Source organism: Sphingobacterium endophyticum (assembly GCF_009733535.1).
In the GTDB taxonomy this organism is placed as follows: Bacteria; Bacteroidota; Bacteroidia; order Sphingobacteriales; family Sphingobacteriaceae; genus Sphingobacterium; species Sphingobacterium endophyticum.
Genome location: NZ_SMMI01000012.1, coordinates 57,672 through 115,342, shown reverse-complemented (window position 1 = coordinate 115,342; position 57,671 = coordinate 57,672). Strand labels below are relative to the sequence as shown.

The window sequence follows — 57,671 nt, the reverse complement described above, 5'->3', positions numbered from 1 at the left end:
GAGCCGTCGGCACTCGATACTACCTCAGTACCAAATTCTAAAATCCCACCATGTTTAGGGTCTTTTTTAATTACCTGCACACGTTGACCAGCCTTCTCAATTTCCCAATCTTCCATCTTTGCAGTAGGCATAAATTGTTTTAATGAGTCTAGTTTATCTTGAGGTTTTTTCATAACCTCAGTAATCAAATATTTTGTCAAGGGAAGATTGTCTAAACCTGCAGACAGCATAGGCCTAATATTCGACAATTTAATGGAAGCAGGAAGATCAAAATAAGAACCTTTTTTCAGGAACTTTGTAGAGAATCCAGCATAAGGTCCAAATAACAAGGCTTGCTTACCATCGATATATCTAGTATCTAAGTGAGGCACCGACATTGGCGGAGCACCTACAGATGCTTTACCATATACTTTAGCATGATGAGCTTTAATAATCTCAGGATTATTGCATCTTAACCACTGACCACCTACAGGGAACCCTCCATACCCTTTTGCTTCAGGAATACCGGATTTTTCTAATAATAATAAGGAGTGGCCACCAGCGCCTATAAATACGAATTTCGCAAGAATTTCGCGTTTTTGACCAGTTTTCAAGTCTTTCACTTCAACTTCCCAACGACCATCATCTTCACGATCTATGTCTTTAACCTCCTGATTCAAGGATAATTTAATATTATCTTTTCCATCCAGGTAAGTAATCAAATCTTTAGTCAAAGCTCCAAAATTAACATCTGTTCCGATGTCCATTTTAGTTGCAGCAACTGCTTCATTTTTATCCCTTCCATCCATCATCAAAGGTACCCATTCATTCAACAATGATTTATCCTCGGTGTACTCCATCCCTTTGAACAAATTCTGTTTAGTCATGGTTTCGAATCTAGTCTTCAAGAACTTTACATCCTTTTCACCAAAAACGGCAGACATATGAGGTACTTTACGAATAAAATGGCTTGGATTCTTAATGATATTTTTTTCGACAAGGTAAGACCAGAACTGTTTAGAGATTTCGTATTGTTCAGCAATATTAATTGCTTTGTCAATCTTAACACTTCCATCAGGCTGTTCTGGTGTATAGTTTAATTCACAAAGCGCCGAGTGACCTGTACCGGCATTGTTCCATGCATCAGAACTTTCCGCAGCAACAACATCTAAACGTTCAATTATTTCAATATTAATATCAGGACTTAGCTCATTAATTAACGTACCTAGCGTCGCACTCATGATCCCTCCACCAATTAATACGACATCTACTTCCGTTTTCTTTGTTTTCTTACCCATGGTTTTTAAATGAAATACAAAATTAATATTCGGTTTATATTAAAGCGAATAAATTTGTCAGAAACGTTTCAAATATTTGTGATTTTATCAATAAATACCTACTTGCTTATTCAATTCTACCATATAGCCACTTTTTTTACTGTTCAACACTTTCTAATGCTATTCATTTTTTGTATTATGCAGTTTATTTTCCACTTTTGTGGACATTAATTTAACGAACATTAATATTTTAATATGAAATTGTTAGCCGGAAAAACAGCTTTAATTACAGGGGCATCAAAAGGAATAGGTCGTAAAATTGCGGAAGTATTTGCAGAAAATGGTGCAAATGTAGCATTTACATATCTATCATCGGTAGAAAAAGGCCAAGCCTTGGAAAAAGAACTTGAACAATTCGGAACAAAAGTAAAGGGATACCGTTCAGATGCTTCAAAATTTGATGAAGCTGATAAACTAATCAATGATATCGTTGCTGATTTTGGGACTTTAGACATCGTTGTAAACAATGCTGGAATTACAAAAGATGGCTTATTAATGCGAATGACAGAAGAAAACTGGGACGATGTAATCAATATCAACCTAAAATCGATTTTCAATGTCTCCAAAGCTGCTTCCAAAGTCATGATGAAAAACCGTAAAGGAAGCATTATCAACATGAGTTCAGTAGTAGGTGTACAAGGGAATGCTGGACAAGCAAACTATGCTGCATCAAAAGCTGGTATCATTGGATTTTCAAAATCATTAGCGAAAGAATTAGGTTCAAGGAATATTCGCACGAACGTCGTAGCACCAGGATTTATCCGTACCGAAATGACAGATGTATTGGATCCAAAGGTGGTTGAAGGATGGGAAGCAAATATCCCGTTAAAACGTGCTGGCCAACCTGAAGATGTAGCCAATGCCTGTTTATTTTTAGCATCAGATTTATCTGCTTATATCACTGGTCAGGTTATTCCTGTCTGTGGCGGAATGTTGTAGAAATAATTAATTTAGAAATCATATAAAGACTTCCTTGTGGAAGTCTTTTTTATTGGAATACAGCTTATATCTCCTCTAGAAAAACAGTAATCGTATATTTGCAGCAATGGGAACAACAGATAAAATATTTAACATCAAAACGGAGATAGAATTTAATGAGCTAGCCCTAGATATTTTTAGATTTCAAGCTAAAAACAATCCCGTGTATGGACAGTTTGTTGATATTTTAGGAATAAACCCGATGCATGTAAATCATTACCGAAATATTCCTTTTTTACCTATTCAATTTTTTAAAAGTCAAGATATTATTGTCGATAACAAAAATGCTGAAGTCATCTTTACTTCATCGGGTACAACAGGAATGATAACGAGCAGGCATTTAGTAGCAGATACAGAATTGTATATTAAAAGCTTCAGAAAAACATTTGAAAAGTTTTATGGAAATGTGGAGGACATAGCGATTGTTGCACTCCTTCCATCCTATTTAGAACGATCAGGTTCATCCCTCATTTATATGATTGATGATTTAATCAAAAATTCTAATCAACCAGAAAGCGGCTATTTTTTATATAACCATGAAGATCTAGCCAATACCCTCAATAAGCTTAAAGAAAACAAGACTAAAACAATTTTATTTGGAGTTACCTACGCACTATTAGATTTTGTTGAAAGATTTCAAATAGATTTTCCTGAGCTTATTGTTATGGAAACAGGTGGAATGAAAGGCAAAAGGAAAGAAATGATCCGAGAGGAGTTGCATGCTATTCTTTGCAAAGGATTTAACGTCGCAAGCATTCATTCAGAATATGGAATGACGGAATTATTATCACAAGGATATTCAGAAGGATTCGGGTTATTCTTTACTCCTGATTGGATGAAGGTCCTGATCAGAGATACGAATGACCCGTTAACCCTGTTAGACAATAAAAAAACAGGAGCTATAAATGTCATTGATTTGGCCAATTATAATTCCTGTTCTTTTATTGCTACTCAAGATTTAGGAAAATTCCATCAAGATGGTTCCTTTGAAATCCTGGGTAGGTTTGACAATTCAGATATCAGAGGATGCAACCTCTTAGTCCAATAGTTTATTGTAAACTTGGATCATCAAAAGTATTTCCGGCGTTAAGATCTCCAGTTTCATATCCTTTTTTAAACCAATACATACGTTGTTCAGAAGAACCGTGGGTAAATGATTCCGGATTAGACTGACCATACGCTTGTTCTTGAATATGATCATCTCCTACTGCAGCTGCCGCACGCATACCTTCAACTATATCATCGTAAGTGATCTCAACATCCGTTGATTTATTTAGATAATGCGCCCAAACACCAGCATAAAAATCTGCTTGAAGTTCAGTCATTACAGATATTTTGTTGTTTTCTCGTTCGCTTAATTTAGATCTTAGTGAATTGGTTTGGGAAAGCACACCAAAAATGTTCTGTATATGGTGTCCGACTTCATGTGCAATTACATATGCCAAAGCGAATTCTCCTTTAGCACCATATTTTTGTGCTAATTCTCTATTGAAACTTAAATCAAGATAAACTTTTTGGTCTCCTGGGCAATAAAATGGTCCAAATGCAGACTGTCCCATACCACAACCTTCAGTTTGCGTGCCTTCCGTGTAGATTACCATGGTTGGTTTTGGATACGATTTACCATTTTCCTGAAAAATTTTTGTCCAAACATCATCGGTACTTGCCAAGACTACATCTGCAAAATCCATTAATTTATCTTCTTCAGGGGTAGATTGGTATTCTCCTTGTTCATTGACTGATCCTTGTTGACTTTGTCCCATTTGATTTAAAAGATCGTTCGGATCTCCGCCCATTAAAAAGCCAATAATCAATACAATCACTCCCCCTATTCCCCCAAGGGTAAGTTTTTGTCCCCCGGACATACCTCTACGATCTTCAATATTTCCGCCTCGACGGCCGCCTTGCCATTTCATAAGTTTTCTATTTAATTTTAGTTTGTTTTGGTTACACTACAAATTCTTTGCCATAGCATATAAATAGCCATAACTTAGTTCTAAGGTACAATTCATTCCCCTCATTTAAAATGCTTATCTTTGAATTCATTATTTTATTACCAAACATATGTTATTAGACGATCTGAAAAATAGAAGTGAGAACCAATGTGAATTGTGCCGATCAACTGAAAACCTTGATCTTTATGAGGTTCCTCCTACTTCAACACCTTCATTAGATAACAGTATATTGATATGTTCTGTTTGCAGAAGTCAGATAGAAAAAACCGAACAAATTGATTCAGCACATTGGAAAGTTTTGGGAGAAACCATGTGGTCTGAATATTTGCCAGTACAAGTTACAGCTTGGAGAATGTTAAGCCGGTTGAGAAATGAAGGTTGGGCAAGTGATAATCTGGAAATCCTATATCTTGATGATGACACTTTAGAATGGGCGAAAAAAACAGGTGATCATGAATCAGAAGCATTAGTAGAATTTCACCAAGATTCAAATGGCACAAGGTTGTTTGAAGGAGATACTGTCGTATTAATCAAAACATTAGATGTTAAAGGATCCAGTATTTCTGCAAAACTAGGTACGGTAGTTAAGAACATTCGACTTGTTCATGACAATACAGAACAAATAGAAGGCAAGATTGAGGGTCAAACCATCGTTATATTAACTAAATACCTTAGAAAAGGATAATTTTTTATTCAAGCAATTTAACATGAAACGATATTTAATTTTATTATTCCTTGGCATAACATTCCTTTCGACCAATGCACAAGAAAAAGTGGATGCAGAAACCATGGAAAAAGTTATTGCAAAACCACAAACTCAAATTTTAGATGTCAGAACTGCTGAAGAATATAAAGGCGGTCATATGCCAAATTCAGTTAACATCGATTGGAAAGAAAGATCAAAATTTGAGAAAGCAATAAAAACACTTGACAAAGATCAACCTGTATATGTTTATTGTTTAGGAGGAGGTCGAAGCAAGCAAGCCTCTGAATTTCTTACTCAGCAAGGGTTTAAAGTTTACGATTATTCAGGTGGGATGATGGATTGGAGAAATGCAGAAAAACCTGAGATAAAACCAGATAACAATGAAGAAGTCAAGGGGTTAACAACTGATGATTTTGAGAAAATCATTCATTCTTCAGATGTCGTACTTGTTAATTTTTCTGCGGTTTGGTGTGTTCCATGCCAGGAGTTAAAACCTACTATAGAGAAAATTGAAAAGGAACAATCTAATAAAGTTAAGGTGGTTAAGATTGATGCCGATCAAAATAAAACCTTAATGAAAGCATTAAATGTTCGCGGTATTCCTCAGCTATTGCTTTTCCAAAAAGGAGAAATTATTTGGAATAAGACCGGTGTTCCTACCGAGGGTGAAATATTAGCTCAAATCAATAAAACTACCAACTAAAAATTCTTGTGAACCAAATAGCATTAGTTACAGGCGCAATATTAGGTATACTATCTATTATTTTTGGAGCATTCGGTGCTCATGCCTTGAAAAAAGTATTAACTGAAGAAAGATTGGCCTCTTTTGAAGTTGCTGTTCGCTATCAAATGTATGCAGCAATTACACTGTTGATTATTGGATTTCATTTAAAATTCGATGGCAGCATGGAGAATTGGGCATATTATGGAATATTTGGGGGATGTATCTTATTCTCTGGAAGCATCTACTTTTTAAGTTTAAAAGACCTGCTGAAGGTCAACCTTAGATTTTTAGGCCCTATTACTCCCTTAGGAGGATTACTAATGATTATAGGATGGTTAATGCTCCTATTGTCATTTTTAAAATAAAATGATTAAAAAAAAGAGCGGGATTTTTAAGAAATCCCGCTCTTTTTTTAATCCAATTCTTTATACCATTCGAGATACTTTTCGATAGCTTTCTTTTTATTGTGATCTAAATGATAATCTAAGTTTTCGTTTAGATATTTGTGATAATCAAAATTCGGAAATATTGGAAGTCCAGGAATTACATCATCAGGTCTTGAGATCCCGTCTTCTAAGGCTTCATTGAATTTCTTTTCAAAACTTTCAGGTAATTTTTTATTTGAAACCCAAACAGCATAAGCGAAAGGCAAACCAGTCAGTTCTTTCCAGTAATGCCCCATATCATAGACATATGGAACTTCTTCTTTTTTCCCAAAGGTTCTATCGCCAATTAAAACAAAGGCATCCGCATCACCTTCAGTAATCACCTCTATATCTTTTTTCCAATAATGTTTAAGCAGGATTCTGGCTAATCCATTTGAAGTCCGAGACTGCTTATCTAATAAGAGCGTGTTAATCTCATCAATAGGTTTCTTCGAAAAGATGAAAACCGAATCTACATAATCCAAAGAGCCAATACAGTAGTCGCCAATAAAGTGATATTCTTTTAAATTTGGCAATGCAGCAATAGGAATAATTCCCATATCAGATTCATCTGCAATCACTTTTCTTGCACATTCAGCGGGATAATCCACAGAAAGCTCAATATCATTCATTACATCTGAATTTCTTATTCCCTGTAAAAATGGTAATGTATTGGTATAAGAAACAGCAGATATTCTAATTTTATTCATTGACTAAAAAATCTAAATGCTTTGTATTATAATGGTCAACTATTGTAAAGCTGTTGTTGGAATATTCCAGTTTATATAAAGCCGTATTGGTGTGAGGGAAATCGTCCATATTACATACTGGGGTTTCAGTAAGGTGGCATAGCAAAACTCTTAATGCCCGACCATGCATACAAACAAGAATGGTTTCTTCATCGGGCTGTTTAAGCATATAATCAATGGCTTCTTTTTGTCTATAGACCAGTTGATTTGGTGATTCACCATTTTCAATAGCTAGGTCCAAATTATTATTTCTCCATGAAGCCACTACTTTTTCAAATCCCGACAATATTTCTTCGGTTTGTTCTTGACCTTCATAGATCCCCCAACTAATTTCATCCAAGCCTAAAAGTTGCTCCATGGGAACCCCATGTTTTAAAAATGGCGCAACAGTTTGATGTGTACGAAGTAATGTTGAGGTGTAAATTTTATCAAAAGGGATGGTTTTATAGGAATTGTAGAAAGCCAATGCCTGTTTAATACCATTTTCATTGAGAGGGCTATCTACCCCTCTTCCTTGTACTATTCCTTTAAGATTTAAGTCAGTTTGACCGTGTCGAATGAAATAAAATGTTTTTTTCAATTGAATCCTTTACTTATGAATTGACAACAGGCAGTGAATAATATTGTTTTTTGGGAGCTGAGTCTTCAAAAACAAAATCTTTATAATCAGTTACAACATGATATAAAGTATCTCTCTCAATTGGGTGCCTACCAACATTCTTAATCAAATCAACAAGTTCTTTGGTACTCATTGCAGGAGTTTGTTCTTCAGCACCAGCCATACTGTATATTTTAGTGGTATCATCTAGCGTACCATCAATATCATCAACGCCATAGCTTAGAGACATTTGAGCAGTATTTCTAGAAATCATTGCCCAATATGCTTTAATGTGTGCAAAATTATCTAAGTAAATCCTTGAAATGGCATAATTTCTAAGGTCTTCAACCACAGAAACTTCAGGTACATTATCCATTTGGTTATCTTTATTTCGAAACTTTAATGGGATAAAAGTTTGAAATCCTCCAGTTTTATCTTGCAATTGCCTTAATCTTTCCATGTGGTCTACACGATGCCAAAACTCTTCAATATGTCCATAAAGCATTGTTGCATTTGTATGCATTCCAAGTTTATGTGCCTGTTCATGAATGTCCAACCACTGTTCTGCATTACATTTATCATGCGCAATTTTTTCACGGACCTCAGGATGAAAAATCTCAGCTCCACCACCAGGCATAGAATCTAAGCCACAAGATTGAAGATATTTCATTCCATCATAATGACTAAGCTTAGCTTTTTTGAAAATATAAAAGTATTCAACTGGAGTTAATCCCTTGATATGAAGTTCTGGACGATGGTCTTTACAGCGTTTGAAAAACTCAGCATAGAATTCAAGGTTCTGCTTAGGTACCACCCCTCCTGTAATGTGGACTTCAGTAACCGGTTCATCGTCATATTTCTTAACGATGTCTATCATTGCATCAACATTCATTTCCCAACCATCTGTCCTATTCTTGATCAATCTGGAATAAGAACAGAACTTACAATCATAGACACAAACATTTGTAGGCTCAATATGAAAATTACGGTTGAAGTAGGTGTAATCACCATGTTTCTTCTCGCGGATATAGTTTGCTAAAACACCTAAATACCCTAATTCAGCATTTTCATACAAATAAACGCCTTCATCAAATGTAATGCGCTCATTATTAAGTACCTTTTCTGCAATTAATTTTAATTCTCTTGATAGATTCTTGTCGTTCAATAAAAACGATAATTTTTCTGTTGCTTCCATTTCGCAGTCCTTACTATACAAATGTAGCAAATCATAGCCGTAAATGCTAAAATACCAGCTTTACGCTTCTACGAATTGCTGCATATCGATCAACCTTTTATAGAGGCCATTTTGACCGATCAATTCCAAATGAGAACCAAACTCAACAATTCGTCCCGCCTCCAATACAATGATTTTGTCAGCGTTTTGAATCGTACTTAATCGATGTGCGATTACTACAGTGGTTCTATTTTCCATTAATTTATATAATGAATCTTGAACAAGTCTTTCCGATTCAGTATCCAAGGCAGATGTCGCCTCGTCCAAGAGCATAATTGGCGGATTTTTTAAGACTGCACGAGCGATACATATCCGCTGACGCTGTCCCCCAGACAATTTAGAACCTCGATCACCGATATTTGTCTGATACCCATGCTCTGTACCCATAATAAATTCATGGGCATTTGCAATTTTAGCAGCTTGAATAACTTGTTCCTCTGTTGCCTCCGCATTCGCAAATGCTATATTATTGAAGATGGAATCATTAAACAAAATAGATTCTTGATTGACTACACCGATGATTCTTCTTAATGATTCTTGTTGTAAATCCTTCACATCCATACCATCTACTGATACTGTACCTGCAGTACAGTCCATAAAACGAGGAATTAAATCAACTAAAGTAGATTTACCACCTCCCGAAGGCCCGACAAGGGCAACTGTTTCACCTTTGTGAATCGTTAGGTTAACATTATGCAAAACCTCGTTTTCTTCATAAGCGAAGTAAACATTTTTAAATTCAATTTTACTTTCGAATTTATTAATTTCAATTGCATTTGGCTTATCTGCTACTTGATTTTTCTCGTCTATTAGTTGTAATACTCTTTCCCCAGCAGCGATACCATTATGAATATTACTAAAAGCATCTGTTAATGCTTTAGCGGGACGCATAACTTGGGAGAAAATAGCGATATATGCGATAAATTCTGAAGCTTCTAAGTCTCCTTGTCCACTAAGGACCAAATGGCCACCATATAATAGAATTACTGCTACCATACCGACGCCCAATAATTCAGAAACAGGAGAACCCATCTGTTGACGACGAACCATCCTTCTATTTATTTTGGCATATTCGTCGTTTTCAGCATTGAACCTACCTTTAATAAATTCAATCGCGTTAAATGATTTGATAATTTTAATACCAGATAAGGCCTCTTCCAATAGGGTTATCATATTGGCATAGATCTTTTGCCCTTGTTGCGCCTGATGTTTTAATGTTTTAACAATTTTAGAAATAAAAAATGCCGATACAGGAATGACCAACAGAGAAAACAAAGTAAGTTTTGCTGATATTAAGAAAAGCATTATTACATAAGCAATCAGTTGTAAAGGTTCTTTGAAAGCCACTTGCAATGTTCCTGTGACAGAAAATTGAACAACTTGTACATCAGAGGCTATTTTAGATATAATATCGCCCTTTCTTTGATTGGAGAAATAGCCCAAATGTAAATTCATTACATTATCAAAAACAGATTTTCTAAGATTCAATAAAGTATGAATTCTCAGATTTTCCATAATTCTTTGGGAGAGATACCTAAATAAATTGCTAACAAAAACCGAAATCACAATGACAATACAGATGTATTTTAAAGCATCATATGGTCCCAGTCTGTTATTCAAATCATAGGCAAAATAATTGAAATACCCCATTACATCAGTAAATCCATCTGGCTTTGCAACAGGCTCAATAACAGCATCCTGAGAATTAAAGAGGGTATGTAAAAGGGGGGCTAATAATGCTAAATTCAAGGTGCTAAATACCACCATTATCAAAGTACATATGATATAAGGAATAGCATATTTTTCTATTGGTTTCGCAAACGAAAGTAGTCTAAAGTATGTCTTCATGCAGATTACTAAGATTACAAATGTAATAAAAAATGTAACCTATGTCTGTTTTCAGGATCCAAGGCATGAAAATGTTGCAAATAAATGTCAATAAATAATCTGGTACGGAGGATCAAATCTTGTTGAAATAAACAATTTAATGATTCCCTGAATGAGGAATATTAGTTTTCGTAATAGAGATAATTTTCTTTAGTAACTATATCGATAGGCATATATTGCAGTTTAACCACTTTACGCTTTGCTATGAAATATTCATACAGTGCCAAGAATGCTTTATACCCTTGTTCCAATGGTTTTTGGCAAATTAAGAAATCGATAATCCCATCTTTTAAATATTCGATATTTCGAGTATGATAACCATTTCCAACAAGCTTAATATGCTTAATTTGATTTTCTTTTAAATATCGTGCAACTAGATATGCTCTAGAATTAGTAATATATATTAGTTTAGGATTGTGAATTAATAAATAATCTGACATAAATGCAGCGAATTCATCATAATCAGATATTTCAACATTAAAGCTTGAAATTGAACAATTATTATTGTTACTTAAAAATCCTTGTTCAAATCCCTTAATCTTTTCTTCGAGGTTTAGAATGGTATCTTTTTGTTTAACGATATTCAACACAAGCATTTCTTCATTAGGCTTGATTAAATATTGACATAAATGTCCAACCACCCTACCAGATTGAACCAGATCCTGTCCTATATAACTGAGCGGCTGTACAGAAGGGATTTGAGATTCAATAAATACAAATTGGATTCTCTTCTCAACACACTTAGCTGCAAACTCTCTAGTTTCATTGATAAAAAATGGAGCGACAATAACTCCATCAATGGGTTTATTTAACAATTGATCACTTTGTTCGATGAAACTTATTCTATTATCACGTTCAAAGAAATAATATGTTAATTCGACACCAAAATCACCAAATTCTGCTAAAGCTTCCTGAATACCAGATATTGGAGCATTCCAATTCTCAGCTTCTGAACATTCTTTTGGAATAAGGATACCAAATTTATACACTCTTTTGGATGCAAGACGTTTAGCCAAGATATTTGGCTTATAATCCATTTCTTTTATGATGGATAATATCTTTTCTTTTGTCTTTTGTGCTACACCAGTTCTATTATGTAGCACTCTATCAACCGTTGCAATGGAAACGTTTGCCCTTCGAGCAATCTCTTTAACTCCTGATAGTTCGGATACTTTCATACGTGTTAATAATTGAAGAAAATATTTTATTTAAAACTGTAATAAACAAACGTTTAAACGAAAATACACTTTTATATCAGTAAATGTAATTTTCTTTTAAATTAATTTTCACTTTTTTAAAAATATTAATATTGGTTATGAATTATAAATTATACATTTTTTCTCAACAAGCATAATTATTTATATTAAATGTTCTTTATTTTAATTTTAAATAGATGTTTAACACATTAAATTAAGTAATCTAAATAAACAATCATCAAGATTTTATTTAATCAATAGCGCTTAAATGATTTATTACATAATAAATCAAAAGGAATACAAGCAAAAGCCGAATGCTTTAAATTTTCCTAATAATTATTTTTAACAACTTATTAAGACATAAATAGTTTTTATTAATGGCTTAAAATACTTTTGATTTGGTTTTCTGTTAAGGGTAATAAATCATTTTGGAAAGAATCATAATAATTTCAAAAAGAGGCTTTATTATTTAATAGAAATGGAATAAAACCATTAAGATTTTATAATTTTAACGGCAAATAAAATTAATAATGGAATTAGAAGTAGCGAAACGACTTCAACGAACAGAAGAATACTATTTTTCTAAGAAGTTGCGGGAAATCGACGAGATGAACAGGAATGGTGCCCAAGTCATAAACTTAGGTATCGGCAGTCCTGATCTGCCTCCTCATCCTGAAGTAATAAAAACGCTTCAAGAGCAGGCAGCATTAGCAACTACTCATGGCTATCAAAACTATAAAGGAGCTCCGGCCCTTAGAAAAGCCATGGCAGATTGGTATGCTCGATATTATCGTGTTACTCTAAATCCAAATACGGAAATATTACCCTTAATCGGCTCGAAAGAAGGTATCGTCCATATATGTATGACCTACCTTCAAGAAGGTGATCAAGCTCTTATTCCAAATCCTGGATATCCAGCATATTCTAGTGCAGTAACTATTACGGGTGCGACACCTGTAACCTATAAACTCAATCCAGAAAATAATTGGATGCCTGATCTAGAGGAATTGGAAAAAACAGATCTTACAGCGGTAAAGCTTATGTGGATCAACTACCCACATATGCCTACTGGTACTTTGGCAAGCCCTGAACTCTTTGAGAAGATCATCGAATTTGGACGTAAGCATGGAATATTAATATGCCATGATAATCCATACAGTTTTATTTTAAATGATCATCCAAAAAGTATTATGGAAGTTCCTCATGCCATGGACATTGCAATAGAGCTTAATTCTTTGAGTAAATCGTCGAATATGGCTGGCTGGAGAATAGGAATGTTAATTGCAGATGAGAACAGAATTGCTCAGATTATGAGATTTAAAAGCAATATGGACTCAGGAATGTTTCTTCCTATGCAGTTGGCAGCAGCGAAAGCATTAAGCTTGGATAAGGAATGGTACACGCAATTAAACCAAGAATACACAATCAGACGTGATAAGGTTTTTGAAATCATGGATCTACTTAATTGCAGCTATGACATCAATCAGGTAGGTCTCTTTGTATGGGCTAAAATCCCGTCAGGTTTTGAGAATTCCTACCAATTATGTGACAATGTACTTTATAAAGCACATGTCTTCATTACACCTGGAGTAATATTTGGAACAGCGGGCGAACAATTTATTAGGATTAGCCTTTGTGCAAAAGTTGAGGTTTATGAATTGGCCATAGAAAGGATTAAAAAATCTTTGGTTTAATTCTTTGAAAAAAATTTAATTACTGAATTCTTATAATAATGAATATAGCAATTGTCGGTATAGGTTTAATCGGTGGTTCCATCGGTATCCGGCTTAAAGAAACCAATTTTTTCGACAAAATAATAGGAGTTGAAAAAAGTGAGGCAAACCAGAAAAAAGCTTTACAACTTGGGTTGGTGGATGAAATCCAAACCTTGGAAGAAGCAATGAAATCCTGTAAAATAATCGTTCTTACAGTACCTGTTGATGCCATCATGATGATGCTTCCTAACTTATTAGATATAGCAACTGATCAAGTTATAGTAGATATGGGATCGACAAAATCAAATATCTTAAATTTAATAAAAGATCATCCAAATCGCGGCAGATATGTAGCAGCCCATCCAATGGCGGGAACTGAATATTCAGGTCCAGAGGCTGCAATACCTAATTTATTTAAGGATAAAATGATGGTTTACATTGAAGCATTTCGCTCCGATGAAGATGCTTTTGAATTGGCAGACTCATTGACTGAGCAGTTGGAAATGCAGACTTCATTTATGACTGCTGAAGAACATGATATGCATACGGCCTATGTTTCCCATATCTCACATCTTACATCATTTGCACTTGCATTAACGGTATTAGAAAAGGAAAAATCTCAAGGGCGCATTTTTGAACTTGCAGGATCAGGTTTTCAGTCAACAGTACGTTTGGCCAAATCCTCTCCCGATATGTGGACTCCAATCTTTAAACAGAATAGGTCCAATGTTTTGGAGGTATTGGAAGAACACATTAAACAGCTGCAGCATATTTACAACAAAATTGAGACTGAAGATTATGAAGCAGTTTATAAATGGATAAAAAAATCCAATAAAATAAAACGTATCATAAAATAAGGACTATGTTGGAAAGAAAAACTTTGAGCAATGAATTGGTAAAATTAATCCCCATGATCAAGAATGATTATGAATGGGTATTTGCCGCAGCATCAGATCCTGAAATCTGGGAACAACATCCTGATAGTACTCGGTATACTCCGGTAGGATTTACCCGATATTTTCAGAAACTTATCGATACGGATATCCCCTATCTTATTCTGGATGCTAAAACCGATAAAGTAATTGGAGCAACTTCTTTTTACCAATATGATAGGCATGAAAAGTCTATAGCAATTGGATATACGTTTTTAGGAAAAGAGTTTTGGGGTGGAGAATATAATCAATCTGTAAAAAACTTAATGATGGATTTTGCTTTTGAAACTTTAGATAAAGTGATTTTCCATGTGCGTTCTGGAAATATTCGCTCTCAAAAAGCCCTTGAAAAAATTAAAGCAATCAAGGAAGGCGAAACAGAACAAAAAGAGGGAATACAATTCAATTATGCTATCTACAAGAAAGATAGATAACAATATTATCATATAAAAGCCCCTCAAAAATGAAGGGCTTTTATTCTTTTTGTCTTAACCATTGCTTCTTTCCATCAAAACCATCAACATCAAGCTAAGGACAAACCTTTCGTCATCTACTTCTTTATCAGTCAACTTATTGACTTTAAATTTCCTTCCAAAAAAAGATGGCTCTTTAATTATTTCAAACATAGGTTCATCCAAATCATTTCTTAATATATAAGATGGATTAAAGAAATATCCAGATAGCATTCCAACAATTGGTAATTCGCCAAATAACCCGTCCCAAAGCTTCACCCATGGATTCTTTTCTTTAATGGTATGATCTAATCGATCTTCGGCATCCATTAAATTAAAAGTTGATCGCCATAAGGATTTTATGGATTTCCTCCGTACCTTCCCAACAACCCGTCCACTATTGTCTGAAATTGTAAAAGTCTGTTGAAAGTCTATCAATTTATTAGAGCGTAATTCATATATTAATTCGGCTTTACTTTCATCTCTGTAAACCATAATATGATCTCTCCAAGTAAAAATTTTCTCCCTAACGTAGTAGATACTATTGCCAATTGCATCAGTAGCAGAAAAATCATTCGCTAAACTCGTTATCCGAAATTTAAAATGTAATGGATATTGTAAGTCCTTCATAAAATAAAAATAGAAAAATGATAGCTAAGAAATGTAGAAGATGAAAATTATAATAATTTTATCTGTTCAATTCACTTAAACCTAATATTACCATAACAAATCAATAACACATTCTGCATAATTTAGTAATTCTTTTTATTCTTATTTTTAATAAGTACTTACAGAGCTATGCTCAACAAAAAATCAGATTTTGTAAAAATGAAAATTAAACCATATTTATTACTCTTAGGGCTCACGACGGGTCTAAATTTATCGGTAGAAGGTCAAACCTTTCCTATCACATACCTTCCCAATGCACATTCACATAATGATTATACACGTAACAATCCTTTTAATCAAGCATACGGACTTGGTTTCGGATCTATTGAGGCTGATCTATTTTTAAAAGATGGTGATTTATATGTAGCTCATGATGCCCATGAAATAACAAAAGAAAGAACGTTCAAAAAACTCTATCTAGAGCCTATTTTAGAAGCTTATAAAAATAGTAAAACGGGATATTTATTCCCAAACAATGGGCAATTACAGCTATTGATCGATCCTAAAACGGAAGGTGCTCCAATTTTAGTGAAATTGACGGAAATGCTAAAACCCTATCGGGATCTTTTTGATAGTAAAAATAATCCTAAAGCTGTAAAACTTGTGATTAGTGGTAATAGACCCAATCCTGTGGATTTCCCTAAATATGATGAGATATTTACTTTTGATGGCAACCTTAGTGAAACCTATAGTCCAAAAGATTTAGAAAGAATTGGATTGATTTCGGCCTCATTTGGTTCAATTTCAAAATGGAATGGCCTAGGAAGGTTAACAGACAGGGATTTAAAAATTGTAAAAGCAAAAGTAGATTCGGTCCATCAAATAGGAAAAAAGATTAGGTTTTGGGCAGCTCCTGACAGCAAAACAACCTGGTATGAGTGGCAAAAAATGGGAATCGATTTTATTAATACCGATAAGCCATTTGAGTTGAGTGAATTTTTAAGGAATGAATCCAAAACATCCTATCACGAAAGTGCCCCACATATTCCCTATAAAATAAAAGATTCAGTACAGTTAGGGTTAAAGCCAAAGAATATTATTTTATTGATTAGTGATGGAGCAGGATTATCTCAACTATGGTCTGCTGCCATGGCAAATAGAGGCCAATTAAATGTTCTTAACATGCCCTTTACGGGATATTTAATTACTCAACCGACCGATAACTATCATACAGATTCAGCTGCTGGTGGTAGTGCTATTGCGACAGGTCATAAAACCAAAAACAGACATATTGGTGTGGATAGTCTTGGAAATTCTGTTCCGAATATTCCTGACCGACTTGCAAGCATTGGAATTTCATCAGGAATAGTTTCGAATGATGAAATTACTGGAGCTACCCCGTCTGCATTTTATGCACATGTAAGCGAACGTGACCAAGCTGACAGTATTGCAAACGACATCGCAAATAGTAATCTGAAACTAATCATAGGCGCTAAAAGCGAATCTTTCAAAAGCGAAAAATCAAATCTGACTTCTAAATTGGAAGCTAAAGGATTTGAAATAGTAGAAGGAATTAATAAACTCTCAAACATTAAATCAAAAAAAGCTTTGGTTTTCTCTGAAGATTTGGTTGATCATAAATGGAACAAACTTGACGAGGATCAATCAGCCATCACAACATCATATCGATTAATTGAACATGCCCTACAACCTTCCATTACTTTCTTATTAAAAGACAATCCAAAAGGTTTTTTTCTGATGATTGAAGGTGCAAAAATAGATGGCGGTGGACATAGCAACTCACTTGGGTTCAGCGTTTCAGAATACCTAAGTTTTGATCGATTGGTAGGTCAAGCTTTAGAGTTTGCAGAAAAAGATAAAGAAACATTAATTATAGTAACCTCTGACCATGAAACCGGCGGATTAACTCTTTTGGATGGGGATCAAAAAAAAGGCAATGTGTTGGGTAATTTCGCGACAAACGACCATACCGGTATTCCTGTTCCTTTAATGGCTTTTGGCCCTGGAGCAGAAAAGTTTCAAGGGTTCCTTGACAATACGCAATTAGCAAAGATTATATATGAATTAAAAGGTGTAAAATAAATAAAGGGCTAACGCCCTTTTTATTTTATTCCTTTTAATACTTCCATTTAAGTTTATCAAACACCTTAGACCAAAGCCATATTGGACCAATTGTTAGCAAATTGAGAAAAGAAGCAGTACCCTTTTTCCATTTGGTACTCATGAAGAATAAACCTATTAAACCAATTATTGCTAAAATGGAACAGACTAGAATAACTGTAGGTCCTCCATCACGTTCAACATATTCTAATTGAACGATAAAATAACTCATAATCCCGATCGTAAAAAGAACAGCATATGATAAAGTGGGAGCTAATTTCAAATAACAATAAATGACAATCGCAATGAAAAAGGAACCCCAGTTAAGAAATGTATGAGCATTCATCTTTACCAAAAAATCTAATTGAGGGAAGGGAATCATCCAAATCAAACCCATTATGGCAAAGAAAGATAAGAATAGAAATATAGCATACACTATTAAATTTCCATTTCCATAAGTCTGATCTAACTCGTAAAAATGTTTCTCTACAGGTCTGGAAAATTCTGGTTTTTTATTAATATCAATCCCCTTTTTCTTCATGCCTGCAAAGTTAATTAATATTGCTAAACTATTTACCTTTTCTATAGGCATAATAAAAAACAACCGGTAATATCGAGAACGATAATATTAAGCAAATTAATAATCCACCTACAATCATAATGGCTAATGGTTTTTGAATTTCGGAACCCATACCATGAGAAAGTGCAGCAGGCAATAGCCCCATAGATCCCATCAAAGCAATCATTACGATAGACCTAATTCTACTTTTTACTCCCAAATCTATCGCTTCTAACAATGATTTCTTTTTTAAATATTCTTTCATGACTGCTATAAGAATTATTCCATTTATCGTATTAACTCCAAATAGAATTATTAATCCAATACCTGCCGAAATTCCAAAGATAGTACCCGTAATCCATAAGGATAGAAAGCCACCAATAAATGCAAAGGGTATCGTTATGGCTGCGATGGCTGTATCTTTCATATTTCCAAAATTACTATATAGCAAAAGGAGAATAAGAATTAAGGAAATTGGAATCACAGTCATTAATTGCTTTGTTGCGCGCTCTTTGCTTTCAAACTCCCCTGCCCACTCCATGTAATTTTCCTTTGGTAATTTAATTGAGCTTTCCACCACTTTTTTTGCTTCATCTATGGTACTTCCAAGATCTCTCCCGGAAATACTGAAACCAATACCTATATATCTGCTATTTCCTTCTCGATAAATAAAGGCGGGACCAGTCACATAACCAATTGAAGCAATTTCCTGTAAGGGAATGTTTTCTCCTGTACTCGTCGGAATAAGAATATTACCGATTTTTTCAGGTGTATCTCGATATTCTTTACTAAATCTGAGTACAACATCAAATTGCCTATCATTTTCATAAAATTTTGTGGCAGCCTGTCCTCCGATAGTCATGGCAATTACCGCCTGAACATCTTTCGTAAAAACCCCGTATTTAGCCATTTTCGAGTCATGAAGCTGAATCCTTAACTCTGGTAATCCAATATTTTTATAAACATTGATATCTGTAATTCCTCGAACTTTTTCTATTGCCAACGCAACCTGGCTGGCATAATCTTCGAGTTTATATAAATCATCACCAAAGATTTTAATGACCAGCGAACTTTTTACCCCTGCAACATATTCTTCCACATTGTCTTGGATAGGTTGACTAAATCCGAAATTAATACCTGGATATTGTCCCAATTTATCTCTTAACTCCTGAATAATCTCTTCTTTATCTAGATTACGCTTCCAATCCTTTTCATTTTTTAACTGTACATTGAATTCTATATTAAAAAATCCTGTTGGATCCGTTCCGTCATTTGGTCTCCCAGTCTGGGTTAAAATAAAATCAATTTCAGGACAACTTTCGACCATCAATGCCTTCATCTCTTTTGTTAATCGACTAGATTCATCTAGATTGATGCTGTTTGGAAGTGTTGCGCGAATATAAATTGCACCTTCATTCAGTTGGGGAAGAAATTCGGAGCCATAATTCATGAATTTAAAAATGCATAAACTGAGTATCCCTATAAATAGTCCTAATGTTACCCTCTTAAATTTTAATGAATAATGATATAGCCCATAAATGGTTTTATTGAAAAACTTAGTTATGAAATTTTCTCTTTCTTCCATACCCTTCGTAAACAACAATTTGCACATTGCAGGTACATAGGTCAAACTCAATATCAGCGATCCTAAAAGGGCATATCCTAAAGTAAACGCTAAGGGAGTAAACATTTTTCCTTCGACTTTTTGGAATGAAAAAATCGGCAATAACGCAACAATTAAAATCAATAAGGCAAAGAAAATATAGGAAGCTACACTACCAGCACTTTTCTTTATTACCCCCATCTTACTCATCTTGGCAAATCTTTCTGGTCCTACTCGATGAGATAAAGTTGCTAATGCCACAAAAACTGTTTCAACTATGACCAAAGTACCTTCAAGCAACAATCCAAAATCCAAGGACCCCATTGAAATTAAATTCGCCGGAAGTCCCTGAATTTTTAACATTATTATTGCAAAAAGAAATGATAACGGAATTACAGAAGCAACAATAAATGTTGATTTCCAATTATATAAAAAAATAAAAACAATCAGTGAGACCAATAGAACCCCTTCAATAATATTTTTCGAAACCGTTTTGACAGTGCTGTTGACCAAAAGGGTTCGATCAACCGCTGTTTCAATTTTCACAGTTTCAGGAAGTGTCCGAGAATTTAATTCAGCAATTTTTTCCTTCAAACGTACAATAACCTCCGAAGGATTCTCTCCACGTAACATCACGACTATCCCTTCAACAACATCTTCTTCATCATTAAAACCCACTTTACCCAGCCGTGGTTTATTCGAAACAACAACTTCCGCAACGTTTTTTATTAGAACAGGTGTGGAACCATTTAATTTAACTGTAATGTTTCCTATATCTTCAATTTTATCCAACAACCCCACTCCTCTTACAACATAAGCTTGGTCTCCTTGTTGAATGACATCACCACCAACATTGATGTTAGATTTAGAAACTGCATCAAAAACATCTAATGGCGTAAGGTTGAAATTCTTTAATTCTGTAGGATTGATTGTAATTTCATAGATTTTCTCCTCTCCGCCAAAACTAATAACATTGGCAACCCCTGGAACAGCTAACAATTCCCTCTCAATTACCCAGTCCTGGATTGCAGAAACTTCCTTTATAGGCAAATCACTTTTTAAAATATATCTAAAAATCTCACCTGTCGCTCCTGATGGTGGCTCTACAGAAACGTCGGTGTCTTCCGGCAAATCTATAGCACCTAATTTATTGGATACATATTGCTGAGCATAGAAATCTTCAACCCCATCTTCAAACTGAACGGTAACAACAGACAACCCAAACAAAGAAATTGACCGTATATTTGATTTCTTCGGAATGCTATTCATTATTTTGGATATGGGAAGTGTGACTAACTTCTCAACCTCCTCAGCACTCCTACCAGGCCATTGCGTAATAATCCTTGCCCTTGTGTTTGTTACATCAGGAAAAGCCTCAACAGCAGTGCGGCTTAACGCAAATATTCCCCCAAACAATAACGCCAAAGTCGCAAAAAGAATAAACGTGGTATTCTTTAAGGAAAAGGTAACTATATTTTGAACAAACTTTTTCATCCTTATTGATCCCTCAGTTGTTCAAAAATTAATAATGCATTGGAATTAATAAGTTTTATAGGACCTGGATACTCCCCGGAAACATAAGTATACTCCTCATTACTTGAAAAGATATCAACTTTCTTTGCCTCAATGTTGCAGTCACTATGATATATAAGCATATAGTTTTCATTATTACTGAACAATAAGGAATTGTTGGGAACTGCTAATGCACTTCCGGAGGTACTTTTTTTATCAATTATGATATCAGCACTTAAGCCTGGCATTAAATTTAAATTTTGGTTCTGAAGAACAACCCTAGCCTTCATCACATGCTCCTTAGCATCAAATACATTGTATATTTTATCTATTGTTCCTGTATAAACCTGATCTGGATAGGCAATTGTTCTAACTTTAACCTGATCACCAGTATGGATATATCTTAAATTACTGGCATAGACGTTTAACATAACCCATACTTCATTTAAATTAGAAATGGAAAATAATGGATCACTATCATGAGTAATAATTTGGCCTTGGCTAATATCCTTTTGAATTATAAACCCATTTTTTGGAGCTAGGATTTGAAATGTTCCGTTACCCACTGCATGGTAAAGCTCTAAAGATTGATTGATTCTGTTCAATTCAATCCTAACACTTTCTAATTCATGTTTTACCTGCAGCAATTCAGGTTCTGAAATCATTCCGTCGTTCAAAAGGTCCTGTTTAGTCAGAAGAAGCTTTTCCAATAGACTAATTTGGTTTTGTTGTGCTTTTTGCTGTTGGAATAGGCTTTGAATTTCTGTTGATTTAATAATCGCAAGGACCTGCCCCTTTTTTACTTGGTCACCGAGTTCAAAATTCACTCGTTCAACAACCCCAAGAAGGAGACTACGAAAAGTTACGAGATCATTCTCATTATATTCAATCTTTCCAGATAATGTCAATTGTTCAACAATAGGTCTAACCGTTGCCTCTATAATATTAGTTGATTTCTTGAGCTGTTGATTTAGACAGAAGGTTTTGTTTTCTAAAACAATTTCTTCTTTATGTTGCTGGCTGCGATTGCAGCCAAAGCAACATACTAGAAGAGTGGTAAAAACTATGGGTAATCTTTGTATAATATTCATTATATATCTTTTCCAATCGTGTATTGTAATTCCTCGAAGGTGATGAGGTATTTTTCCGTTAATTCCAAATATGCCTGCTGGGCTTCTCTAAACACCTGAGAAAAGTCGATGAATTCTAACAAAGTCACCTGTTTCTCGTTAAGATATTTTATGTAGTTCTCCAGGACTTTACTGTGCTCATTCTCTGAATTGATTTTCCAATCTTTGAGATTCTTTCTAAAAAAATTCAATTGATTGCATAGCTTGTCTACTTCATTTGAAATTTCATTTTCCTTACTTAAGTAGGTAGCTTGATTCTGTTGAACCTGCAACTTTGCAGATTGTATATTCCCCTTATTTCTATTAAATAACGGGAGGTCAATATTAGCTCCAACTCCGATGAAATTGTTCATCACATTTCCACCTCTTTCATAATTCATCAATACATTGATATTTGGAATCTTTTGGGCTTTTTCTAATACCACCTGTTTTTCTGAAATGCTAATTTCATTCTTAATAGCCTGTAAACTTATGTTTTGATCATAAACCTTATCCTTTAAATGCAATGGAATAGGTGTTTCGATAATCTTGTGAGAATCATCAAAATTTAATTCTGCTAATTGAAGGTTTGGATTTTGGGTAAGAATTCTCAATTTCTGAATTTTCTCATTTTTCTCAGCCAAAAGATCGACCAGCTCTTTTTGAATTCCTATCAATTCCGTATTGACACGGATATAGCTGACATGAGAAACATGTTGTTTGTCAGATTGAATTTTATATTGGTCATTCAACTGAGAGAATAAATGGTAGACAGAGTTTAACTGTTCTTCAGCAAGTTGAATTCTGCCAAGGCTATGGAAGTTAGTCCTTAATTCCAATTTCAATTGCCTCAGCAGTTCTTCAAACTCAAATTGTGCTGCATTTCTTTCTAAGGATTTAATTGCTATTCGCTTTTTTCTTTTCCCTGCGGTCTCTATCAGCTGCTGAATATCCATGTTGATTTGTTGCTTACTTCCGAAATTACCAATGACATTAGGCATGGTTTCAAATGATTTGTTTGACCATAGATTAATGTTATCGACCGTTAAACTCGGGTTTTGCCAAAGTTTCTCTTGAACAATAAGCGCTTCAGCTTTACTGATATTAAATTTATTGGCAATAAGTTGTAAATTATTCTGCAAGAATTGAGATTCCAAATCCTTCAGGGAAAAGGTCTGTGCCTTTAGCTGACTAAAGAAACATATAAAAACAAATAATAGATAATAATTCCTCACCTCAAAAAGTTTATGCAAACCTAAAGGTTGCACATTAAGGTGATTTTTAAATTAGATTAGAATTTGATTAGAATTTTAGAATAACCTGAGTTTTACCTTCTTCACTACTTATTTCGAGATTTATTTTATGCAATGAAAAAATGATATTTGCCATGGATAAGCCAATACCTTTACCAGAATATTTTTTTGTGTTTTCGGCTCTATAAAAATTCTCTTTGACTTTCTGAAGATCTTCTTTGGGAATTCCTATTCCATTGTCAATAATCGAAATTATTAAATTTCCATTTGCCTCGGTTATTAAAATAGATACTTTACCATTATCAGAATATTTAATCGCATTTTCTATAATATTATTAAATGCAAGTTCTAATAATTTTTCATTCCCCTCCCACTCCAATAACTTCGTGTTTTCCACTTGAATATTGACCTCAACATTGGCCTTGAAATATAAAATGGCATTTTCTATAACCTGCCATATGATTTCATCTATCCTTATTTTTGAAAAATCAAAGCTTGTTTTGGCTCCAGACAATAGCATCATATGCTCCAAGGTCTCTTGCAAATCATTGGTATATTGCTTAAGTTGAAGTATAACATCTTCATACTCTTCTTTATTCCTTTCTCGTTTATTAGTAACCTCCAGTGTTCCCATCAGCGCTGTAATTGGCGACCTTAACTCATGAGAAACAAAATCAATAAAATTCTTTTGAACATTGAAAGTCTGTGATATGCGGTCTACAAATAGATTGTATGTATCCACCAAATCTTGGATCTCAGAATAGGAACGCTCCAAATGAATCGGTTTATGGAAATTGCGGCTATCTCTATCCTTAATTTGGCTAATGACATCAATAATTGGCTGATAAGCTATTTTTCCAAGAAACCTCGAAAAAAAATAAATGATTAATAATCCTATAAAAAATGAGATGATTAATATTTGCAGTAGGGAATGCATCTGATTGTTAAAACTTTCTTTAGGATCCCTGGTAATAATAACAAAATCACCTTCATTATCTTCGTAATAAATACCGTTATAAAAAAAATCGGATGTAGTAAAAAAGGAATTCTTTTCGTTTCTAACTTTTAATATAAAATCTAGGGAAATATCCGAAATACTTGCCATGGCCCCAGCTTTTTTATGGCTTAAACTATCAAATACAGCTATATTACTTCTTGATATGGTCTTTTGCAATTGCCTTTGGATGTTCTCATGCTCAAGACTACTCAATTCATCCCGCTCCAAATAATAAATAGCAGCTAACAAAGATTTGCTCTCCAAAGCACTTTGTTCAGATTTCTCCATTTGAACGAAATAGGAAAAGTAAATAACAACCGAAATTAATAGTGTAAGTACGCTAAAAATTAATATTGAATATAATGCTAACCTATCTTTTAATTTCATGAATCATTTCTAAACATATAACCTACCCCTTTTATGGTTTCAATGAATTTCTGGTTCGAAGTATCTATTTTATTTCGTAAATAAGAGATATATACATCCACCACATTGGTATGATTATTAAATGTAATGCCCCATACGGCATTTAATATCTGCATCCTGCTAACTGTTCGATTTCTATTTTCAATCAAGTACATTAATAACTTATATTCTCTTGGGGACAATTCAACAAGTTCTTGATTTAAATAGACTTTGTACTGATCGGTATCAATTTGAAGATTTGCAATTTCAATTATTGGACTTTTAGGTTCATCAAATATTTCATATTGCCTTCTTCGTGTCAGAGCATTTATTCTAGATAGCAACTCTTCAAAATGAAATGGTTTGGTCAAATAATCATCGGCCCCATAATCGAGGGAAGAAACTTTATCCTGAACTGAATTTAAAGCACTTAGCATCAGGATCGGAGAATAAACTTGCTTGTATCTTAGTGTTTGAATTAATTGAATTCCGTCAATACCTGGAAGCATAATATCTAGAATAATAACATCCCATTTGGTTTTCAAATATTCTTCGTTCAAAGCCTCTTCAGCACTTTTGCATAACGTAACTAGAAATCCACTCTCTTCCAACCCTTTTATTAAAAAGGAACTAATTCTAAAATCATCTTCAACAACTAATATCTGCATAGCCTCTAAATTGTTCAAATTTAACTATTTATATGCATTATTAATTCAAAGAATAACGATTCTAATCAAATTCTAATAATGAAGAAGGCCCATCGAATGGATGGGCCTTAAAATATTCTGAAAACTTTAGTTCTTATTTCGCGTATGAAACAGATCTAGTCTCACGTATAACGGTCACTTTAATCTGACCTGGGTAGGTCATTTCAGTTTGAATACGGTTTGAAATATCTGCTGCTAAGATTTCAGCTTGAGCGTCAGATACTTTCTCGCTTTCAACAACAACACGTAATTCACGGCCAGCCTGAATAGCGAAAGTCTTTTCAACTCCTGGGTATGATAACGCTAAATCTTCAAGCTCTTTCAAACGCTTGATATAGCTTTCAACAACCTCACGTCTAGCACCTGGACGAGCACCGGAAATAGCATCACATGCCTGTACTACGGGAGAAATCATGGATGTCATTTCTATTTCATCATGGTGAGCACCAATCGCATTACATACATCCGGATGTTCTTTATATTTCTCAGCTAACTGCATTCCCAAGATTGCGTGTGGCAATTCTGGGTTATCATCAGGCACCTTACCGATATCATGTAATAGACCTGCTCTTTTCGCATGCTTTACATTTAAACCTAATTCAGCTGCCATCGTAGCTGCAAAATTTGCAACCTCACGGGAGTGCTGTAGTAAGTTTTGACCGTATGAAGAACGATAACGCATTCTTCCAACCATTCTGATCAATTCTGGATGCAACCCGTGAATACCTAAGTCAATTACAGTTCTTTCACCGATTTCAACGATTTCATCTTCAATTTGAGTACGCGTTTTCGCAACAACCTCTTCAATACGTGCTGGGTGGATACGACCATCTGTTACTAATCTATGTAAAGACAAACGAGCAATCTCACGACGTACCGGATCAAATCCAGAAAGAATAATTGCTTCAGGAGTATCGTCTACAATGATTTCAACACCAGTAGCAGCTTCTAATGCACGGATATTACGTCCTTCACGTCCAATAATTCTACCTTTAATTTCATCGTTCTCAATATTAAAAATTGAAACCGTATTTTCAATTGCAGATTCAGTAGCAGTCCTTTGAATCGTTTGAATAACCACCTTCTTAGCTTCTTTAGAAGCAGTTAATTTAGCCTCGTCAACAATGTCTTTAATCTGAATAATAGCCTGAGATCTTGCTTCTTCACGTAATGAATTTACCAATTGTTCTTTAGCCTCATCAGCAGACAAACCAGCAATACTTTCTAATTGCTTAATATGCTGACCTTTAAGTTGCTCTACTTCTTCTTTTTTCTTATCATTGAATTCAATCATTTGATCCAATTTCTTGGTTTTGCTATCTAAATCTTGTTTTTCACGATTTAAATTTTCCATTTTTTGGTTCAATGATTGCTCTTTTTGACGGATAGTATTCTCCTTTTGAGATATTGTATTATTCTTTTGGTTTACTTCCTTTTCATGTTCAGCTTTTAATTGCAAGAACTTTTCCTTAGCCTCCAACTGGCGCTGTTTTTTATTATGTTCTGCTTGCTGCTCAGCATCCTTAATGATTTGGGCAGCCTTATCATTCGCGGATTGTTCTTGCTTTTTGAATAACATCTGTAATAGATATCGTCCAATAAATACACCCACAACCAGCGAAATTATTATTGATATAGTAGTTGTATACTCCATTTGTGATTATTTATAATTTATTATGTTAATGTAATAGCATTTATTCCAAAAAAAAACCGCAATTAAATCAATCAGGTACCAAGTATTATTAAACTTCGATTACACATGATTTGAGCGTATGATCATGACCTAGATGGCTTTCGCAAAATGGCCTACATCTTTGTTATTGCTCGTGATATTGAAGCGTTAAGTTTAAAATAGTGACAACCCGAATTTAATTGCGGCAAATTCGTCGTTACAAGCTCTAAATTCTAAGAACGTAAACGTATTATTTTTTAAAGAACTCTGTAAGTATATTATCTAGTTCATGAATGGAATTTTCAATACCTGAATCTTGGTTTTGGCTTTTCCTCTCAGCTTTTATCATCCCTGTTGCATATTGTAATACGCACATTGACAATAGATCTTGCTTATCACGAACCGCATAATTGTCCTGCAGTTCTTTTATTTTTTCGTTTATTAGCTTTGCGGCGTATCTTATTACCTCTTCCTCCTCCGTTTCAACACGTAAAGGATACACACGATCAGCGATATTTATTTTTATGGAAATCTCTCCCATTTTCTTTGAGCTTAATAACGTTATAAGTCTGTTCTTCTCCTATCCCCTCTATTTCAATAGACTTATACATTTGTCTATTTCTCGCACAAAATCGTTAATTTTTCGTTTTGTGTCAAGTACTTTTTCATTTATAGCATCTTTATCGATCTCTGAACTATCTAAAGTTTTAGCAACTGCCAAGGCTTTCACCTTGTCTTCCAACTGCTTAACCTTATCAGAACTGGTATCAAAGGCAACTTGCAATGATTGAACTTCTAACTTTAACAAATCATTCTCCTCTTGCAAGGCTTCACACAATTGAATAAGATTTTTCGTTTTCTCAACGATAATATTCATTTGGGAAGATAATGACGCCATAGTTTCTCGCAATTAATTTATATAGAATTAGCGCACTGATGCACCTACTTCTTTCTCAAAGTTAATAATTAATTTTTGAATTATAGCATCAATTTGTTTGTCCGTTAGCGTTTTTTCTTCATCCTGAAGCACAAAACTTAACGCGTAAGACTTTTTACCTTCAGGTAATTTATCCCCCTTGTAGACATCAAAAATCTGAACGTCTTTTAATAATTTTCGCTCAGTCTTATTGGCAATCAATCTCAATTGCTCAAACGTAATGGAATCATCCAGCAATAGAGCTAAATCTCTCCTTACAGAAGGGAATTTAGATACTTCCTTATAGGTAATTTTATTCTTCTTTATAACCTTAACCAATAAATCCCAGTCAAACTGTGCAAAGAATACAGGTCCATCAACATCTGCTTTCTTTAAATTAGTCTTAGAAACTGCACCAAAACTTACCAATACCTTCTCACCTTTTCGGTAAGACAATCCGTAATCAAAGTAAGAACCCTCATAATCTTCAATTCTTATCCCATCTACTTTTAGCCTGTTGATTATGCCATCTACAGCTGACTTGATATCATAGAAATTGACGATACTATTTGTACTGTTCCATTGCTCCTGCTCCTTTTTACCTGCAATCGTCAATGAAAACAATTGTTTCTCAACGTATGTGCCATCTAATAAATTATATGACCTACCGTATTCAAAAACCTTTAAATCTCCATTCTTGCGTTTTTGATTATAGCCAACAGCAACTAATGCTGAAAACAATAAGTTCTGACGCATGACATCTAAGTCACTACTTAATGGATTTAATAATTTCACAGCAGTTTCAGGATTTTCTAGGTAATCATCCTTAGTCAATGAGTTGCAAAGAATCTCTCTATAGCCGTTAGAAATTAGAAGATCAGCAACTTGATTTAATACAACTTCCTTATCGGGTTTCTCTGAAGTATTTAAAGAAGCTTTAATCTGAGTTTTTAGCTCAATATTATTATAACCGTAGATTCTTAAAACCTCCTCAACAACATCAATTTCACGGATTACATCCACTTTATATGGTGGAACTAATACATCAAATCCTTCTTCAGTTTCATTTTTGAGTTCTATACCTAAACTAACAATAATGTCCTTAATCGTATCGGCTGGAATATCCTTTCCAATTACTCTCTGAACATTCCTGTAGGATACTGGAAATTCAAAAGGCTTTATAGGATTCGGGTAGATGTCAACGATTTCAGAGGAAACCTCACCTCCAGATACTTCTGCAATTAAAATAGCAGCTTTCTTAAGTGCTTCAACGGTGATATCAGGATTTGTACCACGCTCAAAACGAAAAGATGAATCTGTTTTTAATGCATGTCTTTTAGATGTTTTTCTAACTGAAACGGGATTGAAATAAGCTGATTCTAAGAAAATCGAAGTAGTTGCCTCAGTCACTCCTGAATATTCCCCACCGAATACACCTGCAATACACATAGGCTTTTCAGCATCTGCGATTACCAAATCTTCGGCAGATAATTTACGTTCAACAGCATCTAAAGTCTTAAACAATTCTCCCTCTTTTGCTTTTCTTACAACAATTTGATTTCCAGCAATTTTATCCTGGTCAAATGCATGCAATGGTTGACCTAAATCATGCAATATGTAATTGGTAACATCAACAATATTGTTGATAGAACGAACACCAATCGCTTTTAATTTATTTCTCAACCACTCAGGTGATTCTCCGACTTTAATATTTTTGATGTTAACACCTGAATATCGCGGTGCGTCTTCTAATGAATCAACCTGTACAGTGGTTCCTTTCGTTGAATTGGATGCAAAAGCTCCCAATTCCAATGCTTTTACATTTAATCTGAAATAAGCCGCTAAATCCCTTGCAACACCTAAATGCGAGGCTGCATCAGCGCGGTTAGGGGTTAATCCTATTTCATAACAGAAATCATCTTCCATATTGAAATAGGTTTTCACCAAACTTCCAATTTCAGCATCTGCAGAAAGCTCAACGATTCCGGCATGTGAAGTCCCTAAACCAATCTCATCCTCACCGCATAACATTCCTTCAGACACTTCTCCACGTATTTTTGATTTTGTAATCTTAAAGGATTCGCCATTTGTTGGATAACAGGTCGTTCCTACCTGTGCAACGATGACCTTAAGTCCTACGCGCACATTTGGAGCACCACAAACTATATGTAATAATTCTGGACCTCCAACATTGACTGTGGTAACCTTCAACTTATCAGCATTGGGATGCTGTTCACAGGTAATGACTTCACCTACAACTAAACCTTCCAAACCGCCCGGAATACTTTGTTCTACTTCCAAAGATTCAACCTCCAAACCAATATCTGTCAAGATTAAGGAAAGTTCTTCCGGTGTTTTGTTTATATCAATAAAATTCTTTAACCAATTATAAGAAATTCTCATCGCTACATTTTTTCAAGACACAAAGATAGGACTTTGTGACCTAAATGCACAGGTTTTTTAGAGTATTATCAGGAATTACCCGAAATTCAAAAACCAAAGCAAACGAGCCAATTTAGAAATGAAATTTCTAATAAAATTTTTATATAAAGAGATTAATTCAATAAAGGTATTTAACTAATTAATTTTCAAGACCGCATAGTCTTTCTAAATACTGAAAATTAATACCAAAATAGGATTTCAAACTTTTGATTTTTTGTTTAATTTCTGCTTGTTTGATAGAGTCAATTTCTTTCTTTACCGCTACGATCATCACATTTTTGGGTGTATGTTGATCGGAAATAAATTGCATTACTTTCGTCTCATAGCCATAATATTCTAAGATTAAGGCCCTGATGCTATCAGTAAGCATTTCAGCGTGACGCTCTAAGAAAATGCCATATTTAGTCATAAAATCCAAATCATTCTTAACCCGCACATTTTCCAATTCACGGCGCACTTGCTTATGGCAACAAGGGGCAACAACAATAAGAGAAGAGTTATCCGAAATACCTTTAAAAATAGCATCATCCGTTGCTGTATCGCAAGCATGTAATGCGATCAATACATCTATAGCGTTTGAAGGTTTGTAATTCTCAATGCTACCTTCTTCAAATGATAGGCCTTCAAAACCTGCATTCAATGCTACCTGATTACAAAAGTCCACCAGATCCTTTCTAAATTCTACTCCTACAACCTTACTATCACGCTGTAAAGTGTTTTTTAAATAGTCATATAAAGCGAAAGTTAAATAACCCTTACCCGCCCCCATGTCAACAATATTCAGCTGCCTTTCAGGTAAGGAAATTAAGGAATTACTTAACAGCTCGATATAATGATTGATTTGCTTCCACTTATCTTGAGCATTTTTATAAACTTTACCTTCAGCATCCGTTAAGTTTAATTCATGCAAATAGGCTTTTCCTGAGTCTGTTAGCTTTCTCTCCTTTTGCTTATCATGATTCAATGATAGCGGAGTCCTTTGCTGAACTTTTTCACTTTGAACACGCCATTCTCCCTTCTTATTCATTTGAAAGACCATATTCTCATCTAGTAATTGAAAATTCACGAGTCTAAATCCTTTAAATCCAGCTTGTGATTTTAGTTCCTCAATTGCAGCTTCAACTGTATAATTCTTGGTAATATCTTTGGTTTGATATCTATAGATAAATGAAAGAAGAAGCTCATTCTTGATCATCACTGGCTTAATGTATAGATTATTTAAATTGGTCTCAATTCCTCTATAGTTTCCTAAAGATATTTTAACCAATTTTTTATTTTGTACAAGAGCATCAATTTCATCTAAAAAATCATTAAAAATAGACATAGCAAAAAAATTATATCTGCAAAGATAGTCAACCGAATGAAACAATTACAGCGAAGTAATTTCAAATCATTGAAATAAGCTATGTTTAACCAATTTTTGAATTGTTTATTTAGGCTTTCTTAGCCAATTCCTTTACATTTGTATATGCAGAAACCTAAAATCAAAGCCGTATTTTTCGATATAGATGGAACACTATTAAGCTTTAAAACACATGAAGTCCCTCAATCAACAATTGAAGCTATTCGTCTTCTACAAACACATGGGATAAAAACAATTATTTCCACAGGAAGGTCTATCAACAGTATCGACCACATTAAGTTTTTAGATTTTGATGGATACATAACTTTCAATGGAGGCTATTGTCTAACCAATACTTTTGAGGTTCTCTTTAAGCAAGCGATCGATAGTCAAGACATACAATCAGTTATGGATTATGCTAAGGAAAAGCCACTAAGTTTTTCTTTTATGTCTGAAAAGGAGATAACGATTCACGATGTTACCCCTGAAATTGCTGGAATGTATGCTCATTTAAACCTTCCCATACCTAAGTTAGTTAATATGGATCATGTAGATACGACCAGTATTCTTCAGACCAATATATTTTTAGGACCAGATGAAGAAAAAGCGTTTATGGAATCTGTAATGCCAAACTCATTAGCCTCAAGATGGACCCCACTATTTGCTGATGTAAATCCAAAAGGTCTAAGTAAAAAGGTGGGAATAGACATCTTCTGTAAACATTTTGGAATTGGAATTGAAAACACCATGGCATTTGGTGACGGTGGTAATGATATCAGCATGCTTAACCATGTGCAATTAGGTATCGCCATGGGAAATGCAAATCCAGAGGTAAAAGAAATTGCTAATCATGTTACTGATGATGTGGATAACGATGGAATTTGGAATGCTTTAAAATATTTTGAAGTAATCTAGGATATCAAAACAATGATATAATTTTATCCAAAAGAAACATAAAATATACCTAAATAGCGGTATTTTAAATTTAAATTAAATTATATACATTTGGTTAATCAAACCAAAATATTATCCAATGTACACATTATCATCTATTTCTATGAAGTTATGGTTAGTTACCATTGCTTTATTATTGTTCGGCGGCTATACAAAAGCGCAACAGAACACGGTTAAATTTAACCTTTTGCCCCTTGTTTCCAAAACTTTTTCATTTGAATATGAAAGGCGAATTAAGGACAGGATTAGTATCAATACTTCGCTTGGCTTTAGAGGTAAATCATCATTACCATTCAAGAGCACCTTTCAAGACATTGCAGACGATGACGAATTTTTTGAAGATGCTACTTTAAGTCATTTTACGCTCTCACCTGAGCTCCGCTTTTATACGAGCAAAAATTATAAGGACGAAAACAGAGGGTTTTATTTCGGTCCATTTATTAAATATGCAAAGTATAATTTCGGAACTAACTTCGAATACACAGTTGAAAATTCAGCTCCAGAAACTATCCCTCTAGATGGATCAGTAGGAACATGGAGTGCAGGTATCGCAATAGGAAGTCAATTTAAGTTAACAGAATCACTGTTTCTGGATCTCAGAATTTTAGGCCCTCATTTTGGTACTTCAAATATTAAAATGCAAGGTAAAAAATCATTAACAGCCGAAGAGCAAGAGATTGTAAGACAAGATTTAGGAGATTTGGACAATGATTATTTTAAAATCGATAAAGAAATAAATTCTGAAGGTGTAACCTTAACCTCTAAAGGTCCATGGGCTGGTATTCGTGCCGGGGTTTCTCTTGGATATAGATTTTAAGTATATAATAAATGGCATAAGAATGCGAAGCCGCATATTCTTATGCCTTTATTTTAAATTCGTTTATATCTAAAGTCTATTTAAGACTTCAAAAAGGACTTTAACCTACTTCTACAACATCTTCTTTAGCCATTAGATAGCGTTCTGCTTCTAATGCGGACATACAACCTGTCCCTGCTGCTGTAATAGCCTGACGGAAAACATGGTCCTGAACATCTCCACATGCAAATACTCCCGGAATATTCGTCGCGGTGCTATCGGATTTTGTAATTAGATAGCCTGTTTCATCCATATCTAGAATCCCTTGGAATAATTCTGTATTGGGTTTATGACCAATTGCCACAAAGAATCCACTAACTTCAAGATCCTGAATATGTTTCGTTTGGTTATTGATAACACGAACTCCATTCACTACTTGGCCATCACCTAAGATCTCAATAGCTTCGCTATTGTATAACACTTCAATATTTGCCGTATTGTTGACACGGTGTACCATCGCCTTTGAAGCACGGAATTCATCTCTTCGAACAAGCATGTAAACTTTTCTACAAAGTTTAGCAAGGTAAGTAGCTTCCTCAGCTGCCGTATCCCCTGCACCAACTATCGCTACATCCTGACCTTTAAAGAAAAATCCATCGCATACTGCACATGCTGATACTCCGAAACCATTGTATTTCTCCTCAGATTCCAAACCCAACCATTTTGCCGTTGCACCAGTAGCAATAATAACAGTCTCTGCTTCAATAGTTTTAACCGCATCAATCTCAACTTTATGAATACCACCATCTTTTGAAAAATCAACTTTGGTAGCATAGCCAAAACGTACGTCAGTTCCAAAACGCTCTGCTTGAGCTCGTAGGTCCTCCATCATAATTGGGCCGGTGATTCCTTTTGGATATCCAGGGAAATTATCTACCTCTGTAGTTTGAGTCAACTGCCCTCCAGGTACCATCCCGGTGTAAACGACAGGCTTTAAATCTGCTCTTGCTGCGTAAATTGCTGCTGTATATCCTGCTGGACCTGATCCTATAATTAAACAGGAAACGCGTTCAACCTCTTGTTCTTTGTTAATCATAATATATTATGGTTCTTTATTTTTTAAATTTATCCTGTAAGCCCTTTAACATATCATTTGTAATAGGTTTGCTAGGCTCGACTTTTTTAAAGGAATTATTAGATTCTTTCACCGGTGCAGGCGATTGAACCGCCGTATTTACCCTTGCTTCTTTCCTCTTATTTCTATATTCGTTCCAAATTCCTTCCAAAACCTTCTTTGTATATAATGGAAAGTCGCCATTTTGCATCCACGCATAATAGCTTGGTTCTACTTCAAACACTTCAACGACTTTTTTTCCTTTATGTTTTCCGAAATTGATCGATGGATCACCGTCTGCATCATAAACCAACCTTCCAGCAAAATCTACTGGCTTACTTAAATTTGTAAAGGCATGCAAAGCTTCAACATCATTAACAACAGGTTTACTTACAGTACCATGTTTATCTTCGAACTCTACATCCTCATATTTAGACAGCTGTGCCTTTAAAACTTCATAAGTAGCTTTAACATCTGCCTCAGCAGTATGAGCATTATCTAAACTCTCATTACAATAGAATTTATATGCAGCTTTTAATGTCCTTTGCTCCATCTGATGAAAAATATTCTGAACGTCAACAAATGATCTTCCTTCTAAGCTGAAATCTACACCTGCACGCAAGAATTCTTCCATTAACATGGGAACGTCGAATTTATTTGAATTATAACCAGCTAAATCGGCATCAGCAATAAAATCAGCAATCTCCTGTGCCCGTTCTCGAAATGTTGGAAGGTCTTTTACATCCTCATCATAAATTCCATGAAACATCGATGATTCCGCCGGAATAGGCATTTCTGGATTCACCTTCATAGTCAAAGTCTCCTCTTTCCCTCCTGGACTAACCTTTAATATTGACACTTCCACGATCCGATCATTCGACACGAGAACCCCCGTAGTTTCTAAATCAAAAAATGCCAACGGGCGCTTTAATTTTAACTCCATTATCTAATTATTAATAGCATCTTGCAAATTGTACAAATTTACGAAAACTATCCGTGAGAATAGCCCCCAACAAACAAGATTAAATAAATTGGATGTAAAATTTTAAGTTTTACTTTCCAAAAACTACATTTGCAATATTCATGCAGAAATTGTTGTTATACTTATTAATTCCGGTAATGCTTATTCAAAGCAATATGACTTTGTTAATAACAACTTCTTTCTATTACAATCAAAACTATATTGAAAAGTATCTTTGTTTACAACGCAATATGGAAAACAATTCCTGTCATGGACAATGTTATCTCTCCAAAAAATTAAAACAGCAACAAGAAAAAGAACAAGCATCTTTTAAAGTTCATTTCCATGAATCTTTCGTCAAGTCTGTTGATACATTTGAATTCAGTAATCCAGTAACTTTGGAAGTTGTAAATACCGAGTTCAATCTTTATTCATCAAACTTGAACCCTAAAGACATTAAAGGAACGCTTTTTCATCCTCCGCTCATATAAAATCCATTTTTTTCCTATAGGCCCTTCTTAAAAAGGGAAATACATAAATTTCTTCCACCGAGGATCAATGGTATTTTATATTACATGAATAAGATTATTCTTTATTTCTTGATTCCCATTATGTTATTGCAAAGCAATATGACTTTGCTTATCACGACGTCTTTTTACTATAATCAAAATTATATTGAAAAGTATCTTTGTGTTCAAAGGAATATGGAACATAACAATTGCCACGGACAATGTTATCTAGCCAAAAAACTCAAGCAACAACAGGAAAAGGAGCAACAATCATTCAAAGTAAAGCTACATGAAGCGGTAACATCAGCGATTGTACTGTTTAATTTTTTGCGTCCTTGGGCAAACATTGTTTATCAAATAGAATTCAATCTTTTCGAACCCAATTTTTATCAACTAATATTTGTAAATAAGGTCTTCCGTCCACCACTAGCAATTTGTGATTAATCAAATACCGAAAGAAAACATTTCAGTAAAATTTTATTAATACAATAACGCTAAAAAAATGAAAGCAAACCTTATTCTTTGCAGCTTAATGGCTGTATTTACCTTATTTTCTTGCCAAAAAGACAATATTGAATTTGACAACAATAAAACTGGTCAACTAAAATTAAAATTCGACCATATCGTTAATGGAAAAACATTAACATTAAAAAATTCCCAATATAGCAATAGCTTCAAAGAGACCTATAACATTGATCTTTTGAAATATTATGTGAGCAATATTAAACTCACAGATGATAAAGGAAAGGTTTACACAGTTCCTAAAAAGGAGTCCTTTTTCCTGATTGATGCTTCTAATTCAGAATCGCTCTTTCCAAAATTTAAAATCCCGGAAGGTAATTATACAAAGCTTGAATTTATCTTGGGCGTTGACAGTGCTACTAGCGTTCTTCCTAAGGAGGATAGAACCGGAGTATTGGATATTGAGGGGAATGACATGTATTGGTCTTGGAATAGCGGCTATATATTTTTCAAAATGGAGGGTGAATCTTCTGCATCCAAAAATGCGAATAAACGCTATGCCTATCATATTGGGCTCTTTGGAGGCTACGATCCTTCTAAGCCCACAAAAAACAACTTAAGAACAGTGGCCCTTGATCTTAAAAAAGCGGGAATTGCAACGGTTCAAGAAGGTCTTAGCTCGGATATTCATTTAATGGTTGATTTGGGGCAAGTATTGGATGGACCAAATAAAATAAAGATCAATGAGTTCAGCACGGTCATGGTCAGCGGACCAAATGACCTGATTGCCAACAATTACAGTGGCATGTTTACCCATGATCATACCCATAACTTCCAAAAAATAGCTAATGAATAAGAAGATATTCATGGTTTTGGGAATTATTCTAGTATTAATTATTGCTTGTCAGAAAGCAGATGATGTTGTGGAAGAGGCTTTGGTTTCCTTTAATAAACCAAAGCATTTCCCCGAGCCTATATATAATTTCTCTAAGAACCCTGTCACTACTGCAGGGTTCAAATTAGGTCGAAAACTATTTTATGACGGTCAATTATCCAGAGATAATTCAATCTCATGTGGCAGCTGCCATATTGCAGAACATGGCTTTACCCATCATGGGCATGATGTAAGCCATGGAATCGATGACAAAGTGGGCATACGTAATAGTATGCCCCTATTTAACCTCGCATGGTCTAATTCTTTCTTTTGGGACGGTGGTGTTTTTCATTTGGACCTCTTCCCCATTGCTCCTATTGAAAATGTCGTAGAAATGGACGAGAAACTTCCAAATGTCTTAAACAAATTACGGGCATCTACTACCTATAGAAAAATGTTCGAAGAAGCATTTGGCTCACCGGAAATAAATTCTACGATAATGTTCAAGGCAATGTCTCAGTTTATGGTCACCCTCGTTTCCGATAATTCCAAATACGATAAAGTTATTAGAAAAGAAGCAACCTTCAGCGAACAGGAATTAAAAGGATATCAGATCTTTCAAGCAAACTGCAATTCTTGCCATAAAGAACCCTTGTTTACGGATCATTCATTTCGTGATAATGGAATTGGTGAAAACCTGGCAAAAGACCAAGGCCGTTGGGAAATTTCCCAGCTCGAATCAGACCGATTAAAATTCAAGGTTCCTACCTTAAGAAACCTTAATGCTACAGCACCATATATGCATGATGGTAGGTTTAGGACTTTGGAAGCTGTAATAAGACATTATACACAAGAAGTTCAGCCGACAGATAACTTAGATCCCATCCTGAAAAAAAATATGGGAATAAAACTTTCAGATCAAGAGGTTAGTGCATTAATGGCATTTCTGACCACCTTAAATGACGAAACATTTTTAAAAAACACACTTTTTCAAGAACAATAATGAAAAAATTTATAATCATCATAACATTGATATTCAGCATTGGCTTCAGCAAAGCATGTGACATCTGCGGCTGTGGCGTAGGCGGGTATTATATTGGACTATTACCAGATTTCAGCAAAAGATTTGCAGGAATAAGATATCAACAAAGTAGCTTATTGACCCAATTAGATCCCTATGGCAACCGGACAGCATTAACTCGTGAGGAAGATTACCGCAGTATGGAAGTCTGGGGAGCCTGGAACATCGGAAATAAATGGAGAGTATTAGGCATGATACCTTATAATTTCAATCAAAAATATACCTCCGGATCAGACATGCTCCAAAAGAAAAATGGATTAGGAGATATTTTTTTTAATGGATACTATAAACTTTTTGAAAGCAGCAATACAACGGCTTCTAATAAATTACTCGTTCAATCCCTTTGGTTAGGTGCGGGAGTCAAATTACCAACTGGTGAATATGATTTAACTGAGCAGCAAAATGCAAATGGAACCAGTCCCAATATCTTCCAGTTAGGAACAGGTTCATTAGACTTTATGGCAAATATGATGTATGACATCCGAATACAAGACTTCGGAATCAATGCGAATGCATCTTATAAAATCAATACCGAAAACAAAGACAATTACCATTATGGCAATAAACTGATGGCAAATGCTTCTGCCTATTATAAAATTTCATTAGGTAGAGATATGAGGATTGCCCCTAATATCGGCCTAGCCTATGAAAAGCAAAATAAAGATAGAACAATGGGGTATTTAATTCATGAAACCGGAGGAAATATACTCAATGGAAGTATGGGGGTAGAAATTAATCTCAAACAAATTTCTTTGGGAGCAACCTTTCAAACACCTATCAGCCAGAATTTAGGAGCTGGTCGAATAGATGCTGGAAATAAATTCCTAACACATGTTTCCTTTTCCTTTTAAAGAAAAAAGGCTACTGAAACCAATTCAGTAGCCTTTTACATATTTTGTTGTTTAGGATTAACCTAAAACTTCTTTTAATTTATTCACTTGGAAATCCACTAATTTTTGAAGAGGACCTGATGCCATCATTTTCATCATCATGTTCAATCCAGCTTCGATTACAAATGTAGCATTGGTAGAATTGTCCGAATTTGGTTCCAATTTCCAACGTAATGTCAAAGGAAATGGAGCTTCCTCAATCGGAATGCTTACCAATTCTTTATTTTCTAGGCGTTCACTAATTCTCAATGACAACTTTGCCATGTTCTTGATAGTGAATCTAGCCTCATCAGCTGTAGATGTCCATTTCTCAATGTTTTCTGGCATCAACTGCTCATGATTGTTCATATCCGACAGGAAATTATAAACCTCAGTAATCGGTTTATTGATTTCAACAGTATTTTGAATTACAGTCATATTATTAAGATTCTGGAGTCCAATTTGCAGGATCTATTTTCCATTTCTCCAATAGTTCAATATCTGATTCTAAGATATAGCTATTGGATGCAGCAACATGAATTAAGGCATCATAGTTACACAAGCTGTGGAATGTACATTTTGCTTCCTCAAAGTTTTTGCGGGCAACTTCCAATCCATACGTGAATATAGAAACTAATCCAACTACATTACAACCTGCTTCACGCAAAGCTTTTACGGCTTGTAAGCTACTTTTTCCGGTAGAAACTAAATCTTCAATGACAACCACACGCTGTCCTGAAACAACTTCTCCTTCAATTAGATTTTGACGTCCATGATCCTTTGCACTACTGCGCACGTAAGAAAATGGCAATCCTAAATCTTGAGCAACCAGAACACCTTGAGGTATCCCTGCAGTAGCAACCCCTGAGATCATATCAACCGATCCAAACTCTTCCTGAATCAATTGAGATAATTTCTGACGAATGTAAGTACGGATGGCCGGATGCGACAATGCAACACGATTATCACAGTAAATTGGCGACTTCCATCCGGACGCCCACGTAAAAGGGTTTTTAGGTTGTAATTTTATTGCTTTAATTTGCAATAAGGATTCAGCAACTTTTTGTTCAACCTCATTTAAATAATTCATGGCACAAATTTATAAAATTTATATGAACCAATCTCTGTTAATTTTGGCAGATTTTACCCCTCGTATTAAAGAAAACGTTCAAACAATTGGTTTACAAGACATTGATCTGGAAAAACTTTTCAACGATTCAGCTCATAGTAATGATAAAACCGTTTACCTATACATACATCCAAACATCAGAAAAGTTTTTAAAAAGATATTATCTACCACGAGAATTATTAAAGCTGCCGGTGGATTGGTGACAAACGGCAATGGTGAATACCTTTTTATCCATAGATTGGGTAAATGGGACTTGCCTAAAGGAAAGGTTGAGGAAGGCGAAAAAATGAAAGACGCCGCATTGCGTGAGGTTGAAGAAGAATGTGGTATAAAATTAGATTACCTTGGGAAAAAAGTTGATACAACTTACCACACTTATTACATGCGCAATAAATTTGTTTTAAAACAAACCAAATGGTATCAAATGGGGGTTAATAAAATTCCTAAGCTTACTCCACAATTGGAAGAAGACATCGACCAAGCTGAATGGCTTAAAGCTAGTGATTTAAATAAGGTCAGAGAAAATACCTATCCATTAATATTGGAAATCGTAAATACCATAAAGAAATAAAAAAATTGAGCTGAAAAATTTCAGCTCAATTTTTTTCCTATCCAAAGAATTTATTTGGATCAAAACCGTGAGAAGTTAAGACGTCTGCTGGAACACCATTCCATACGCCTGGTTTATTTCCCTGATAACCGATATCCTTAACACCCATTTCGCTGGTAAAGAAACCAGTGGATGTTAAATCACGCATTAATGAGAAAAATGCAACCCCCTGCGCCATTTCTGGCCTTGCTTTTTGAGGATATGCTATTTCATCAACCACTGCTATTTGTTCTTCTTTCTTACATTTAATAAAAGCATTGCCATACGCTTTTTGACAATGAACATCCAACCACTTCATACCACCTCGTAATGGAGTTTGGTAACTTTGAATATCTTTAGCCATAAATTCGATAAATGCTGGTACACCAGCTTCCGATGCACTTCCTGATACATCATCCTTTGGAATGATTATATCTGATAAAACTGTAATGGTAGCCAATTCATGTTCCGTAAAGAACTTCTCAGCCATTAAGGCTTCTGTTCTTTTGTATTCAAATTCCTGAACCCCGGGAAGTTTCTCAGAACTGCCTTCAACAGCTTGTTTAGCTCCCTGATTTTTATCATCCTTACATGCTCCAGCTAATACTCCGGAACCTGCAGCAATTAGCCCTAAGGCTTTTAGTGAATCTCTCCTATTCATAATGATATCCTTATGCTAACTTTTTGTTCTCTTCTAAAATATATTCCGCAGTACGCATGGACAAAGCTAAAATTGTCCAAGTCAAGTTTTTATCACCTTGCTGCACAAATGGTCCAGCATCAACAACATAAACATTCTTACAATCATGCGCCTGTCCCCATTTATTCAATACTGAAGTTTTTGGATCATCACCCATACGTGTAGTTCCCCCTTCATGAATAATTTTTCCAGGTGCCTCTAAACCATATAAGGTATCGGCTCCAGGAATATTTGAGGTTATGATTGCACCCATTTCATGCATAATCGATTGGAATGTATCCTGCATATGTTTCGCCTGTTGGATTTCTTCATCCGCCCATTTATAATTAAAACGAAGCACCGGGATACCAAATTTATCAACCTTCGTTGGGTCAATCTCACAATAGTTTTCTTTGCGAGCTAATGCAGTACCTCGACCAGCCATACCGACATTGGCACCATAAAAACGACGATAATCATCTTTCAATCCTGCACCATATCCACCTTGTTCTCTTTTTTCGCCATTTCTTCCAGGAACCATACCGTTCACATTAGGAACAAAGTTCAAGAACCCATAAGAAGGCATATGTAATCCTCCACCATACTCGATATGGTAACCCCTAGGAAAATTCAGTTTACTGTGATCTCCCCACCAAGGTGAATAGATGTGAACACTACCTGCTCCATCTTCATTATATCTTTTTCTATCTAATAATTGAGGTAAAAATCCGCCAAGACTTGCTCCTGTTGAATCATGTAAATACTTACCAACCAAGCCACTGCTATTTCCAATTCCACCTGGATGCGACTTAGATTTGGAATTCAAAAGCAATCTAGCACTTTCACATGCACTTGCTCCTAAGATGACCTTTTTTCCTTTTACTGAATACTCCTGTAAATCCTTTGTATCAACATAAGAAACACCAATCGCTAAACCTTCATCATTGGTTAATACTTCGCGAACCATCGCATTGTCAATGACTTTAAGATTTCCTGTTTCCATTGCTGGAATAACCAAACAGGAAGATGAAGAAAAATCACCATATACTTTACAAGAACGGCCACACTGACCACAATAAAAACAGGTTCCGCGACCTTTAATCTCCGGTGATGATTCCGTTAAAACAGCACCTCTACCCGGAATAACTGGAACTCCAGCCTTTCTTGCTCCTTTAGTAATATACAATTCATTCAAGCGAGGTTTCGGTGGTTTCATAAAAATACCATCTGGTTCATTATGAATACCCTCTACGGTCCCATATATACCTATCATGCGATCCACTCGGTCATAAAAGGGCTTAACCTCTTCATAAGAAATCGGCCATGCATCAGTAACCCCATCTTTCGGTTTAAAATCATCCGGTCCCATTCGTAAAGAAATCCTTCCCCAGTGATTCGTCCTTCCTCCTAACATACGTGCGCGGAACCATTCAAATTCAGTTCCTGCCACTTTACTATAGGGTTCACCATCTAATTGCCAACCTCCGTATGCAGCGTCAAAGTCCCCAAAGGGTCTTGTAACTCCAGCACCGCGACGCGGTGATTCCCATGGCCAACGCAATTGCATAGCATCTGTCTTCGGGTCAAAAAATGGCCCTGCCTCAAGCATCAAAACCTTAAGGCCTGCATTCGCCAATATATAACCCGCCATTCCACCGCCCGCTCCAGATCCAACAACTATGGCATCAAAAACTTCGGGGTTTTCTTTAATTTGAAAAACACTCATAAACTCTTGTGATGATGATTTTAAATTCGGTTTAAAATGTTAGAATAATCTTTGCTTATTCTATTTAGCAACCTAATATAACAAACTATCCGCAAATTATTATGATTATACGCATAATATTTTTGATACGTTTATATTCTAGTTTCAGGAAGCCTTAATCCAAAAATTATTAAATAAAAAAAGGAGCTGAAAAACTTCAGCCCCTTCCCATGAATTTATATAGTACCTTATTTATACATTTCTTCACGCTGCGCTTTTACAGCTTCAGAATTAATGTATTCGTCATAAGACATTAACTTGTCAATAATTCCATTTGGCGTTAATTCAATTACACGATTTGCAACAGTTTGAGTTAACTCATGATCTCGTGAAGTAAACAAAACAGAACCCTTAAAATCATTTATACCATTATTCAGTGCCGTAATGGACTCCAAATCCAAGTGGTTTGTAGGCTCATCAAAAATCAAGAAGTTTGCCCCTTGAAGCATCATTCGCGAAAACATACAACGCATTTTCTCGCCCCCAGATAATACGGAACTTTTCTTCAGAACTTCTTCTCCTGAAAATAGCATCTTCCCTAAGAATCCACGGATAAACTGCTCGTCTGCATCAGGTTTTGTGGTATAGTCTCTTAACCAATCAACCAAGTTATCATTTTTGCCCTCAAAGAATTCAGCATTGTCGATTGGCATATCCGCTGGTGTAATCGTAATACCCCATTTGAATTCACCAACATAATCCTTATCTCTTCCGGTTAGAATATCATAGAAAGCAGAAGTTACTAAGTTATTTTCTGCTAAGACAGCAATCTTATCACCTTTATTCACCATAAAGCTGATATTCTTAAAATAAACTTCTCCATTGATTGTTTTCCCTAAGTTCTCAACGGTCAAGATCTGATCTCCAGGCTCTCTATCCATCATATTGAACATAATCGCTGGATATTTTCTATTGGAAGGCTTGATATCCTCAATATTGATTTTATCCAAAGCTTTCTTACGTGATGTTGCCTGCTTTGATTTGGAAGCATTCGCTGAAAATCGGCGGATAAACTCTTGTAATTCCTTAACCTTATCTTCCATTTTCTTGTTTTGGTCTGAACGTTGTTTCAACGCCAATTGAGAAGACTCATACCAGAAACTATAGTTACCTGAGTAAATGGTCATCTTACCAAAATCAATATCAACGATATGTGTACATACCGCATCCAAGAAGTGACGGTCATGGGAAACAACCAATACAATCGCCTCATATGTAGCCAAGAAATCCTCTAACCATGCGATGGTATTGATATCCAAGTCGTTGGTAGGCTCATCCAGAATCAAAATATCTGGATTTCCGAATAAAGCTTGTGCCAATAATACACGTACTTTTTCGTTACCATCTAATTCCTTCACTAATTTAAAATGCAAATCCTCCTTAATCCCAAGGTTACTTAGTAGAGTGGCTGCATTACTTTCAGCATTCCAACCGTCCATTTCTGCAAATAGACTCTCCAATTCACCTGCACGCTCTCCATCTGCATCGGAGAAATCTTCCTTCATATAGATTTCATCTTTCTCCTTCATTACTTTATATAATTCCTGGTTACCCATCATGACAGTTTCAATAACAGAAAACTCATCAAATGCATAGTGATTCTGGTTCAATACCGACATACGCTCTCCAGGAGTAAATGCAACCGAACCTGAGGTTGGGTCTACTTCACCTGAAATAATCTTTAAAAAGGTAGATTTGCCGGCACCATTAGCTCCAATTATACCATAACAATTTCCAGGAGTAAATTTTAAGTTGACATCTTCGAATAAGACACGTTTGCCATAACGAAGAGATAAATTAGAAACATTAATCATGTCGCAAAGATACAGTTATTTATTCAGTTTTTTACAGCTATAAACCGACCCATTTTATTAACTATTTTAATTTTTATTGACCAAAATAAATGCGTTTAAAAAACTCAATTCCATGGTGTTAAGTTCTAAATACACAACTACGAGTTAAAAAATTAAAAAAAATTCGAAATCTCCATTAAACCGTAGCGAATTTTAACTGTCGTACTTAAAAATTTAACTTTATCAATTATTATTTCATGAAAACAAAAATTTCATTTGCACTAGCTTCAGTTCTAATGTTCACGACCTCATGCGCAACGATTTTTACAGGACAAAGACAGTCTGTCCTGATTAAATCCAATCCAAGTGGAGCATTAATTGAGGTAAATGGTGTTGAAAGAGGTACATCCCCGGCCAACATCGAGCTTAAAAAAGGATTTAATGGACAGGTGATAACCTTATCAAAAGAAGGTTATAAAAAACATGATTTTACCTTATCAACCACCTTTAACATGGTTTCTATCGTAAATGTGTTATTCCTACCTGGGTTTATTGTGGATGCTGCTACCGGCGCAATGATGAAATTTGACCCGGTATTCTATGATATAAATCTTAAACCTGATAATCAGCAGTTATAAATTACTGCAAAGAAAGCCATGTGTAGATTCCAGCTTTTTTAGACTGGAATCTATGTTACAATTTCTCCAATTCTGAGGATAGCGCCTTTAAATCTTGCTTCATCAAATTTATATTGGATTCCAATTGATCATACATATCTGCGCGGTTATCCAACTGCTCACTTGTGTATTTTCCTCCCTCACCAAAATATAATTGTAACAACTCTTCTTCTGAGGACTTATTGATCTGCCCAAAACTCTTCCACTTTTGGATGATTTGCTCTCTCAATGATGTCTTTATACCATTCTCAGGATTTGAATAATTCAGGTAATACCACACTGCCGCCGGGAAATTCTTGGAGGTTTCTGAACCAAACCATACATCTCGCAAAGCATTCCTTTTATGGTAAAATTCCGTGTTTTCATCATTAAGCAGCATCATTACCCCAAAAGTAGCTTCGGCAACACCTGTAGAAATACCAACCACATGACTTGCTTTTTCTTCTTTGATCACCCCTTCAGTCAGGATTGCGCCCAAAGCGCCGACAACAATGGCACCAATAGTTAACTTTGATTCTCTCTCCCTTATCTTTCCTTCCAGGTAATTAGCTACCTGGCTAGTCCGCTCCTCTTCGCAATCCATTTCCGAGGAAATAGCTGAAATTTCTAATGATGAAGTATTGATTTTCTGATCAATAATCTGTTTTAGCTCAAGTAATTCTAAACGGTATTTTAAATCATCTTCCCCTTTAGGATTCTGTCTTAATTCTGCAAATCTCGTGACTAGCTTCAATATCCCGATGGCATTGGCCATATTTAAACTGTTAAAACTTAGTTTCTGCGAAATTATAGGTGAAACCTGCTGCTCATGTAATGGAATCGGCAGACTATCTAAGGTATAATCATAAACATTCTGTTGATTACAATTGCTATGATGCAATAAATCTCTGATCTCCATATTCTTAACAGAACGGCATGAGCATAGCTGAAGCAAAATAATCCCAGCCAGAGAGAGTTTGAAAAGATGTTTCATAATTAATGTGTAATAAAACACAAATTAGATGTATGAAATCGATATATCCAAGTTTAAAATCAATTATTCTTGACTTTAGTTACTTAAATTTTAATTAGGATTTCATTAATTGTTCCATTCTAATCTGGAATTATTTTATGACTTTTTATAAAAAAAACCTTTTCTTTACGGCATTATTAATGGTAAATAACTATTTAAACCAAATTAATGGATAATATAATCTCCTCGATCTCCAATCTAGTTTGGAGTGATGTTTTTATTTATTTGTGCTTATGCACAGGACTTTACTTTTCTTTCCGTACAGGATTCCTTCAGGTGGCTTATTTGAAAGATATGTTGAAACTTCTATTCGCTAAGAAGAAAGGCGATGAAGGGATATCTTCATTTCAGGCATTTGCATTGGCCATCTCTGGCCGCGTGGGAACAGGAAATATTATAGGTGTGGCTACTGCAATTTTTTATGGAGGACCTGGAGCCGTATTCTGGATGTGGGCAATAGCATTTTTAGGATCTGCATCGGCTTTCGTGGAAGCGACCTTAGGGCAAGTCTATAAACAAAAAGAAGGCAATGAGTTCAGAGGTGGACCAGCTTATTATATTGAAAAAGGATTAGGAGTAAAATGGTACGCAGCCATATTTGCTGTTTTGACCATTATCAGTGCTGGCTTGCTCCTTCCTGGCGTACAAAGTAACGCTATCGCTTCTTCCGCATTCAATGCTTATGAAATTCCCACTAATTATACTGGTATAGGTATCGTAGTCCTTTTAATCCTGATTATTTTTGGTGGTGTCAAGCGTTTGGGCTCTGTTGCAGAATTTGTAGTTCCTTTTATGGCGGGAGGATATATCTTAATGACCTTAGTAATCATTGCAATGAATTATCAACAGATTCCTGAAGTATTTAGCCTGATCTTTAGCAGTGCCTTTAGCTTCAATGCTACTTTTGGAGGTATCATTGGTATGGCCATCGCATGGGGGGTAAAAAGAGGTATTTATTCGAATGAGGCCGGACAAGGAACCGCCCCACATGCAGCCGCAGCTGCAGAAGTTTCTCACCCTGCTCAACAAGGATTAGTACAAGCTTTTTCAGTTTATGTTGACACCTTGTTTGTCTGTACCGCTACTGCGCTAATGATATTATTTACAGGAATGTATAATGTAACAGAAGTTGATGCTGCAGGAAAACCAACCACCTTGTTGGTTGAAAACCTGCCGGGTGTAGACTATAATGGTTTTACGCAAGCCGCAGTATCCCATCATTTTCCAGGTTTTGGAAATGGATTCGTTGCTATTGCCTTATTTTTCTTTGCTTTTACAACGATTATGGCTTATTTCTATTATGCCGATACCAACATCGCATATTTGGTGAAAAATGAAAAAACAAGAAAAATTATTGGATGGATCTTTAAAATTATCTTTTTAAGTACCGTATATTTTGGAACAATCAGAACTGCAGACACAGCTTGGGCAATTGGAGATATAGGTGTCGGATTAATGGCATGGACCAATATTATCGCTATCTTACTCCTTAGCAAAACTGCCATGAAAGTTTGGAAAGACTATAAATCGAAAAGGAAGCAAGGTATTCAAGATCCTGACTTTGATCCGAAAGCAATAGGAATTAAAAATGCCGATTTCTGGGAAAATAAATCGGAATAAGATATTAAAAAGCGAGGCTTAATTTTTCAATTAAGCCTCGCTTTTTTTAATGAATCCCGAAGCAGGTAGTAGCAAAAACTAAAACAAATGCCACTAATAACAACAGAATTAAAGTTGTCAATGGGGTTCTTTTCATTTTTATTGCTTTATGTTTATTCTGGTGATTATATTAAAGGTACATATAATTTCTTATTGCAAAGCATTAAGAAATTGAAAATCAGATTTTAAAGTCATTTAAAATTGATTTTGACGATGAATCCTAATTAAATCAGAACCTTGAACTACCTGACTTTATGAATAATATCCTATTTTTGAAAAAAATCATTAAACTAAGCTTATGAATAAAGGCAATATCTGGGCCTTATTACCACTCATTCTTTTTGTTGTCATATACTTCGCTGGATCGTATATGCTCGGCGATTTCTATGCCCTACCGGTTTTGGTGGTCTTCATGATCTCTCTATTCATTGCTTTCCTTCAATTCCCCAAAAAGCCTTTTAAAGAAAAATTATCAAGTTTTGCAAAAGGTGCCGGTGATGAAAACATTCTCATCATGATTCTTATATTTTTGCTGGCTGGCGCTTTTGGCGAGCTTTCTAAAAATATCGGAGCAATTTCCTCAACGATTAACTTTGCGCTAACTTACATTCCTCCGCAATTTATTATATCGGGACTATTCTTGGTTTCCTGTTTTATATCAACTTCTTTAGGTACATCTGTAGGTACAATAGTTGCCCTAGCTCCTATTGCTGTTGGTCTGGAGGAGAATATCCCGGGGATTATGGCCATTGCCTTGGCAGCAGTTATTGGCGGATCCATGTTTGGGGACAACCTCTCATTTATATCGGATACAACAATTGCAGCGACTAGAACTCAGGGAGTAGGCATGAAAGAAAAGTTCAAAGTAAACTTTAAAATGGTTCTGCCAGTAGCCATTTTGGTCATGATAATTTATGCCATACTTGGATTTCAAATGCTTCAAAATGCGCAAGACCTGAACGTTGGAACTTATGAAATCATAAAAATCCTCCCTTATGTCCTCGTTTTTGTACTTGCCCTCATTGGTCTGAACGTAATCTGGACTTTGGGAATCGGAATAATCTGTGCTGCTTTAATCGGTCTATTTACGGGATCCATAGATTTTCTTGCCATCCTAAAATCCATCAATGATGGCTTCGCTGGAATGTTTGAATTGAGTATTCTTTGCCTTGTGATAGGTGGCGTTGTTGGAATCATCCGTATGAATGGAGGAATCGACTATCTTTTACATGCCGTTACAAAAAGAATCAATTCCAAAAAGAGAGCGGAACTTAGCATCGCATTTCTGGTTAGTTTAGTAAACCTTGCTATTGCAAACAACACCATTACGATTGTTATTGTTGGTCCGATTGCAAAGGATATCTCCGACGAAAATCAGCTCGATGGTAGCCGTGTTGCAAGTATATTAGATACCATTTCTTGTTTTATACAAGGTTTGGTTCCGTATGGAGCTCAAATATTGGCAGCAATGGCTGCAGCTAACATGCTTCTGAGCGAAAAGAATCAACCTTTAATGTCACCGCTAGATGTCATGCAATATCTATACTACCCTGTATTGATGGGAATTGTTGCTTTCCTATTTATTTTGTTTAGAAAAGAAAAGAAAATTAATCCGGCAGTATAAAAGAGATTTTAAACTTATAACATGCGGCCTTTCATATCCAATTTCTTGATCAAATTGGATTTAACTATGGCATATAAACTATCCTTAGCTTCAGCAAATGAAATTCCATACCGCCTGTTCTTAGGATGTAATTCTTTAGGAAACCTCGACAATAAGGATTCATAGTAATGATCTAATGAATCATTATCGGGCATATCATATTGAACGCGAATCTGAAACCTTCTAATTAAAGCTGAATCAATAATGTCAATATGGTTTGTTGCGCAGATCAATAAAACTTCATCAGGTAAATAGTCGATTTGTTGGATGATCGAATTGACTAACCGTCTCATCTCTCCTACATCATTCTCATCATCACCCCTAGCCTTCCCTAATTGATCAAATTCATCTAAAAACAAAACTCCCTTATCCCTTGACGCACGGTCAAATACCTGCTTAACATTCTGAGAAGTCTCACCAATTCTAGAATTTATTACATTACTTAAATTCAAGATAATCAAGGGTTTTCCTAAGGAATTGGCAATAGCCTTAGCGGTAGTCGTTTTTCCACAGCCTGAATGACCGTATAACAAGAGCTTATTACTCACAGGCAATCCATACTGCTTTAAATCTTCCAAATAGAGGTGCTCCTTAATTAATTGGTCAATTTTTTCCCGATTCTCATAGCTCAAAAATACATCCTCTAATAAAACCTGATCTTTATCCTTAATAATAAGGTCCTGAATGTTCATAAAATTGAATTCTTTTCTGTATCCAAAGATAAGGTATTAAATGAATTGTTTACGAAAACAATAGGGTCTTAGATAGTAGAAATTGATTTTCCCGGATATTTTAACTAAGTTCCGATTAGCCTCATTCTCAATAAAGGATATTCTCTTCCTTGCTCATCTCTATCCGTTTTTTCAAATATTTCAAATCCGAATTTTTGGTAAAATTTGAGGGCATTTGTATTCTGTTCATTTACGTCAACCAGATTTGCATTTAATTCATGGATAGCAAAGTTTAATAATTTCTTGCCAAACCCTTGTCCAATGTATGCAGGGTCAATAAAGAGCATTTCAACTTTTTTCTCTGCAACACCTATAAACCCCAATACTCTATTTTCATTTAGCAGACAAAAAACCTGGAAATCATTGAAATCTATGGAATGAACTAATACCTTAATTTCTATAAAATCATCTTGTTTTAAAAAACCGTGGGTCGCAAGTACTGATTTTTCCCAAACATTTAAAACTTGATCCTTATAGGAATCTGAATATTCAATTATTTCGAAATCTGATGTCTGCATGCTGCAAATATATCTATTGAAAAGTTAACTAAAAGTTAAATAATACGCTTCTATATCTTTTTTCGATTATCGTTCGAGTCTTGATCCAATAGTTTGTAGTTGGGATCAATTCCGACCTCTATAGGCTTTTTATCGACGATTACTTTTATCTGGTTATTGATCTTATCAACTTTTATACGTTTAAGATATAAAGGGTTATCGACTTTATAACCTTCCTTTTCAATTGGCTCAGCGAAGATAGCGATATCCATATAATCATTTAAAGGCAATGAATTGACCGTCTTTTTACCATCTTTATGTGCCAAAGAAGTTCCTTTTACATCTTCATAGCTTTTCTTTCCTAAAGCATCGGTCCTATACTTAGAGGTCAAGAAATTGATGTTAACCTCAAATTTCCCGTTGTCTAACTCTTTAACATTTACATCCTTGATGTGATTATCATAGAGTGTAACAGTCTCGAAAAGATCTTTAATCAGATATTGAAGGGTATCCGGAACTACAGGTCTTAACATATCAACAAATTCTATCGAGGTAGTATAAGGAGGAAGTTGAAATTTGACTTTACTCGCATAAGCTTTAAGGAAATCATTAAATTTTTGTTCTCCCAAGAAGTCACTCATCGCATACATAACCAATGATCCCTTATTATAATGTATATAACCTTGATTTTCATTGAACATCAATGGATTTTCTCTGATCTGCTCACTTGATCTACCCAACAAATATGAATCCAAAGCATTTTTTAAAAAACGAGTCATTTGATCCTTACCATACGTATGTTCTAAGACTTTTAAGGAACTGTACTCCGAAAGAGATTCGGACATCATTGTTGCTCCCTGAACATAGGCACCAATAACTTGGTGCGCCCACCATTGGTGAGCAAACTCATGAGCTACGACAGAATAGGGATAATCTACGGCATTAGGATCATCTTCGTCTACTTTGGCGATAAATCCAATCCCTTCAGAAAATGGAACAGTATTCGCAAATGCTTGAGCAAATGTCCCCATAGAAGAAGGAAATTCAATTATACGCATCTGATTAAACTGATATGGACCATAATTTGATTCATAATAATCCAAAGCTTTCTTCATGGAGGCCATCATCCTGTCAAGATTGTATTCATGCCCTTGGTGATAGTAAATCTCTAAATCTTTCCCCTTATATTTCTCTTTCCTTGTCTCGTATTTTGCAGACATAAAAGCATAGAAATTCAGAATTGGGGCATCCATCTTATAATGAAAATACTTTTTACCGTCCTTTTCCCAAGTTTTCTGCAAATACCCTGGTGCAATAGCAATTTGATCCGTACTTGTACTCAGAGTCGCTTCAAAATTAATCCAATCTGCATCCTGAGAAATATAATTGTTGCCCAACTTTGAAGAATCCCTTGGATCTGCCATTCTTGGCTTATCGGCTAATCCGTACTTCTTACGAACGCGATTATCATCAATTTCTCCATCATCAAAATATGCCAATACCGGGAACATCATATTATTCATAAATGTTCCATTCTCCAATACTTCGGAACGATCAAATAAAAATCCATTCGCTGCATTCGAAATCGTATAATCAATACGTAAAGTATCTCCAGGATTTAATGCGGTTTTAAGTTTATAAATATCCACAGCTAATACAGAATCTTTTAAGATTAGGTCTGACGGCTGATGAAACTTAGCAGCAATCTTTAAGTCTGGTGTCAGATTCATAAATATGGTATCTATCGCCTCGGAAGTCTTATTGACATAGGTAAATTTACCTTTCGCCAAAAAATCCCTCTTCTTAGGATCGATATCCATATCAACCTTTACATCAATTAATCTTGGTATTGCCCTGCCATCATACTTCTTGTATTTTTTCTCATAATCTACTTGCTGCAATTCCTTTTCTAATGCCGAGTACCTTGGCTGAACAATATTATTCTCTGCATAAATTTTATATCCCAAACCCAAAAACCCAATAAGTGCCAATAGGATCGGAATTAAAACTGAAGGTTTTAGCCTGGATCCAAAATCAGTTAACCTCTCTTTAAAATTCGAAATAATCCCCCTTCTCCAAAACAATAAGGTTAAACCAAACAGGATAATTCCAAAGAGTATCCAATAAATTCTATAATAGATAAAATGACGAATATCTGCATAGCCATTCATATCTGAATAACTAAAAGATGGGTCAGATCCCGGTTTAAATATCATCTGCTCAATTCCTACTTTTGATAAGAAGGGAATTCCAAAGAATATGATCAAACAGAGAATAAATCCCACGAAATAGTTCTTAAAAAAGCTATGTATAAATAAAGCAAATAGAATGAGGTAGATGAATTTTAACGGATTTAAGAAAAAGAGTTCATAGAGGTAATGTCCAATTTCAAAATTAAAATATCCCTTATAAGCTTGATAGAGAATACCATTGACCAAACACACGGCCATAACAAGGAATACGAGCTTGAGCAATGCAAGGAATTTCGAAAACAGCAGCACCCAATTTGGAACTGCCGTCGCTTCGATCAGTAGGAACATATTCGTTTGCCTAGATCGCTGTAATAGCATTCCCGCGAAAAGGAATATCATAATGTTCAAAAAGAAACTATACATACTTCCCATTGCAGTTAGAACCTGCCAGGTCACAGGATAGGTTGAGGTCCCAAACAATTCTCCAGAAATAGAAATGATAATCAACACAAACAGAAATGCAATGATCAATAGAATGATAAATGTCCAATTCTTAATCAAGAATTTAAAGTCTGTATTGGAAAGCCTCCAACTCAGTTTCAGATTTGAAATAAAATTATACCTGATTTGAACCTTTGGTAAATCTATTCTCAAGATACTTCCAAAGTTATCCTTGGTCATTCTTTCTCCAGATTTAGATTTCTTAAAAGACAATCCTAATTGCGAAAAGCTGAACTTGTAATAAACAATGCCAAATATTAACCCTGCAACTGCTAACCAAATCAAACGATTATACAGAAGAACTCCTTTGATAGGTAACAGGTTTGTATTCTGATCCTCGACGCTCCAATATCGACTGTAATAAAGTATGGGTTCAAATCCAAATGGATCCAGTAAGGCCACCAAATATCGATTATCAACATTCTGCGTAGCTACATCCAATAAGGTTTGCAATAAAAATAAAACTAAAACAAATACGAATCCTACATAGATATTTCTGCTGAAAGTAACCAAGGCAAAAATAATACTCCCAAAAAGGATAAAATTCGGTAAAACAGTCACTAAAAAACCTTCAACATAGGGTCTAAAATTATTAGGCCCCAACATCTCAACATTGATCCCTGGATGATATTGAGCGACATAATAGCCTAATACACATAAAAATGCAATAAAGGTGACTACCAATAAAGAACTTAAGAATTTTGCCGAAAGATAATTTAGCTTATTCAGTGGATATGAAAACAAGAGCGTATGGACATTATACAGATAATCCCTATACACTGACGCTCCAACAATCGTTGGTATTAAAAAGTAAATTAAAGTGGAAAAACTATTGAAAAAACCAGCAATATTAATAGGTGCATTGACAAAAACAGGATCTGATGTTGTTCGAGTTACTGCATCAAAAGCACCTAAATTTGAAATCGTGGTAAAATAAGCTAATCCAAAATAAATAGCACAATACACATAAAACACAGGCTGCTTCAACCAGCGTTTTATTTCAAACATGAAAATCGTACTAAACATTTACCTTGTCGCTCTTAAGGGTTACAAAATAAACATCTTCCAACATTGGGGTAGCTGAAGTAAAGGATTCATGCGGAAGATTCTCATGATAGACCCGAATATTCAGACTATTATCCTGATTGTAATTGGAAGAAATTATATTATAGATTGCATTTTCCTTTTCAAAATCAGCACGGTCAATCTTCTTTTGCCAAATCTTTCCTGCTAATGATTGCGTTCCTTCTTGGGTACTTCCACGGAATAAGACCTTACCTCCATTCATAATCGCTAATTCATGACACAATTCCCGAACATCATCGACAATATGCGTAGAGAAAATAACGGTATGCTGTGCTCCAATCTCCCTAAGTACATTTAAAAATCGGTGTCGTTCTGCTGGATCTAAACCTGCTGTTGGTTCATCGACAATAATTAATTTTGGATCATTCAACAACATTTGAGCTATGCCAAACCTTTGCTTCATTCCGCCAGAATAACCACTAACACTTTTATTTCTAAAATCATATAAATTGGTGATTTCCAAAACGTTTTGCACAATCTTCTTACGATCTTGTTTATTGCCGATACCCTTTAAGTCAGCAAAGTAATTTAACAGTTCCTCAGCGGATAGATTGGGATAAACACCAAATTCTTGGGGGAGGTAACCAAGAATGCGTCTTAAAGCATTCTTATCATTTAACACATCAATATCACCAAATTGAATGGATCCTCCGTCGGGGCTTTGTAGCGTTGCAATGGTACGCATTAAAGAAGATTTCCCAGCACCATTCGGACCTAATAACCCAAACATGCCCGGTCCTATCTCCAAATTGACATGGTCTAAGGCTTTCACCCCATTATTGTATGTTTTCGTTAAATTACTGATTTTAAGTTCCATTTATAATTTGTTTTGTGTTAGCTATACTATTAGTATCTAAAAACTTAAAAATGTAACACGAAAATTCATTTTTTTTGAAAACATAAAAAAAACCGATTAGTGTAAACTAACCGGTCCATGTATTCTTTCCCTGAAAAGGTAATTTATAAGCCTTATTATTGTTTTTTATAGTATTTCATAGCTTCTGGAACCATCGCTTGCAATTGGCTGATACGTCTAGCATCACTAGGGTGAGTACTTAACCATTCTGGCGTACTTCCTTTTTTGCCCTGTGCCATTCTTTCCCAAAAAGAAACGGCCTCCTCTGGATTATATCCAGCCATGGCCATCAGAATCAAACCAGCTTTATCTGCCGCTAATTCATCATTTCTTGAGAATTTCAATGATCCTACTTGATAACCAATACCATATATTTGATTGAAAATACCTGTATACCTGCTATTGCTGATTGTTCCAGCGGCATTTAACAATTGTGCACCTAATTGAGCAGCCATAGCATTGGAAACTTGTGACACCGAATGTTCCTCAATTGCATGGGCAATCTCATGACCCATTACGGTAGCTAATCCAGCGTCATTCTTTGCTACTGGCAAGATACCTGTATAGACCGCAACCTTTCCTCCTGGCATACACCAAGCATTGACCTGATCACTTTCGATTAAGTTGAACTCCCAATTAAAATTGAACTTATCAGCAGCCCCAATCTGCCTCAAATATTCATTCGTTGCAGCAGCGATACGGTTTCCAACCCTCTTTACTTGTGTAGCAGCAGCTGAGCCAGTCTCAACTTTGGATGAATTCTTACTTAAAAAGTCCTTATATGCAAGCGCCGCTTGATTGTTTATGGTTTGAGAGTCTACTAATTTTAAGTACTTACGACCAGTGATGGCCGACGTAGCACAACCTACCAAAGTTGCCCCTAAAAGCAACATGGAAGTGTATTTAGTTATTCGTTTCATAAGTGTTTTTTGATTTAGTTTATCTAATACTTTTACATTATCTCGAAGTATTAAACAAAACTTGTACCCAAAAGTTTAATCCTTCGGTTTTTTCTTGAATAAATATATCTTGGATTCTTTTCCCTTGAGTAGTCTCTCGATATTTTTTTGGTGGGTAACCAAAATTAAAGCACATATAGCAATTCCGT

General features: G+C 35.2%; 52 protein-coding genes (2 of these 52 cut by a window edge). 19 read left to right on the top strand and 33 right to left on the bottom strand.

What is annotated here, in order from left to right:
* Nucleotides 1-1,277: the 5' portion of a malate:quinone oxidoreductase gene (locus E0Y80_RS15000; protein WP_156308485.1), read on the bottom strand. Its footprint begins 220 nt before the window's first position; the window shows 1,277 of its 1,497 coding nt (coding positions 1-1,277); it begins with the start codon at nt 1,275-1,277; the stop codon falls past the left edge of the window.
* A 234-nt stretch (nt 1,278-1,511) separates the two neighbouring features.
* Here E0Y80_RS15000 and fabG point away from each other — a divergent pair, with 234 nt between their 5' ends.
* Both fabG and E0Y80_RS14990 read left to right on the top strand, forming a co-directional pair.
* The gene (fabG, locus tag E0Y80_RS14995; RefSeq protein WP_156308484.1) at nt 1,512-2,255 is read left to right on the top strand and encodes a 3-oxoacyl-[acyl-carrier-protein] reductase; all 744 of its coding nucleotides are present in this window, start codon (nt 1,512-1,514) and stop codon (nt 2,253-2,255) included.
* 106 nt (nt 2,256-2,361) lie between these two features.
* Nucleotides 2,362-3,342: a LuxE/PaaK family acyltransferase gene (locus E0Y80_RS14990; RefSeq protein WP_156308483.1), complete on the top strand. Its 981-nt coding sequence runs from the start codon at nt 2,362-2,364 to the stop codon at nt 3,340-3,342.
* Between the two features lies 1 nt (nt 3,343).
* Here E0Y80_RS14990 and ypfJ read toward each other — a convergent pair whose 3' ends face one another.
* On the bottom strand, nt 3,344-4,210 hold the full coding sequence (ypfJ, locus tag E0Y80_RS14985; RefSeq protein WP_156308482.1) for a KPN_02809 family neutral zinc metallopeptidase: 867 nt from the start codon (nt 4,208-4,210) through the stop codon (nt 3,344-3,346).
* A 148-nt stretch (nt 4,211-4,358) separates the two neighbouring features.
* Here ypfJ and E0Y80_RS14980 point away from each other — a divergent pair, with 148 nt between their 5' ends.
* The 3 genes from E0Y80_RS14980 to E0Y80_RS14970 are packed head-to-tail and all read left to right on the top strand — an operon-like array spanning nt 4,359 to nt 6,044.
* On the top strand, nt 4,359-4,934 hold the full coding sequence (locus E0Y80_RS14980) for a PhnA domain-containing protein (protein WP_156308481.1): 576 nt from the start codon (nt 4,359-4,361) through the stop codon (nt 4,932-4,934).
* 22 nt (nt 4,935-4,956) lie between these two features.
* Entirely contained in the window at nt 4,957-5,658 is a 702-nt protein-coding gene (locus E0Y80_RS14975) for a thioredoxin domain-containing protein (RefSeq protein ID WP_156308480.1), read from the top strand.
* Between the two features lie 8 nt (nt 5,659-5,666).
* The gene (locus E0Y80_RS14970) at nt 5,667-6,044 is read left to right on the top strand and encodes a DUF423 domain-containing protein (RefSeq protein WP_156308479.1); all 378 of its coding nucleotides are present in this window, start codon (nt 5,667-5,669) and stop codon (nt 6,042-6,044) included.
* Nucleotides 6,045-6,091: 47 nt separating this feature from the next.
* On the opposite strand, the gene E0Y80_RS14965 is transcribed toward E0Y80_RS14970, so the two are convergent.
* From E0Y80_RS14965 to E0Y80_RS14945, 5 genes are all read right to left on the bottom strand, one after another.
* Complete coding sequence (locus E0Y80_RS14965) at nt 6,092-6,814, bottom strand: menaquinone biosynthetic enzyme MqnA/MqnD family protein (RefSeq protein WP_156308478.1); 723 nt, start codon at nt 6,812-6,814, stop codon at nt 6,092-6,094.
* Nucleotides 6,807-7,433 carry a histidine phosphatase family protein gene (locus E0Y80_RS14960; RefSeq protein ID WP_156308477.1) on the bottom strand — a complete coding sequence of 209 codons (627 nt, stop codon included), beginning with the start codon at nt 7,431-7,433 and terminating at the stop codon, nt 6,807-6,809. Before E0Y80_RS14960 ends, E0Y80_RS14965 begins: the two co-directional genes overlap by 8 nt.
* 13 nt (nt 7,434-7,446) lie before the next feature.
* Nucleotides 7,447-8,646 carry an aminofutalosine synthase MqnE gene (gene mqnE, locus E0Y80_RS14955; protein WP_156308476.1) on the bottom strand — a complete coding sequence of 400 codons (1,200 nt, stop codon included), beginning with the start codon at nt 8,644-8,646 and terminating at the stop codon, nt 7,447-7,449.
* Nucleotides 8,647-8,706: 60 nt separating this feature from the next.
* On the bottom strand, nt 8,707-10,533 hold the full coding sequence (locus E0Y80_RS14950; RefSeq protein ID WP_156308475.1) for an ABC transporter ATP-binding protein: 1,827 nt from the start codon (nt 10,531-10,533) through the stop codon (nt 8,707-8,709).
* 161 nt (nt 10,534-10,694) lie between these two features.
* Nucleotides 10,695-11,750: a LacI family DNA-binding transcriptional regulator gene (locus tag E0Y80_RS14945; RefSeq protein WP_156308474.1), complete on the bottom strand. Its 1,056-nt coding sequence runs from the start codon at nt 11,748-11,750 to the stop codon at nt 10,695-10,697.
* A 548-nt stretch (nt 11,751-12,298) separates the two neighbouring features.
* On the opposite strand from E0Y80_RS14945, the gene E0Y80_RS14940 reads away from it, so the two are divergent.
* From E0Y80_RS14940 to E0Y80_RS14930, 3 genes are read left to right on the top strand one after another with little or no spacing between them, the layout of a single operon-like run.
* Nucleotides 12,299-13,462 carry a pyridoxal phosphate-dependent aminotransferase gene (locus tag E0Y80_RS14940; protein ID WP_156308473.1) on the top strand — a complete coding sequence of 388 codons (1,164 nt, stop codon included), beginning with the start codon at nt 12,299-12,301 and terminating at the stop codon, nt 13,460-13,462.
* A gap of 38 nt (nt 13,463-13,500) precedes the next feature.
* Nucleotides 13,501-14,340 (top strand): prephenate dehydrogenase, encoded by an 840-nt coding sequence (locus E0Y80_RS14935; RefSeq protein WP_156308472.1) that lies wholly within the window; start codon nt 13,501-13,503, stop codon nt 14,338-14,340.
* A gap of 5 nt (nt 14,341-14,345) precedes the next feature.
* Nucleotides 14,346-14,849: a GNAT family N-acetyltransferase gene (locus tag E0Y80_RS14930; protein WP_156308471.1), complete on the top strand. Its 504-nt coding sequence runs from the start codon at nt 14,346-14,348 to the stop codon at nt 14,847-14,849.
* A 54-nt stretch (nt 14,850-14,903) separates the two neighbouring features.
* On the opposite strand, the gene E0Y80_RS14925 is transcribed toward E0Y80_RS14930, so the two are convergent.
* Complete coding sequence (locus E0Y80_RS14925; protein ID WP_156308470.1) at nt 14,904-15,497, bottom strand: LURP-one-related family protein; 594 nt, start codon at nt 15,495-15,497, stop codon at nt 14,904-14,906.
* Between the two features lie 198 nt (nt 15,498-15,695).
* On the opposite strand from E0Y80_RS14925, the gene E0Y80_RS14920 reads away from it, so the two are divergent.
* Nucleotides 15,696-17,579 carry an alkaline phosphatase gene (locus E0Y80_RS14920; RefSeq protein WP_197091616.1) on the top strand — a complete coding sequence of 628 codons (1,884 nt, stop codon included), beginning with the start codon at nt 15,696-15,698 and terminating at the stop codon, nt 17,577-17,579.
* A 34-nt stretch (nt 17,580-17,613) separates the two neighbouring features.
* Here the strand turns inward: E0Y80_RS14920 and E0Y80_RS14915 are convergent, their stop codons facing one another.
* The 11 genes from E0Y80_RS14915 to E0Y80_RS14865 form a co-directional block, all read right to left on the bottom strand.
* Nucleotides 17,614-18,138, bottom strand: coding sequence for a hypothetical protein (locus E0Y80_RS14915; RefSeq protein ID WP_156308504.1), 525 nt, complete (start codon nt 18,136-18,138; stop codon nt 17,614-17,616).
* Nucleotides 18,139-18,166: 28 nt separating this feature from the next.
* Nucleotides 18,167-21,253, bottom strand: a complete 3,087-nt coding sequence (locus E0Y80_RS14910; protein ID WP_156308468.1) for an efflux RND transporter permease subunit — start codon at nt 21,251-21,253, stop codon at nt 18,167-18,169.
* A 2-nt stretch (nt 21,254-21,255) separates the two neighbouring features.
* Entirely contained in the window at nt 21,256-22,362 is a 1,107-nt protein-coding gene (locus E0Y80_RS14905; RefSeq protein ID WP_156308467.1) for an efflux RND transporter periplasmic adaptor subunit, read from the bottom strand.
* The gene (locus tag E0Y80_RS14900) at nt 22,362-23,615 is read right to left on the bottom strand and encodes a TolC family protein (protein ID WP_197091615.1); all 1,254 of its coding nucleotides are present in this window, start codon (nt 23,613-23,615) and stop codon (nt 22,362-22,364) included. Before E0Y80_RS14900 ends, E0Y80_RS14905 begins: the two co-directional genes overlap by 1 nt.
* 67 nt (nt 23,616-23,682) lie before the next feature.
* Nucleotides 23,683-24,918 (bottom strand): sensor histidine kinase, encoded by a 1,236-nt coding sequence (locus E0Y80_RS14895; protein WP_156308465.1) that lies wholly within the window; start codon nt 24,916-24,918, stop codon nt 23,683-23,685.
* A gap of 95 nt (nt 24,919-25,013) precedes the next feature.
* Complete coding sequence (locus tag E0Y80_RS14890; RefSeq protein ID WP_231596061.1) at nt 25,014-25,721, bottom strand: response regulator transcription factor; 708 nt, start codon at nt 25,719-25,721, stop codon at nt 25,014-25,016.
* A 115-nt stretch (nt 25,722-25,836) separates the two neighbouring features.
* Nucleotides 25,837-27,396 (bottom strand): ribonuclease Y, encoded by a 1,560-nt coding sequence (gene rny, locus E0Y80_RS14885; protein WP_156308464.1) that lies wholly within the window; start codon nt 27,394-27,396, stop codon nt 25,837-25,839.
* 268 nt (nt 27,397-27,664) lie between these two features.
* Nucleotides 27,665-27,955, bottom strand: a complete 291-nt coding sequence (locus tag E0Y80_RS14880; protein WP_156308463.1) for a cell division protein ZapA — start codon at nt 27,953-27,955, stop codon at nt 27,665-27,667.
* A 48-nt stretch (nt 27,956-28,003) separates the two neighbouring features.
* A complete protein-coding gene (locus E0Y80_RS14875) occupies nt 28,004-28,312 on the bottom strand; it encodes a hypothetical protein (protein WP_156308462.1) in 309 nt (102 codons plus the stop codon).
* A gap of 27 nt (nt 28,313-28,339) precedes the next feature.
* Nucleotides 28,340-30,733, bottom strand: coding sequence for a phenylalanine--tRNA ligase subunit beta (gene pheT, locus E0Y80_RS14870; protein WP_156308461.1), 2,394 nt, complete (start codon nt 30,731-30,733; stop codon nt 28,340-28,342).
* Between the two features lie 178 nt (nt 30,734-30,911).
* Nucleotides 30,912-32,096: a class I SAM-dependent methyltransferase gene (locus E0Y80_RS14865; protein WP_156308460.1), complete on the bottom strand. Its 1,185-nt coding sequence runs from the start codon at nt 32,094-32,096 to the stop codon at nt 30,912-30,914.
* A gap of 144 nt (nt 32,097-32,240) precedes the next feature.
* Between E0Y80_RS14865 and E0Y80_RS14860 the strand changes: the two genes are divergently transcribed.
* Nucleotides 32,241-33,029 carry a Cof-type HAD-IIB family hydrolase gene (locus E0Y80_RS14860; protein ID WP_156308459.1) on the top strand — a complete coding sequence of 263 codons (789 nt, stop codon included), beginning with the start codon at nt 32,241-32,243 and terminating at the stop codon, nt 33,027-33,029.
* 118 nt (nt 33,030-33,147) lie between these two features.
* Nucleotides 33,148-33,885, top strand: coding sequence for a DUF3575 domain-containing protein (locus tag E0Y80_RS14855; RefSeq protein ID WP_156308458.1), 738 nt, complete (start codon nt 33,148-33,150; stop codon nt 33,883-33,885).
* Nucleotides 33,886-33,985: 100 nt separating this feature from the next.
* Here the strand turns inward: E0Y80_RS14855 and trxB are convergent, their stop codons facing one another.
* Together trxB and E0Y80_RS14845 are read right to left on the bottom strand one after the other, a co-directional pair.
* Nucleotides 33,986-34,960, bottom strand: coding sequence for a thioredoxin-disulfide reductase (trxB, locus tag E0Y80_RS14850; RefSeq protein ID WP_156308457.1), 975 nt, complete (start codon nt 34,958-34,960; stop codon nt 33,986-33,988).
* Between the two features lie 16 nt (nt 34,961-34,976).
* Nucleotides 34,977-35,921: a 3'-5' exonuclease gene (locus E0Y80_RS14845; protein ID WP_156308456.1), complete on the bottom strand. Its 945-nt coding sequence runs from the start codon at nt 35,919-35,921 to the stop codon at nt 34,977-34,979.
* 194 nt (nt 35,922-36,115) lie between these two features.
* Between E0Y80_RS14845 and E0Y80_RS14840 the strand changes: the two genes are divergently transcribed.
* From E0Y80_RS14840 to E0Y80_RS14825, 4 genes are all read left to right on the top strand, one after another.
* On the top strand, nt 36,116-36,430 hold the full coding sequence (locus E0Y80_RS14840) for a hypothetical protein (protein ID WP_156308455.1): 315 nt from the start codon (nt 36,116-36,118) through the stop codon (nt 36,428-36,430).
* 520 nt (nt 36,431-36,950) lie between these two features.
* The gene (locus E0Y80_RS14835; RefSeq protein WP_156308454.1) at nt 36,951-37,766 is read left to right on the top strand and encodes an MbnP family protein; all 816 of its coding nucleotides are present in this window, start codon (nt 36,951-36,953) and stop codon (nt 37,764-37,766) included.
* Nucleotides 37,759-38,787 (top strand): cytochrome-c peroxidase, encoded by a 1,029-nt coding sequence (locus E0Y80_RS14830; RefSeq protein ID WP_156308453.1) that lies wholly within the window; start codon nt 37,759-37,761, stop codon nt 38,785-38,787. The genes E0Y80_RS14835 and E0Y80_RS14830 overlap by 8 nt, the downstream gene beginning before the upstream one ends.
* Nucleotides 38,787-39,716 carry a transporter family protein gene (locus tag E0Y80_RS14825; RefSeq protein ID WP_156308452.1) on the top strand — a complete coding sequence of 310 codons (930 nt, stop codon included), beginning with the start codon at nt 38,787-38,789 and terminating at the stop codon, nt 39,714-39,716. The genes E0Y80_RS14830 and E0Y80_RS14825 overlap by 1 nt, the downstream gene beginning before the upstream one ends.
* A gap of 57 nt (nt 39,717-39,773) precedes the next feature.
* Here E0Y80_RS14825 and E0Y80_RS14820 read toward each other — a convergent pair whose 3' ends face one another.
* Both E0Y80_RS14820 and pyrE read right to left on the bottom strand, forming a co-directional pair.
* On the bottom strand, nt 39,774-40,172 hold the full coding sequence (locus tag E0Y80_RS14820; protein WP_156308451.1) for an SRPBCC family protein: 399 nt from the start codon (nt 40,170-40,172) through the stop codon (nt 39,774-39,776).
* A gap of 4 nt (nt 40,173-40,176) precedes the next feature.
* Nucleotides 40,177-40,824, bottom strand: a complete 648-nt coding sequence (pyrE, locus tag E0Y80_RS14815) for an orotate phosphoribosyltransferase (protein ID WP_156308450.1) — start codon at nt 40,822-40,824, stop codon at nt 40,177-40,179.
* Between the two features lie 22 nt (nt 40,825-40,846).
* On the opposite strand from pyrE, the gene E0Y80_RS14810 reads away from it, so the two are divergent.
* On the top strand, nt 40,847-41,434 hold the full coding sequence (locus E0Y80_RS14810) for an NUDIX hydrolase (protein WP_231596060.1): 588 nt from the start codon (nt 40,847-40,849) through the stop codon (nt 41,432-41,434).
* Between the two features lie 37 nt (nt 41,435-41,471).
* Here the strand turns inward: E0Y80_RS14810 and E0Y80_RS14805 are convergent, their stop codons facing one another.
* The 3 genes from E0Y80_RS14805 to E0Y80_RS14795 all read right to left on the bottom strand — a co-directional run bounded on the left by E0Y80_RS14805 (nt 41,472) and on the right by E0Y80_RS14795 (nt 45,710).
* Nucleotides 41,472-42,113 (bottom strand): gluconate 2-dehydrogenase subunit 3 family protein, encoded by a 642-nt coding sequence (locus E0Y80_RS14805; RefSeq protein ID WP_156308448.1) that lies wholly within the window; start codon nt 42,111-42,113, stop codon nt 41,472-41,474.
* Nucleotides 42,114-42,123: 10 nt separating this feature from the next.
* Nucleotides 42,124-43,857, bottom strand: coding sequence for a GMC family oxidoreductase (locus tag E0Y80_RS14800; RefSeq protein ID WP_156308447.1), 1,734 nt, complete (start codon nt 43,855-43,857; stop codon nt 42,124-42,126).
* 227 nt (nt 43,858-44,084) lie between these two features.
* Nucleotides 44,085-45,710 (bottom strand): ABC-F family ATP-binding cassette domain-containing protein, encoded by a 1,626-nt coding sequence (locus tag E0Y80_RS14795; RefSeq protein ID WP_156308446.1) that lies wholly within the window; start codon nt 45,708-45,710, stop codon nt 44,085-44,087.
* A 236-nt stretch (nt 45,711-45,946) separates the two neighbouring features.
* On the opposite strand from E0Y80_RS14795, the gene E0Y80_RS14790 reads away from it, so the two are divergent.
* Nucleotides 45,947-46,327, top strand: coding sequence for a PEGA domain-containing protein (locus tag E0Y80_RS14790; protein WP_156308445.1), 381 nt, complete (start codon nt 45,947-45,949; stop codon nt 46,325-46,327).
* A 55-nt stretch (nt 46,328-46,382) separates the two neighbouring features.
* Here the strand turns inward: E0Y80_RS14790 and E0Y80_RS14785 are convergent, their stop codons facing one another.
* Entirely contained in the window at nt 46,383-47,339 is a 957-nt protein-coding gene (locus tag E0Y80_RS14785) for a hypothetical protein (protein WP_156308444.1), read from the bottom strand.
* Between the two features lie 207 nt (nt 47,340-47,546).
* Between E0Y80_RS14785 and E0Y80_RS14780 the strand changes: the two genes are divergently transcribed.
* Both E0Y80_RS14780 and E0Y80_RS14775 read left to right on the top strand, forming a co-directional pair.
* Entirely contained in the window at nt 47,547-48,998 is a 1,452-nt protein-coding gene (locus tag E0Y80_RS14780) for an alanine/glycine:cation symporter family protein (protein WP_156308443.1), read from the top strand.
* Nucleotides 48,999-49,335: 337 nt separating this feature from the next.
* The gene (locus E0Y80_RS14775) at nt 49,336-50,661 is read left to right on the top strand and encodes a Na+/H+ antiporter NhaC family protein (RefSeq protein WP_156308442.1); all 1,326 of its coding nucleotides are present in this window, start codon (nt 49,336-49,338) and stop codon (nt 50,659-50,661) included.
* Between the two features lie 14 nt (nt 50,662-50,675).
* On the opposite strand, the gene E0Y80_RS14770 is transcribed toward E0Y80_RS14775, so the two are convergent.
* From E0Y80_RS14770 to plsY, 6 genes are all read right to left on the bottom strand, one after another.
* Nucleotides 50,676-51,392, bottom strand: a complete 717-nt coding sequence (locus tag E0Y80_RS14770) for an AAA family ATPase (RefSeq protein WP_156308441.1) — start codon at nt 51,390-51,392, stop codon at nt 50,676-50,678.
* Between the two features lie 104 nt (nt 51,393-51,496).
* The gene (locus E0Y80_RS14765; RefSeq protein ID WP_156308440.1) at nt 51,497-51,949 is read right to left on the bottom strand and encodes a GNAT family N-acetyltransferase; all 453 of its coding nucleotides are present in this window, start codon (nt 51,947-51,949) and stop codon (nt 51,497-51,499) included.
* A gap of 50 nt (nt 51,950-51,999) precedes the next feature.
* Nucleotides 52,000-55,629 carry a M1 family aminopeptidase gene (locus E0Y80_RS14760; protein WP_231596059.1) on the bottom strand — a complete coding sequence of 1,210 codons (3,630 nt, stop codon included), beginning with the start codon at nt 55,627-55,629 and terminating at the stop codon, nt 52,000-52,002.
* A gap of 10 nt (nt 55,630-55,639) precedes the next feature.
* The gene (locus tag E0Y80_RS14755; RefSeq protein ID WP_156308438.1) at nt 55,640-56,524 is read right to left on the bottom strand and encodes an ABC transporter ATP-binding protein; all 885 of its coding nucleotides are present in this window, start codon (nt 56,522-56,524) and stop codon (nt 55,640-55,642) included.
* A gap of 155 nt (nt 56,525-56,679) precedes the next feature.
* Nucleotides 56,680-57,483, bottom strand: a complete 804-nt coding sequence (locus E0Y80_RS14750; protein WP_156308437.1) for a M48 family metallopeptidase — start codon at nt 57,481-57,483, stop codon at nt 56,680-56,682.
* 75 nt (nt 57,484-57,558) lie between these two features.
* Nucleotides 57,559-57,671 carry the final stretch of a glycerol-3-phosphate 1-O-acyltransferase PlsY gene (plsY, locus tag E0Y80_RS14745; protein ID WP_156308436.1) on the bottom strand. It continues 538 nt past the right edge of the window, so only the last 113 of its 651 coding nucleotides appear in the window; the start codon falls outside the window, past its right edge; its stop codon occupies nt 57,559-57,561.

Coding starts and splice junctions, on each gene's coding strand:
- fabG (WP_156308484.1), top strand. CDS start 1,512: ATGAAATTGTTAGCCGGAAAAACAGCTTTAATTACAGGGGCATCAAAA.
- E0Y80_RS14990 (WP_156308483.1), top strand. CDS start 2,362: ATGGGAACAACAGATAAAATATTTAACATCAAAACGGAGATAGAATTT.
- ypfJ (WP_156308482.1), bottom strand. CDS start 4,210: ATGAAATGGCAAGGCGGCCGTCGAGGCGGAAATATTGAAGATCGTAGA.
- E0Y80_RS14980 (WP_156308481.1), top strand. CDS start 4,359: ATGTTATTAGACGATCTGAAAAATAGAAGTGAGAACCAATGTGAATTG.
- E0Y80_RS14975 (WP_156308480.1), top strand. CDS start 4,957: ATGAAACGATATTTAATTTTATTATTCCTTGGCATAACATTCCTTTCG.
- E0Y80_RS14965 (WP_156308478.1), bottom strand. CDS start 6,814: ATGAATAAAATTAGAATATCTGCTGTTTCTTATACCAATACATTACCA.
- mqnE (WP_156308476.1), bottom strand. CDS start 8,646: ATGGAAGCAACAGAAAAATTATCGTTTTTATTGAACGACAAGAATCTA.
- E0Y80_RS14950 (WP_156308475.1), bottom strand. CDS start 10,533: ATGAAGACATACTTTAGACTACTTTCGTTTGCGAAACCAATAGAAAAA.
- E0Y80_RS14945 (WP_156308474.1), bottom strand. CDS start 11,750: ATGAAAGTATCCGAACTATCAGGAGTTAAAGAGATTGCTCGAAGGGCA.
- E0Y80_RS14940 (WP_156308473.1), top strand. CDS start 12,299: ATGGAATTAGAAGTAGCGAAACGACTTCAACGAACAGAAGAATACTAT.
- E0Y80_RS14935 (WP_156308472.1), top strand. CDS start 13,501: ATGAATATAGCAATTGTCGGTATAGGTTTAATCGGTGGTTCCATCGGT.
- E0Y80_RS14930 (WP_156308471.1), top strand. CDS start 14,346: ATGTTGGAAAGAAAAACTTTGAGCAATGAATTGGTAAAATTAATCCCC.
- E0Y80_RS14925 (WP_156308470.1), bottom strand. CDS start 15,497: ATGAAGGACTTACAATATCCATTACATTTTAAATTTCGGATAACGAGT.
- E0Y80_RS14920 (WP_197091616.1), top strand. CDS start 15,696: ATGAAAATTAAACCATATTTATTACTCTTAGGGCTCACGACGGGTCTA.
- E0Y80_RS14915 (WP_156308504.1), bottom strand. CDS start 18,138: ATGAAGAAAAAGGGGATTGATATTAATAAAAAACCAGAATTTTCCAGA.
- E0Y80_RS14910 (WP_156308468.1), bottom strand. CDS start 21,253: ATGAAAAAGTTTGTTCAAAATATAGTTACCTTTTCCTTAAAGAATACC.
- E0Y80_RS14905 (WP_156308467.1), bottom strand. CDS start 22,362: ATGAATATTATACAAAGATTACCCATAGTTTTTACCACTCTTCTAGTA.
- E0Y80_RS14895 (WP_156308465.1), bottom strand. CDS start 24,918: ATGGAGAAATCTGAACAAAGTGCTTTGGAGAGCAAATCTTTGTTAGCT.
- rny (WP_156308464.1), bottom strand. CDS start 27,396: ATGGAGTATACAACTACTATATCAATAATAATTTCGCTGGTTGTGGGT.
- E0Y80_RS14880 (WP_156308463.1), bottom strand. CDS start 27,955: ATGGGAGAGATTTCCATAAAAATAAATATCGCTGATCGTGTGTATCCT.
- E0Y80_RS14875 (WP_156308462.1), bottom strand. CDS start 28,312: ATGGCGTCATTATCTTCCCAAATGAATATTATCGTTGAGAAAACGAAA.
- pheT (WP_156308461.1), bottom strand. CDS start 30,733: ATGAGAATTTCTTATAATTGGTTAAAGAATTTTATTGATATAAACAAA.
- E0Y80_RS14865 (WP_156308460.1), bottom strand. CDS start 32,096: ATGTCTATTTTTAATGATTTTTTAGATGAAATTGATGCTCTTGTACAA.
- E0Y80_RS14860 (WP_156308459.1), top strand. CDS start 32,241: ATGCAGAAACCTAAAATCAAAGCCGTATTTTTCGATATAGATGGAACA.
- E0Y80_RS14855 (WP_156308458.1), top strand. CDS start 33,148: ATGTACACATTATCATCTATTTCTATGAAGTTATGGTTAGTTACCATT.
- trxB (WP_156308457.1), bottom strand. CDS start 34,960: ATGATTAACAAAGAACAAGAGGTTGAACGCGTTTCCTGTTTAATTATA.
- E0Y80_RS14845 (WP_156308456.1), bottom strand. CDS start 35,921: ATGGAGTTAAAATTAAAGCGCCCGTTGGCATTTTTTGATTTAGAAACT.
- E0Y80_RS14840 (WP_156308455.1), top strand. CDS start 36,116: ATGACTTTGTTAATAACAACTTCTTTCTATTACAATCAAAACTATATT.
- E0Y80_RS14835 (WP_156308454.1), top strand. CDS start 36,951: ATGAAAGCAAACCTTATTCTTTGCAGCTTAATGGCTGTATTTACCTTA.
- E0Y80_RS14830 (WP_156308453.1), top strand. CDS start 37,759: ATGAATAAGAAGATATTCATGGTTTTGGGAATTATTCTAGTATTAATT.
- E0Y80_RS14825 (WP_156308452.1), top strand. CDS start 38,787: ATGAAAAAATTTATAATCATCATAACATTGATATTCAGCATTGGCTTC.
- E0Y80_RS14820 (WP_156308451.1), bottom strand. CDS start 40,172: ATGACTGTAATTCAAAATACTGTTGAAATCAATAAACCGATTACTGAG.
- pyrE (WP_156308450.1), bottom strand. CDS start 40,824: ATGAATTATTTAAATGAGGTTGAACAAAAAGTTGCTGAATCCTTATTG.
- E0Y80_RS14810 (WP_231596060.1), top strand. CDS start 40,847: ATGAACCAATCTCTGTTAATTTTGGCAGATTTTACCCCTCGTATTAAA.
- E0Y80_RS14805 (WP_156308448.1), bottom strand. CDS start 42,113: ATGAATAGGAGAGATTCACTAAAAGCCTTAGGGCTAATTGCTGCAGGT.
- E0Y80_RS14800 (WP_156308447.1), bottom strand. CDS start 43,857: ATGAGTGTTTTTCAAATTAAAGAAAACCCCGAAGTTTTTGATGCCATA.
- E0Y80_RS14795 (WP_156308446.1), bottom strand. CDS start 45,710: ATGATTAATGTTTCTAATTTATCTCTTCGTTATGGCAAACGTGTCTTA.
- E0Y80_RS14790 (WP_156308445.1), top strand. CDS start 45,947: ATGAAAACAAAAATTTCATTTGCACTAGCTTCAGTTCTAATGTTCACG.
- E0Y80_RS14785 (WP_156308444.1), bottom strand. CDS start 47,339: ATGAAACATCTTTTCAAACTCTCTCTGGCTGGGATTATTTTGCTTCAG.
- E0Y80_RS14780 (WP_156308443.1), top strand. CDS start 47,547: ATGGATAATATAATCTCCTCGATCTCCAATCTAGTTTGGAGTGATGTT.
- E0Y80_RS14775 (WP_156308442.1), top strand. CDS start 49,336: ATGAATAAAGGCAATATCTGGGCCTTATTACCACTCATTCTTTTTGTT.
- E0Y80_RS14770 (WP_156308441.1), bottom strand. CDS start 51,392: ATGAACATTCAGGACCTTATTATTAAGGATAAAGATCAGGTTTTATTA.
- E0Y80_RS14765 (WP_156308440.1), bottom strand. CDS start 51,949: ATGCAGACATCAGATTTCGAAATAATTGAATATTCAGATTCCTATAAG.
- E0Y80_RS14760 (WP_231596059.1), bottom strand. CDS start 55,629: ATGTTTGAAATAAAACGCTGGTTGAAGCAGCCTGTGTTTTATGTGTAT.
- E0Y80_RS14755 (WP_156308438.1), bottom strand. CDS start 56,524: ATGGAACTTAAAATCAGTAATTTAACGAAAACATACAATAATGGGGTG.
- E0Y80_RS14750 (WP_156308437.1), bottom strand. CDS start 57,483: ATGAAACGAATAACTAAATACACTTCCATGTTGCTTTTAGGGGCAACT.